Raw genomic sequence first — 56,097 nt, forward strand, 5'->3', positions numbered from 1 at the left:
GATCCGGAATGGCTCGAGCGCTGGCTCGACGAGCAGATCCGTTTCGACGGCGAGTGGGAGAAGAAGGTCGTCGAGCGAATCCTGCACAACCTGTCGATCCTGTTCGAGCGCACGTTCGCGACCGCGCAGGAGCTGAACCGCTACCGCAAGGAAGTCACCAGCCGCCTGCAGGCCGAAAGCGGCCCGTCGTCGGCCGCGCAGCCGGCCTGAGGCCGGCGGGTGCCGGCGGCGGCGCGAGTCGCGTCTGGCTCGCGCCCGGCTCGCGGCACCGTGTCGCGTTCGTTGCATGAAGCCCGCCCGGCCGGTCCGGCGGGCTTTTTATCTGGCGCCGCCGTCGCGCGCGCCGTCGTTCATTCCGTCCGATCTCCATCATGTCCGCCACCTTCGAACGCAAGCTGATCACCCGTGATGCCCTCGTCGCGCTGCGCGCGTCGCTGCCGTCGCCCGTCGTGTTCACCAACGGCGTGTTCGACATCCTGCATCGCGGTCACGTCACGTATCTCGCCGATGCGAAAGCGCTTGGCGCCTGCCTGATCGTCGGCGTGAACAGCGATGCGTCGGTGCGCATGCTCGGCAAGGGCGACGACCGGCCGATCAACCGCGAAGAAGATCGCGCGGCACTGCTGGCGGCGCTGGAAAGCGTCGACTGGGTCGTGACGTTCGGGGAAAAGACGCCCGTATCGCTGATCGAGGCCGTCCGTCCGGACATCCTCGTGAAGGGCGGCGATTACGACATGGACGCGCTGCCGGAATCCGCACTCGTGCGCGGCTGGGGCGGCCGGGCGCTGGCGATTCCGTTCGAGCACGATCGCTCGACCACTGCGTTGCTGAAAAAGGTGCGCGCGCAACGGCCCTGAGCGCGACGCGGCGTCGTCACGGGGCGGACGCCGGGAGCGGTGCGGTCGTGACGGCCGGCGCCGCGATCGGATCGCCGACGACCGGCTGGTCGGTCGCCCGCATGAGCGGCGTCACGCGCAGCGCGTCCGGCCGCACCTGCCGCGCCAGCACGCCGGGTTCGCGCGGGCCGGCCGCCGGCAGCGGCCCGAACACGCCGCGCGCCGCCACGAACGCGAGCATGTTGGCGAGAAAGAGAACAGCGATCAGCCAGCGCAGCATCGTCGAAACTCCTTGTCGTCATCGACGTGATTCACGTCGTTCAGTCGAGCCGGCCGCATGGCCGGCTTTTTCGTAGCTACCGTCGACCGTTCGTGCGGGCCGCTGGCGCGGCGCCGCGCGTACTGCGTCGTCGGCGGGGCGCAGGCCCGCTTCGGTTCGGCCGGCATCGCCACGCGCCCGCTGCGATGCCGGCGCCGTTGCGTCAATCCCGCGCCGTTGCCCGGCCGGCCGTGTCCGCGGCGATCAGTGCGAGCCCGGACAGGATCAGCGCGTCGTGCCGCGTATGCGGGACCGTCAGCGCACGCGCGACGTCGTCCGCCGCGCCGCCTGCCAGCACGAGCCGTACCGGCGCCTGCCACGCGTCGACGAGATCGCGCCACGCGCGTTCGATCAGGCCGGCCTGCGCGTACAGGCAGCCGGCCGACAGCGAGCGCGGCGTATCGATCTGGAACGGTTCGGCCTGCGCGAACGCGAGCAGGCCGCTGGCGATATCGGTGGTCAGCGTCGGCAACTGCGCGGTGTGCGTGCCGAGCGCGCGCATCATCAGCGCCCAGCCCGGCGCGATCAGGCCGCCCGTGAAGCGGCCGTCCGCGCGCAGGGCTTCCAGCGTCGTCGCCGTGCCGAACGTCGCGATCAGCAGATGCTCGCCCGGAAACGCCGCGTGCGCGCCGATCAGGCCGGCCCACCGGTCGCTGCCGAGCTGTTCGGGCGTCGTATAGCCGTTCGTCACGCCGCATTGCGCGGGCCGCGAGCGGATCGTCGTGCGCGGCAGGCCCGGCCAGCGTGCGTCGAGTAGCGCGTCGATCCGTGCGGCCACGTCGGCGCCCGCGACGTTCGAGATCCATGCGCCGCGCGGACGCGGCAGGCGCGACCAGTCGGGATCGGCGCCGCCGTCGCGCGTGTGGCCGAACGCGCCCGTGTCGACGAGCGTGCGCCGCGCGTCGGCGAGCGCCCACTTGATCCGGCTGTTGCCGGCGTCGATCAGCAGGTGCGGTTCGCTCATTGCGCTTCGCGCAGCGACACGTCGCCGGCCGCGATCGTCTGCACGCCGCTCGGCGTGTCGAGCAGCAACTGGCCGGTCGCATCGATGCCCGTCGCGATGCCGCGCACGCGTTCGACGCCTTGCTCGAGCAGCACGACTTCGCGGCCCGCGTACGCGTGCAGCGCGTGCCAGCGCGGCAGGAACGGCGCGAGGCCGTCGGCGCCGAATTGCGCGAGCGCGGGCGTGAGCGCGTTCAGCGACGCGGCGAGCGTATCGGTGAGGTTCGCCGACGGGCACGCGATCGACAGCGCGGCAGGCGGCAGCCCGCTCGCGAGCGTCGCTTCGCGCGCGCGCAGCGCGTCGACCTGGGCGGCGACGGCTTCCGCGCCGCGCACGTTGATGCCGAAGCCGATCACGACGGCGGTGGCGTCGGCGGTGGTCCAGACGGTTTCGATCAGGATCCCGGCGAGCTTGCCGACGATGCGCGGCGTGCCGTTGTCGTCGGTCGTCAGCAGCAGGTCGTTCGGCCATTTGAGCGCAACGCGCATGCGGGCGTCGAGCGGCAGCGTGGCCAGCCCTTCCGCGAGCGCGACGCCGATCGCGATACTGAGGCCGCCGAGCGCATCGACGGCGCGCGGCACGATGCAGCCGACCGAGCACAGCAGCGCATTGCCGGGCTGCGCGAACCACGGGCGGCCTTGCCGGCCGCGCCCGGCCGTCTGCTCGAACGCGACGCGCACGAGCGGCGCGGGCAGCGCGTTCGCGCTGCGCGGCAGCGCCTTGAGCCGCGTTGCGACGTCGGCGTTGGTCGAGCCGGTGGCGGCGACGATGTCGAGCGGCCACGCGCGCGGCGCGGCGTCCAGGTGCGCCTCGAGCCGGTTGCGCGCGATGTGCGCGTCGCCGGATTCGGGCGTGTCGGAGGAGGTGGGGGCGTTCATGGCGCCTATTGTAGCGACAGGGGACGTTGGCGCGCGCCGGAGCGCGAGCGCAACCCGCGGGGCGACATGGCACGGCTCCGTGCGGCTGCTTCGTCCGCACCGGTATCTCGATGTCGTATTCGGAGGTCATCTCGCGGGCGAGCGGCGTCTTGCCCGTCGGCGCCGGGCCCTGGCCGGTCGACATGAGAGCCGGTGCGCCACCGGCGCCGCGCGGCCGACTCGGTTGCGGGACCGATATCGATACGCGGCGCGCGCGTCAAGCATGCGACGTCACTACCGTTCGGCCGGGTCGCGCTCGCACGCCCCTTGGCCGAACGGCCGTCACGGTGCGACGACCGGGTGTTTCAGCGCATGCGCGGTCTCGATCCACTGCGCGTGGAATTCGTCCGCGTCGGGCCGAAGCCCGAGTTCGCCGTTGCGATAGGCCATCGCGAGCGTCTGCACGGCTTCCGGCAGCTCGTGTTCGGCGGCCCGGCGATACAGCGCGAGCGCGCGCGCATCGTCGCGCGGCACGCCGCTGCCGTCGCGGTACGCGTTCGCGAGCATGAAGTCGGCGGCCGGGATGTCCGCGCGCGATGCGATGTCGAACCAGTGCGCGGCCTGCACCGGGTCGGCGGCGATGCCGTAGCCGCTGCGGTAGATCAGCCCGAGGTAATACGCGGCGGCCGGGTCGCCCTGTTCGGCCGCGGCGCCGAGCAGCGCGCGTGCGCGTACATAGTCTTTCGGCAGGTCGCCGCTGCCGAGCAGCAACGCCTTGCCGAGCGCGAGCTGCGCGCGCCGTGCAGCCGGCGCGTCAGCCGTGTCGTGCGCCGCCGCGGCCGTTTCCAGCCAGCCGCGCCCCTCGTCGCGCAGCCCCGGTTCGTGCGCATCGACGAGCGCGATGCCGAGCGCCGTCTGCGCGTCGGCCGAGCCGCGCCGTGCGAGCGTGCGCAACTGGGCCAGCGCATGCGGCTCGGTCGCCTGCGCGACCATCGCCTGCCATTCGTCGAGTTGCGCGGCGCTCGGCGCTGGGCCGGCGCCGCGCAGGCCGGTCGCTGCGACGACGGCCGCGACGGTCACGGCCGCCGCCGCGAGCAGCGCGGCGGGCGGGAGCTTCGCGCGCAGCACGCGCCGCGCGGCAGCGGCGAAGCCGGTTTCGGCAGGCCGCATCGTCCGGATCGGTTGCATCGCGTGTCTCATTGCGTGAGGTCGATCTCGTAGGTCGCGAGGTTCTTGCCCGAGCCGTCGTCGGCCGCGACCTGCGTGATACCGGTCAGGCCGGCCGCCGTCGCGTCGCCGAGGCGGTTCGGCGCGGACGCGAACCGCACGTGCGCGACCGAGCTCGCGAGCTTCGTGAAGCGCCAGCTGCGCTGCGCGCCGTCGGCCGCACGCGTGATCGCGCCGCGCTTCTTGATGAACGCGATCAGCACGTCGCGGTTCGCGTCGGGCGACGCGAAGATCGTCTTGCTGCCGTCGAGGCCCGGGAAGTTGCCGCCGCCGCTCGCACGGTAGTTGTTGGTCGCGACGATGAACTGCGCGTTCGGGTCGATCGGCGCACCCTTGTACGTCAGGTTCCGGATGCGGCTGCCGACCGGCTGCGTGACGTCGATTTCATAGGCGAGATCGGCCGACGTGAACATGTCGAAGTTGTAGCCGGGGAAGGTGCTGACGAGCGGCTGCACGGTCGCCTTCGTCGGGTCGATCGTGTTGAAGCGCTTCGCGGCGGTCTCGAGCCAGTTCTTCACGTCGGCGCCGCTCACCTTCACCGCGTACACGGTGTTCGGATACAGGTACAGGTCGGCGGCGTTGTTGATCGCGAGCGCGCCCGGCGCGACGTCGGTGTAGTCGGTGCCGCCGCCGAAGCCGCTCTTGAACGGCGCACTGACCGACAGCACCGGCAGCGACGCGTATTGCGGCAGGTTCGCCTGCACGTAGGTCTTCACGTAGTCGGCCTGCGCCTCGTTGACGATCTGGATCGCGCCCGGATCGCCGACGTCCGCGAAGTACGAGTTCATCCGGTAGTCGGTCGAGCCGATCGGCGTCTTCACGTAGTCGATCGTCGCCTGGTGCTCGGCCGCGATCGCGGCGGAGACCGACGGGTCGGCGGCGACGTAGCTCTTGTCGGCGTTCTGGATCGGCCGCGCCTCGACGGTCGTCTGCGACTTGTCGACGGCCCACGTCTTGCCGTCGAACTTCAGGCCGAGCTTGATCACGCCGAGATGCTTGCCCCAGTAGTTGGCCATCACGGTCGGCACGCCGTTGACGGTGCCCTTGACCTTGTCGACGCCCGGCAGGTTGAACTGCGACACCGTGCTGTTCGCGTCCGGGAACACCTGGTGCGAGTGGCCGATCAGCATCGCGTCGATGCCGGGCACCTTCGACAGCCACCAGCTGCCGTTTTCCATCGTCGGCGAGTACGCGGCATTGTCGAGACCGCCGTGCGAGATCGCGACGACGAGATCGGCGCCCTTCGCGCGCATTTCCGGAATGTACTTCTCGGCCGCCTCCTTCAGCCCGGTCGTATAGACCTTGCCGTCGAGCCAGCGCTTGTCCCAGTTCATGATCGCGGGCGGCGTGAAGCCGATGATGCCGATCTTCACGGGCGCGCTGACCGTCTTGCCGTCCGGCGTCGTGGCTGTCACCGTGCGCGTGAGGATCGTGTACGGCGTGAACAGCGGCGCGTTGGTCTTCGCGCTGATCACGTTCGCGAGCACCTGCGGGAAGTTCGGGCCCGCGCACTTCTTCTGCTGGGCCGGCGCCGGCAGGCCGTCGACCTCGAACGTGTTGCCGGTCACCTGCGACAGGTACGGCAGCCCGTAGTTGAACTCGTGGTTGCCGATCCCGCCGCCGTCGAATTTCGCGGCGTTCATCACCTTGTAGATCGCGAGCGTCTGGTCGCAGCCCACCGGCTTCACGAGCGCCTGGTAGTCGGACAGCGCGGTGCCCTGGATCGTATCGCCGTTGTCGAGCAGCAGCGTGTTCGGGTACTGCTTGCGCGCCTGCGCGATCAGCGTCGACACGCGCTCGAAGCCGAGCGAATTGTCGGCGGCGAGCTTGAAATAGTCGTACGACAGCACGTTGGTGTGCAGGTCGGTCGTCTCGAGCAGCGCGAGCGTGGCCGTCGTGCCGACGGGCGCCTGGGCCTCGGGCTGCGACGGCGGCGTGGCGGTGACGTCGTCGCCGCCGCAGCCGGCGAGGGCGAAGGCGAGGCTGGCGAGCGCGGCGGCGGCCGGTACGTGGCGGCGGGAAAGCGGGGGGAGACGCATCGGTTGTCCTGTTCGGTGTTCTGTTTTATGAAGCGCGAGGTACGCACGAATGGCGGCGCGGTGCGCCGACGGCCTGAGGTGCGGCGCGTGAGAGTATCGAAAGGAAACGTGACGGAACAATGAAAGGTTGCGATGCCGGCAGCGGGCCGCGGCCGGCGGCGGCTTCGGGCCGGCCCCGGCCGGCGCCATGCTCCCGGCTGCGCACCGCGCCGCCGACGCCGCGCCGGAAATCCTCACGTCGCGGCGTCGGACGGTTCGCTACAATGGCCGCTGTCATCCTTTTGCAAACAACCTGCCCTTGGACTTCGAGACTCCTCCCGGCCTGTCGGTCGACGCCGGCGGCCAGGGCCAGACGGTGCGCCTGACCGGCCAGTGGACTGCGCTGTCGCTCGCGCGCAACCGCGGCGCCGTGGCGCGCCGCATCGCGAGCATCGCCGCCGGGCGCGTGAGCGAATGGGATCTGTCCGGCATCGAGCGGCTCGATCACGTCGGCGGCCAGGCGCTGTGGCGCGTGTGGGGCCGCAAGCTGCCGGCCGGCGTCGCGCTGAGTGCCACGCAGCGCACGATCTTCGAGCGCATCGAGCGGCTCGACAGCCAGCGCGAGGCGCCCGAGCGCATCGCGCGGTTCGATCCCGTCACGCGGCTCGGCCAGGCGATCTTCTCGTTCGGCGAACACCTGCAGGGCGGCATCGCGATGTTCGGCCTCGTGATCCTCGATGCGCTGTCGGTGCTGCGCCGCCCGCGGACGATGCCGTGGCGGGAAACCTCCGCGAACATCTACAGCGCCGGCGCACAGGCGCTGCCGATCACCGCGCTCGTCGCTTTCCTGATCGGCATCGTGCTCAGCTACCTGTCCGCGCAGCAGTTGCAGATGTTCGGGGCGAACCGCTACATCGTGAACATTCTCGGGCTGTCGGTGATCCGCGAGCTCGGCCCCGTGCTGTCGGCGATTCTCGTCGCGGGCCGCTCGGGCTCGGCGATCACCGCGCAGATCGGCGTGATGCGCGTGACCGAGGAGCTCGACGCGATGCGCGTGATGGGCATCCCGCACGGGCTGCGGCTGATCCTGCCGCGCGTGCTCGCGCTCGGCGTCGCGATGCCGCTGCTCGTGATGTGGACCAACATCATCGCGCTGACGGGCGGCGCGCTCGCCGCGAAGCTGGTGCTCGGCATCGACATCAACTATTTCGTGCGCTCGCTGCCGGGCGTCGTGCCGATCGCGAACCTGTACATCGGCGTCGGCAAGGGCGTCGTGTTCGGCATGCTGATCGCGCTGGTCGCGTGCCATTTCGGCTTCCGGATCAAGGCGAACTCGCAGAGCCTCGGCGAAGGCACGACCACGTCGGTGGTGTCGTCGATCACGGTCGTGATCCTCGCCGACGCGGTGTTCGCGATCCTGTTCCAGAACGTGGGGCTCGGATGAACGCATCGAACGAAACGACCGCGCATGCCGCGGCGATCGGCGCCGGGGCGGTCGGCCCCCGGCCGGACGCGGCCGCCGATGCCGGCGATCTCGTGATCGAGGTGCGCAACCTGACCAAGCGCTACGGGCGCAACATCGTTCACCAGAAGCTCGACTTCGACGTGCGGCGCGGCGAGATCGTGTCGATCGTCGGCGGCTCGGGCTCCGGCAAGACGACGCTCGTGCGCCAGATCCTCGGCCTCGAACGGCCGACGTCGGGCACGATCAAGGTGTTCGGCGAGGATACGGCGACGATCGACGACGCGAGCGCGCGGATGATGCGCACGCGTTCGGGGATGCTGTTCCAGCAGGGCGCGCTGTTCTCGTCGATGACGGTGTTCGACAACGTCGCGCAGCCGCTGCGCGAGCTCGGCCGCGTGCCGCCGGACCTGCTGCACGACATCGTGATGCTGAAGCTCGAGATGGTCGGGCTGCCGTGCAAGCACGCGTCGAAGATGCCGGCCGCGCTGTCGGGCGGGATGGTGAAGCGGGTCGGCATCGCGCGCGCGATCGCGCTGGAGCCCGAGCTGCTGTTCCTCGACGAGCCGACGGCCGGCCTCGATCCGCAGGCCTCCGACGAATTCGTCGAGCTGATCGCGACGCTGCACCGCACGCTCGGGCTGACCGTCGTGATGGTGACGCACGACCTCGATACGATGGTCGCGCTGTCGACGCGCGTCGCGGTGCTGGCCGACCGCAAGGTGCTGGTCGCCGCGCCCGTCGAGGAGGCCGCGAACGTCGACCATCCGTTCATCCACGAATATTTCCTGGGGCTGCGCGGGCGCCGCGCGTTGCAGGCGCTGCCGCCCGAGCGGCGCGCGAAGCTGCCGAAGGCGGCCCTCGAACCGGCGCTGTCGAGCGTCGAGCTGTAGAAGCAAGGAACCCGCGAATGGAAAACAAATCACATGCGTTCTGGGCCGGCCTGTTCACGATCGCGCTGACGCTCGCGATCGCGGGCACCGTGTTCTGGTTCAACGTCGACCGCACCGTGCGCGTGCCGTACGACCTGCTCGCGCGCACCAACGTGACGGGGTTGTTCCCGGACGCGGCCGTGCGCTTTCGCGGCCTCGACGTCGGCAAGGTGCAGTCGATCGGCTTCGACCGCACGCATCCGGGTCAGATCCGGATCCGCATCCTCGTCGATCACGACGCGCCGATCACGCAGTCGACCTACGGCAGCCTCGGCTTCCAGGGCGTGACGGGCATCGCGTTCGTGCAGCTCGAGGATACGGGGCGCGATCTGTCGCCGCTGCCGTCGTCGCCGAAGTCGATCGCGCAGATCCCGATGCGGCCGAGCCTGTTCGACCAGATCCAGGAGCGCGGCGACGTGCTGCTGAGGCAACTCGAACTGGCCGCGAAGAGCGCGAACGCGCTGATGTCGCCCGAGATGCGCGAGCAGTTGCGCGCGACCGCCGAAAGCCTGCAGCACGCGGCCGACGGCGCCGCGACGCTGACGAAGCAGCTCGGCCCGGCGGTCACCGCGCTGCCGGAGACGATGCACGAGGTGAACCGCGCGATGGCGTCGGCGAACACGCTGCTGCAGCCGAACGGGCCGCTCGTGTCGAACCTGAACAAGGCCGGCACGGCCGCCGAGCAGGTCGGCGTCGCGCTGAACGGGCTCAACGCGCGCGTGCAGTACGACACGCTGCCGCGCTTCAATGCGCTGGCCGACAGCGTCGGCGACGCGTCGCGGCAATTGAAGGACGTCGCCGGCGAACTCGGCCGCAACCCGCGCAGTCTGTTGTTCGGGTCGCCCGGCGCGGCGCCGGGGCCCGGCGAAGCGGGCTTCGTCTGGCCTGGCGCGACGGCCGGGCAATGACGTTCATCGAAACCGGAAACATCATGCAGGAATACGCCATGCCACGAATCCTTGACCGCGCGCTGCGTCCGGCCGCGGCCGCGCTTGCCGTATTGACGCTCGCGCTGGCGGCCGGCTGCGCCGGCAACGACGCGGTGCTGTCGAACATCCGCTACGACCTCGGGCCCGTGTCGTCGGTGGCGACCACCGGGTCTGGCCCCGCGCTGAAGGTGCTCGACGTCGCCGCGCCCGACGCGCTCGATACGGACAAGTTCGCGTACCGCCTCGCGTACGCCGATGCGCAGCACGTGGCCGTCTATCGCGACAGCCGCTGGACCGCGCCGCCCGCGCAGTTGCTCACGCAACGGCTGCGCGGCGCGCTGTCGTCGCGCGGCACGGTGCTCGAAGGGGCCGACGGCGTGCGCGCGCCGACCCTCAAGGTCGACCTGAGCGAATTCGAACAGGTCTTCGACGGGCAGTCGCAAAGCCACGGTGCGGTGACCGCGCGCGCGACGCTGATGCTCGACGGCAAGGTGCTCGGCCAGCGCACGTTCGTCGCGCGCGCGCCGTCGAGCACGCCCGACGCGGCCGGCGGCGCGCGTGCGCTCGCGGCGGCCAGCGACGAACTCGTGTCGCAGATCGCCGCGTGGGTCGGCGTGCAGGCGTACGCGGGCACGCCGTGACGCCCGGCGGGCAGCCGCGATGAGCGCGCCCGGCACGCATCGCGCGTCGCCGCTCGCGCGGCAGGCGTTTGCCGCCTACGCGGCGCTGATCGTCTATGCGTCGCTGTATCCGTTCGAAGGCTGGGCGTCGCTCGGCATCGGCCCGTTCGATTACCTGTTCGCGCCGATGCAGCGCTACGTGACGGCGTTCGACGTGGTCACGAACGTGCTCGGTTATCTGCCGTTCGGCGCACTCGGCGTGCTCGCGCTGCACCCGCGCTGGCGCGGCGTGGCCGCGACGCTGATCGCGAGCGTGCTCGGCGTGCTGCTGTCGGGGACGATGGAAGCGCTGCAGACCTACCTGCCGACGCGCGTCGCGTCGAATCTCGATCTCGGCGCCAACGCGCTCGGCGCGCTGCTGGGCGCGGCGCTTGCTGCGCCGGTCGCCGGCGCGCTGCTCGACCGCGGCGTGCTGCGCCGGCTGCGCCTCGCGTGGCTGGAGGCCGACGGGTCGACGCCGCTGCTGCTCGCCGCGCTGTGGCCGTTCGCGATCGTGTTTCCGTCGCCGTTCCTGTTCGGCATCGGCGACTGGCCGGCCGCGCTGTGGGAGCGCGCCGACGCGTCGATGCAGGACGCGCTGCTCGCATGGCTGCCGGCCGCGTGGCACGTCAGCGAATGGCCCGAGCGGGTCGACGGCTGGTTGTCGGATTCCGCGTGGGAAGCCGTGCTCGGCGGGCTGATGCTGTTCCCCGCGCTGGCGATCGCGTCGCTCGCGATGCGCCCGCGCGCGCCGCGCATCCGGCTGCTGGTCGCGCTGGTGGTCGCCACGCTCGTGCTGAAGGCGGCCGCGACGTTCATGCAGTCGGCCACCGGCCTCGTCGTCGTGTGGGCGACGCCCGGCGCGCGGCTCGGCATCGAGCTGGGTTTCGCGGCGGCGCTCGTCGCATTGCGCGTGCCGGCGACGTGGCGCGCGATGCTCGCGGCGCTCGCGCTGCTGGCCGGCGTCGCGCTCGTGAACCTGCTGCCGGTCAATCCGTTCTTCGACTTCACGCTGTCGGGGTGGCGGCAGGGCCGCTACGTGCACTTCAACAGCATCGCGCGCTGGCTCGCATGGATCTGGCCCTACGCGGCGCTGATCTGGCTCGGCCAGCGCGTCGAGCACGCGTGGCTGCCGGCCGCGCTGCGCCGCTGACGCGGCAGCCCGGGCCCGTGCGGCGGCGGTCGCGCCGCGGGCAGCCGCGTGCGCCGGTCGCTATAATCGTCCGCATCCTCCGTTACCGCTTCGCGTAACGGCAATTCATCGCCCTTCTTTCCGCACGGCCTTGCGCCGGGCCGCTCGTCACCATCATGGATTCCTACTATCAGCACCACGTCTTCTTCTGCCTGAACCAGCGCGAACCGGGCGCCGAACGCCCGAGCTGCGCGCAATGCGACGCGCAGACCATGCAGGAATACGCGAAAAAGCGCGTGAAGGAACTCGGTCTCGCGGGGCCCGGCAAGGTCCGCATCAACAAGGCCGGCTGCCTCGACCGCTGCGAGGAAGGGCCAGTGATGGTCGTGTATCCGGAAGGCACGTGGTACACGTACGTCGATCGGGCCGACATCGACGAGATCGTCGAGTCGCACCTGCGCGACGGCAAGGTCGTCGAGCGCCTGAAGATCTGAGCGGGCCGGCCGAATGAACGTTCATACGCAGAAATCGCTGATCGCGGGCCCGATCGGCCAGATCGAAATCGCGGTCGACCTGCCCGACGCCGTGCGCGAAGGCGGCGCCGCGCCGCGCGGCATCGCGCTCGTCGCGCATCCGCATCCGTTGTTCGGCGGCACGATGGACAACAAGGTCGCGCAGACGCTCGCGCGCACGCTCGTGCAACTGAACTACGTCGTCTACCGGTCGAACTTCCGTGGCGTCGGCGCGACCGAAGGCGTGCACGACAACGGCGCCGGCGAGGCCGACGACCTGCTCGCGGTGCTCGCGCACATGCGCGCGCAGCCCGCGTATGCGGACCTGCCGCTCGTGCTCGCGGGCTTCTCGTTCGGCACCTTCGTGCTGTCGCACGTCGCGAAGCGGCTGCGCGACGCGGGCGAGACGATCGAGCGGATGGTGTTCGTCGGCACGGCCGCGAGCCGCTGGCAGGTGGCCGACGTGCCCGAGAACACGCTCGTGATCCATGGCGAAACCGACGACACGGTGCCGATCGCGTCGGTGTACGACTGGGCGCGGCCGCAGGAGCTGCCGGTCGTCGTGATCCCCGGCGCCGAGCATTTCCTCCATCGCAAGCTGCACGTGCTGAAGCGCATCATCGTCGACGCGTGGCGCTAGGGCCAGCGCAAGCCCGTTATCAGCGTGAACAGGCGCCAGCCTGCATGCGGGCGCCGGCGTAAGCGCCGGCGCCCGTGCCGCGCACCGGCGCCCGGCCGGATGATGCGCGACCCTTCCCGACACTTCACGCGACGCCGCGCCGCAACCCGGCTGCCGCACGCCGGCGCAACGCGCGTTGCACGCCGCCCGCGCCCGTCTCTCGTGCGGCGTCGAGCAAGCGTGCCCGATGCGCCGCCGCGCGATGCGCGCGCAGCCGGTATGCGGGCGTTCGGCGGCAGGTTCGCGAAAACGCCGTTCGCGGCCACGTATAATGGCCGCATTCCGCGTTGCCCGCGGCCCGGCTGGGCCCATGCGGCGCTCGTTTCGCCGCCTGTCCGCCCGCTCGCGACGGCCGCGAACCGAACGCGTCCGCACGAGTCCAACCGGCGCGTTTCGCGTCGCCCGACGGTGTCGGGCGAGTGCCCGAAACGCCCGCCGCCTTGCCGTTCAACCCTGCGCGTTTCGCACCGCACTTTCTGCCATCAGCCTGAATCGATCATGCGTCTGTCTTCCCAAGGCCTCAAGTCCCTCGCTTCCTCCATCGCCTTCGCCACCGCCGCGCGCAACGTCGCGCTCGGCGTGATGCTGCCCGTCGCGCTCGCATCGACCATCGTCGTCGCCGAGGCGAAGCCGGCCGCCAAGGCCAAGGCCGCGCATGCGGCGCCGGCCGCCGAGCAGTCCACCGGCGCGCCCGCGACCTACATGCCGGGCGCGGTGCCGCCGCCGGGCGTGAACGCGCGCTCGTGGGTGCTCGTCGACGCGACGAGCAACACGGTGCTCGCATCGGGCAATGCGGACGAACGCGTCGAGCCGGCGTCGCTGACGAAGCTGATGACGGCGTACCTCGTGTTCGAGGCGCTCGACAAGAAGAAGATCTCGATGGAGCAGATCGTCACGCCGAGCGACGCGGTGCGCCGCGTCGGCCGCGACGAGTCGCGCATGTTCATCGAGGCGAACAAGCCGGTGTCCGTGCATGACCTCGTGTACGGGATGATCATCCAGTCGGGCAACGATGCCGCGATCGCGCTGGCCGAACTCGTCGGCGGCAGCGAAGGCCAGTTCGTCACGATGATGAACGACGAGGCCGCGCGCCTCGGCATGAAGGGCACGCACTTCGCCGACGTGAACGGCATGCCCGACCCGAACCACTACACGACGGCCGGCGACCTCGCGAAGCTGTCCGCGCACCTGATCCGCGATTTTCCGCAGTACTACGGCATCTTCTCGGAGAAGGAATTCAAGTACAACAACATCCGCCAGGGCAACCGCAACCGGCTGCTGTGGCTCGACCCGACGGTCGACGGCCTGAAGACGGGCCATACGCAGGCGGCCGGCTTCTGCCTGATCGCGTCGGCCAAGCGCGCGATCCCGGGTGTCGACGGCCAGCGCCGCCTCGTGTCGGTGATGATGGGCGAGCAGAAGGAAAGCGACCGTACGCAGGACAGCATGAAGATGCTGAACTACGGCTACAGCGCGTTCGATTCGGTGCGCCTGTTCAAGGGCGGCCAGGCGATCGCGACGCCGCGCCTCTACAAGGGCAAGGAGAACACCGTGCAGGTCGGCGTGAGCGCCGACCAGTGGGCGACCGTGCCGCGCGGCCTCGGCGACAAGGTCAAGACCGAAGTCGACGTCAACGCGCCGCTGATCGCGCCGCTCGCGCAAGGCCAGCAGGTCGGCACCGTGAAGATCGTCGCCGACGGCAAGACGCTGTCCGAATTCCCGGTCGTCGCGCTGCAGGCCGTGCCGGAAGCGGGTATCTTCGGACGTATCTGGGACTCGATCCTGCTGATGTTCAGCAAGAAGAAGTAAGCGCGACGGGCCTTTGTTTTCACGACTTCATCCCCATCTGTCATAGCCATGAGCCAAGCCGAATTCGAACCGATCGTCTACCTCAGCGTCTCGTCGCAGGAGGAACTGGTGCCGCTGTCCGAAGCCCGTGTGCCGGTGCTCGACCGCGGGTTCATCTTCGGCGACGGCGTGTATGAAGTCGTCCCCGTGTATGCGCACGACGGCGCGCACGTGCCGTTCCGGATCGAACAGCATCTGGACCGGCTCGCGCGCAGCCTGAAGAAGATCGGCATCGACAACCCGCACGATGCGGCCGGTTGGCGCGCGCTGATCGAGCGGGTGGTCGCGGCGAACGCCGAAGGCCTCGGCGACGGCAACGCGCTCGTCTACCTGCAGGTGACGCGCGGCGTCGCGAAGCGCGGTCACGCATTCCCGGCGAACGCGGTGCCGACGGTGTTCGCGATGACGAGCCCGCTGCGCCTGCCGTCGGAAGAAGAGCGTGCGAAGGGTGTGCGCTGCGTGACGGCCGAGGATCGCCGCTGGCTGCATTGCGACATCAAATCGATCTCGCTGCTCGGCAACGTATTGATGGCGCAGCATGCGGCCGAACGCGACGCGTTCGAGACGATCCAGCTGCGCGACGAAAACGTGACCGAAGGCTCGTCGTCGAACGTGTGGATCGTGAAGAACGGCGAACTGTTCGCGCCGCCGCGCAGCAACAAGATCCTCGAAGGGATCCGCTACGCGCTGGTCGAGCAACTGGCCGACGAATGCGGGATCCGGTTCGTCGCGCGCGAGATCAGCGAGGTCGAGCTGCGTTCGGCCGACGAAATCATGATCACGTCGGCCACCAAGGAAATCCTGCCCGTCACGTCGCTCGACGATCTGCCCGTGCAGGGCGGCAAGCCGGGCCCCGTGTTCGCGGCGCTGTATGACGCGTACCAGCGTGCGAAGGCGCGCGAGTTTGAACAGTTTGACCTAACCCGGAGAAAATGATGAGCGAACCGACCAAAACCGTCGAGGTCACCGGCGCGATCGAAACCCGGAAGGAGTCGCTGCTGGAGTTTCCGTGCGATTTCCCGATCAAGATCATGGGCAAGGCGCACCCCGAATTCAAGGACACGATCTTCAAGGTCGTGGCCGTTCACGACAACGAGATCGACGTCGAGAAGATCGAGGAGCGCGCGTCGAGCGGCGGCAATTACACGGGCCTCACGATCACCGTGCGCGCGACGAGCCAGGAGCAGCTCGACAACATCTACCGCGCGCTGACCGGCCATCCGATGGTCAAGGTCGTACTTTAAGGCCCGTTCTGCGGCCGGGGATCAGCGCAAACGGCCGCTGATCCCTTTCCATCCGCCCTCCAGCGCGCACTCGGCGGGGCATTTCCCCGCCGCGCGCCGCGCGTCCAGCTCGTCGCACAGCCGCTTGTATTCGGCGACTTCCTCGAACAGCCAGGTCCGGAACGCCTGCACGCGCGGCGTGTTCAAGAGCGGCGGCGGACACACGAAAAAATAGTGCCACGGGCTCGGCCCGTCGATGTCGAACAGGCGCACGATGCGCCCGTCGAGCAGGTCGTGCACCGCGAGCGAGCGGCGCACCAGCGCGATCCCCTGGCCCTCGATCGCCGCGAGCAGCAGGTTCGACGAATCCTGGTACAGAATGCCCCGTTTCGGCTCGGTCAGCGTGTCGAGCCCGGCCGCGTCGAACCATGGCCGCCACAGCTCGTCGTCCGAGCGCAGCAGCGGGTAGTTCACGAGATCGGCGGGCGTCTGCGGCAGCTTGCCGCCGTTCAGTGTCGGCGCGCACGCGGGAAAGAACACCTCCTCGAACAGCGGCTCCACGTGAAGCCCCGGATAGCTGCCGAAGCCGAAGCGGATCGCGAGATCGACGTCGTCGCGCGCGAAATCGGTGAGCGAATTGGTCGACTGCAGCTCGACGTCGATTTCCGGATGCCGCTCGATGAACGTGCCGATGCGCGGCGTGATGAAGCGCGCGGCGAACGACGACAGCATCGACACCACCAGCCGCCGGTCGCGGTCGCTCGCGCGCACGTCGCGCGTCGCATCGGCGATCACCATCAGCGCGGTGCGGATCTGCTGCGCGTAGCGCATGCCGGCGTCGGTCAGGCACAGCCGCTTGCCGTTGCGCGTGAACAGCTGCACGCCGAGCTCTTCCTCGAGCGCGCGAACCTGATGGCTGACCGCGCCGTGCGTGACGAACAGCTCGTCGGCGGCGCGCGAGAAGTTCTCGTGGCGGGCGGCGGCTTCGAACGCGCGAATCGCGTTCAGCGCCGGGAGCTGGCGGAGGTCCATTTGCTAATTTTCCTCACATCGACGTGAAAATTGGTCGTTTGGTCGGGCGCCTTCGAGTGACTACGATTGTAGCCATCGAAGCACTTATTGGCGGAGTCGATCATGCAAGAAATCTCTTCAAGCATCACGTTTGAAATTCCCGTGGGCGAGACCGTGCCGATGAAGGTGCAACGCAGCACGCGACTGATCGTCCAGTGCGGGCCGGTCTGGGCGACGCGCAGCAACGACGTCGACGATTACTTCCTGGTCGACGGCGAGACGCTCAAGCTGCGCCGCGGCGAGCGGCTGTGGCTCAGCGCGGAAAGCCGGGAAGGCGCGCGCGTCGCGTTCTCGGTGTCGCGGCCGCCGCGGGAAGTCGCGCTCGGCGGGCTGGCCCGGTTGCGCGAGCGCGTCGCTGCATGGGTCCACGACGGCTGGCGCACCGTCTGACCGTCGTTTCGTCCGACGGATACCGGCGATCCGTCCCCCACCCAAGGCCGGCGAGACCCACGGGTTTTCGGTAAACTACCGCCCATGTCCGTTTCGCCGGTTTCCATCGTGTCCACGCCTGTCGCCGTTTCCGCATCGCCCGCCGGCGCCCCGGCTCAGCCGGTCACCGTGCGGTGGCGGGGCCGCGAGGCCTACGAGACGAGCTTCGACGCGATGCGCGCGTTCACCGACACGCGCACGGCCGACACCGGCGACGAGATCTGGGTGGTCGAGCATCCGCCCGTCTACACGCTCGGCCAGGCCGGCGACCCGGCGCACCTGCTGGTGGCCGATAGCGGCGTGCCGCTCGTGAAGGTCGACCGCGGCGGGCAAATCACCTACCACGGCCCCGGCCAGATCGTCGTCTACCTGCTGCTGGATCTGCGCCGGCGCAAGCTGATGGTGCGCACGCTCGTGACGAAGATCGAGCAGGCCGTGATCGACACCCTCGCGGCGTATAATCTCGCTTCGGTCCGCAAGGCGGGCGCGCCGGGCATCTACGTGGCATCCGGCATGCACGAAGGCGCGAAGATCGCGGCCCTCGGCCTGAAGATCCGCAACGGCTGCAGCTATCACGGGCTGAGCCTGAACGTGAAGATGGATCTGCGCCCGTTTCTTGCGATCAATCCGTGCGGCTATGCCGGACTGGAAACCGTCGACATGGCGAGCCTCGAGGTTGCCGCCGACTGGAACGACGTCGCCCACACGCTGGTGGGCCGTCTGATCGCCAACCTCGACGGCGCATCCGCGGCCGCCGACAAGCCGCACGCACTGGAACAATCGAATGACTGACGTTACCGCTTCTCCCGCACCGGCCGATACGGCCGCGACCCCGGCCTACGATCCGACCGCCAAGCAGAAGGCGCAGGCGAAGACGGCGCGCATCCCGATCAAGGTCATTCCGATCGAAAAGCTGAAGAAGCCCGAATGGATCCGCGTGAAGGCGGCCACCGGCAGCTCGCGTTTCAACGAGATCAAGACGATCCTGCGCGAGCACAACCTGCACACCGTGTGCGAGGAAGCGAGCTGCCCGAACATCGGCGAATGCTTCGGCAAGGGCACCGCGACGTTCATGATCATGGGCGACAAGTGCACGCGCCGCTGCCCGTTCTGCGACGTCGGCCACGGCCGCCCCGATCCGCTCGACGCGGATGAGCCGAAGAACCTCGCACGCACGATCGCCGCGCTCAAGCTCAAGTACGTGGTGATCACGAGCGTCGACCGCGACGACCTGCGCGACGGCGGCGCCGCCCACTTCGTCGAGTGCATCCGCGAGGTGCGCGAGCAGTCGCCCGACACGCGCATCGAGATCCTGACGCCGGACTTCCGCGGCCGTCTCGACCGTGCGATTTCGATCCTGAACGCGGCGCCGCCCGACGTGATGAACCACAACCTCGAAACGGTGCCGCGCCTGTACAAGGAAGCGCGCCCGGGCTCGGACTACGCGCACTCGCTGAAGCTGTTGAAGGACTTCAAGGCGCTGCATCCGGACGTCGCGACGAAGTCGGGGCTGATGGTCGGCCTCGGCGAGACGGAAGAGGAAATCCTGCAGGTGATGCGCGACCTGCGCGCGCACGACGTCGACATGCTGACGATCGGCCAGTACCTGCAGCCGTCCGAGCACCACCTGCCGGTGCGCGCGTACGTGCATCCGGACACGTTCAAGATGTACGAGGAAGAGGCGTACAAGATGGGCTTCACGCACGCGGCCGTCGGCGCGATGGTGCGTTCGAGCTATCACGCCGATCTGCAGGCGCATGGGGCGGGGGTGGTTTGAGCACCGCGTTTGCCTCCATCCGCGCAAGACCCGCAGTCCCGAAAGCCCGCAGCGATGCGGGCTTTTTCGTTGGCGCGGCGGTGATCCGCGCATGTGCACGGCAATCGTCACCCGACCGGACGCGCGATCCGATCCAGCATGAAAAGCAAAGCTGAAACGGCATCGATAGCTTCGCACGATAAGTTCGCTCCCGCCGCGCGCAAAGCTCGTAAAGTCGGCTCTCCGCTTGCAACGCCCGCATTCCGAAGGAGAGCCGCATGTCCCGTTTCAGCTTCATCCGCCGCGCCGCCGTCGCGCTGACCGCCTTTGCCGCGCTCGGCGCGGCGCACGCCGAATCGCGCGAAGTCGTGATCGCGTACCAGGACATGGTCGTGCCGTGGCGCTACGCGCAGGCGAGCGGTGAAGTCGAAAAGGCGACCGGCTACAAGGTCACGTTCCGCAAGCTCGACAGCGGCGCCGACGTGATCCGCGCGCTCGCGTCGGGCTCCGTGCAGCTCGGCGAAGCCGGTTCGAGCCCGATCGCGGCCGGGCTGTCGCAGGGGCTCGATATCTCGCTGTTCTGGGTGCTCGATAACATCAACGACGCCGAGGCGCTCGTCGCGCGCAACGGCTCGGGCGTGACCAGCGTTGCCGCACTCAAGGGCAAGAAGATCGGCGTGCCGTTCGTGTCGACGTCGCACTTCCATACGCTCGTCGCGCTACAGGCCGCGGGCGTGAATCCGAACGACGTGAAGATCGTCAACCTGCGTCCGCCCGAAGTCGCGGCCGCATGGACGCGCGGCGACATCGACGCGACCTATATCTGGGATCCGGTGCTCGCGAAGGTTAAGCAGTCGGGCACGGTGCTGACGACGTCGGGCCAAGTTGCGAAGGAAAGCGGCAAGTCGACCTTCGACGGCTTCGTCGTGAGCCGCAAGTTCGCGCGCGAGAATCCCGAATTCGTCACGCGCTTCGTGAAGGTGCTCGCGGCCGCCGACGCCGACTACCGCGCGCATGCCGCGGCGTGGAAGGTCGGCTCGCCGCAGGTCGCGGCGGTGGCGAAGGTGTCGGGCGCGAACGCGGCAGATGTGCCCGCGAGCCTCGCGCTCTATGCGTTCCCGACGGCGGCCGAGCAGGCTTCGCCGACGTGGCTCGGCGGCGGCGCGCAATCGGGCGCCGCGAAGTCGCTCGCGGCCACGGCCGCGTTCCTCAAATCGCAAGGCACGATCCAGACGGTGCTCGCCGACTATTCGGCGGGCGTCGATCCGCAGTTCGTGCAGAAGGCCGCGCGCTGAGCGCGGTCATTCGGCCCATTCATCGCGGAGCCCTTCGATCATGAGTACGCTGGAAGTCCGCCAGGTATCGGTCGCCTATCCGGGCGAGCGCGGCAGGCCGACGACGCAGGCGCTCGCGCGCGTCGACCTGCGCATCGATGCCGGTGAATTCGTCGTCGCGCTCGGTGCGTCCGGCTGTGGAAAGACGACGCTGCTGAACTGCATGGCCGGCTTCGTCGCACCGACGACGGGCGACGTATCCGTCGACGGCGTGCCGATCACGGGCCCCGGCGCCGATCGCGGCGTCGTGTTCCAGAAATACGCGTTGTTGCCATGGCTCGACGTGCTCGACAACGTCGCGCTCGGGTTGCGCTTCGCACGCGTGTCGAAGGCCGAACGCGAAGCGCGCGCGGCGGAGATGCTCGCGCTCGTCGGCCTCGAGCGCCATGCGCACGCGCGCGTGTACGAACTGTCGGGCGGGATGCAACAGCGCGTCGGCATCGCGCGCGCGCTCGCGAGCGATCCGCGCGTGCTGCTGATGGACGAGCCGATGGGCGCGCTCGATGCGATGACGCGCGGCACGATGCAGGCGCTCGTGCTCGACGTGTGGGCGCGGACAGGCAAGACGGTGTTCTTCATCACGCACGACGTCGAGGAGGCGCTCTTTCTCGCGACGCGTCTCGTCGTGATGACGCCGGGCCCCGGCCGGATCGCGGAAACCTTCGAATTGCCGTTCGCGCGCCGCTACGTCGAAACGCGCGATGCACGTGCGGTGAAGTCGTCGCCGGAATTCATCGGATGGCGCGAGCGGCTGATCGCGTATCTGCATCGCGACGAGCCGGTAGTCGCCGGGACCGCGTGATGCACGAGTTCGCGAGGCAGGGTGCGTCCGTCGGGCGTGGCCGGATCAGTACATTGCACAGGCAGGACACCATGAGCACGCAGGATTCGTGGGCGGCCGACCGAACGGCCGCGGATTTCGAGCCGGACGACGGTCGCACGACGCGGGCAGAGGCTGCGGCGCGTGCCGTGCGTGCGCGTCGTTCGTCGGGCCGTTATCGCTTGCCCGGGCAGGGGAAGACGGCCGCGCTGAGCGCGGCGACGATCGCAGCGCTGGCCGTGCTGTGGTGGGTCGCGACGCATCTGCAGTGGCTGCCGCCGCTGTTCCTGCCCGCGCCGGAAGCCGTATGGACGGCGTTCGTCGACGCGTGGCACGGCCGTATCCAGGGCGGCCTGCCGTTGTCCGACCATCTGCTGTGGAGCGCTGCCCGCGTGTTCGGTGCGTTCGCGCTTGCCACCGCGATCGGTGTGCCGGCCGGCATCCTGATGGGCGTGAGCCGCATCGCACGCGGCGTGCTGGATCCGCTGCTGGAGTTCTACCGGCCGCTGCCGCCGCTTGCGTATCTGCCGCTCGTCGTGATCTGGTTCGGCATCGACGAGACGGCGAAGCTCGTCGTGATCTTCCTCGCATGCTTCGCGCCGATCGCGATGGCCGCACGCGCCGGCGTGCGCGCGGCGACGGTCGAGCAGATCAACGCCGCGTACTCGCTCGGCGGCAGCTTCGCGCAGATCGTGCGGCACGTCGTGTTGCCGGCTGCGCTGCCGGAAATTCTCACCGGGCTGCGGATCGCGATCGGGTTCGGCTGGACGACGCTCGTCGCGGCCGAGATGGTCGCCGCGACGGCCGGACTCGGGCAGATGGTGCTCAACGCATCGAGCTTCCTGCGCACCGACATCGTCGTGATGGGGATCCTGATCATCGGCGCGATCGCATGGCTGTTCGATCTGGCGATGCGGTGGGTCGAGCGGCGGGTGGTGCCGTGGAAGGGGCGAGGGTAGGCCGTACAGGCTGCACGGACGCCGGTTGGCGCCCGCGTCGAGAAGACGAGGGGCCGGGGTGCGTGTCGATCTAACCCAGGCCCCTGCCGTTTGAAGCGGAGGGTGCCGCCGTGGCGCGCGTTACCAGCGATAGCCGGCGCCGGCGCCGACCGCGACCGTGCCGCGGGTATTGGTCGACCCGGACGCCTTGACCACCCAGCGCCCGTTGCGGGTGGCGGTCGACACGCCGAACGCGACGGCCGATTGCCCGCTGTAGGTGCCGCCGGCGACCGAGACCATGCTTTCGCCCGCCAGCGACGCCTGCGGCAGGTTCGCGATCGCGACGGCGGATGCGATGCCGCCGCTTGCGTCACGTCGATAGTGATCCATGTCGGATCGAACGCTGCGGATGTGGTCGTTCAGTTGCTGGACGTTCACGGCATCGGTCGGGGCAGTGCCGGGCGCCACGTGGGTGATCTGCCGCTCCTGCCCCGGCGCGCCGACGGACACCGTGTTGTCGCGATCGGCGACGGAGCCGTTGCCGAGTGCAACCGAATTCTGGCCCGATGCGGTCGCGTTGTTGCCGAGCGCGAGACTGCCGTTGCCGGATGCGCTCGAATTCTGGCCGAGCGCCATCGAGTTCGAGCCGGTCGCGCCGGAGCCGTCGCCCAGCTGCGCCAACTGGCCGCCCTGCTCGCCGATCGGCGGCCTGGTGCCGGGGCCGACCTGCTCGATGTTGTTGATGCGCGTGTCGAGCGATTCCAGGCGAGTTTCGAATTGCTGCTGCATCGAGAAGAGCTGCCCGCCGTTCACGGCCTGCATGCTGTTCGCCGCGATGGCGCCTGCCTTGACGTTGTCGAGCAAGGTGCCGCCGACGCCGCCGAGCGTAGCGCGATCCAGCTTCAGGTCGTCGTACACGATCGCGCCGAGCGCCTTGCCGTTCGGATCGATCAGCCCGGTCGCCTTGAGCTGCGCGACCGTCACGGCATCGGTGTCGCCGATGCCGTTCGACAGGCCGGTCAGCGTGCGCGTGCCGTCCGTGCCGGCGACGCTCACCGACGTGCCGCCCTTGCCGGCGCCGATCGAGATCGCGAGACTCGCCGGATCCTGCCGGACGAGGCCGGCCGTGCCGTTGTCGAGCCGCGTGCCGAGATCGGTGACGTCGTTGCGGATCGACGTCACGTTGTTTTCGACGGTGGCGACACGTCCGTCGATCGTCGTGACGCGTCCGTCGAGCTGGGTCAGTGCACCGCCGACGTTGTCGAACGATTGTCCGTCGACCGTGTAGGTCGGGCCGCGCACGGTTCCGTTCGCGTCGACGGTCGCATCGCCGCCGAGCGCGGCGACGACGGGTTTCAGCTGCGACAGGTTGGTAGCGTCGGTGTCGCGGGTGCCGGCGCCGAGGTTGACGAGCTGGCGCTGGGTGCTCGCCGTGCCGATCGACACGGTATTCGTGCGGTCGGCGACACTACCTTGGCCGAGCGCGACCGCACCGTTGGCGGTGACCTTGGAGTCCGCGCCGAGCGCCACGCCGCGCACGGCTTCGACTCGCGATGACGAACCGAACGCGCTCGAACGATCGCCCGTGACGTACGACGACACGCCGACCGCGCTCGAGCGGTCGCCCTGGATATGGGCGGCTTCGCCGACGGCCACGGTGGCGCGCCCATCGGCGGTGGCATGTGCGCCGATCGCGAGCGCCGAGTAGTCCTCGCCCGTCTCGCCATTCGCCTTTGCGCCAGGTCCGATCGCGATCGACCCGGCTCCGGACGCGGTCGGCTCGCCGCCGGCGCCGTCCTTGATCGTCAGGTAGTGCTGAACCAGATCGTTTTCGGTCGCATGGACGTAGTACGGTGCGAGCGCGGCGATGGCGACGGCGAGTGCCGGCAGGCGGGCGGAGGGCGCGCGTTGCCGTTCGGGACAAGCATGCGAGCGGATCCGAGCGGTACGGGAATCTGCAGCGGATGTGCGTGACATATTATTCGTAATCCTGATCGATGAGATGTTCGATGCAGCCCGGGATCCATGTGCGGCTTCGTCGAAAGGCGCGGGGCGCAGCGTCGTTGCCGCGGGTGGCGGACCGCTATCGCGTGGGCCCGGACTGAGCGAGCGACTATACGGACGGACGCAGGCGTCGTCGATCAGACAGTTACGAAAGTGATTTAGCGCGGATAGGACACGCTATGGGTGCGCGATCGCGCGGCGGTTCGATGTCGCGATGCGATGAGGGGAGCGACGGGTGGGGGGCCACATAGCCGGGAAACGGCGACGACGTCCGGAAGGCGCGTCGTCGCATTCATGGCGCAATGCGTCGGTGGAGGAGGGGAGGGCCGTCAGTTCGATGCGCAACGATCGCGCATGCGTTACCGGCCTCATTCCCCCATCGCCACTCCTTCCCTGCGCGGATCCGCGCCGCCGAACCACACCGTCTGCCCCTGCACGTTCAGCCGCTGGATTCCCTGCAGCCCCGAGTTCATCTCGACGATCTGCACGTCGTGCCCGCGGCCCTTCAGCCCGTCGACGAGCGCGTCCGACACGCGGCCGCGTTCGAGTTGCGTCGGCCCGTTCATCGACCCGAAGTTCGGCAGCGCGATCGCCTGCTGCATCGTCATCCCCCAGTCGAGCACGCCAACCAGCGTCTTCGCGACGTGATTGATGATCGCGGGGCCGCCGGCCGAGCCGACGATCATCGTCACCTGCTTCGTCTTCTTGTCGAACACGAGTTCCGGCGACATCGCCGAGCGCGGCCGCTTGCCGGGCTGCACGCGGTTCGCGATCGGCCGGCCGTTGTCGGTCGACGCGAACGAGAAGTCGGTGAGCTGGTTGTTCAGCATGAAGCCGCGCACCATCAGCCGCGAGCCGAACGCGTCCTCGATGCTGGTCGTCATCGACAGCGCCTGACCGTAGCGGTCGACGATCGCGATGTCGGACGTCGACGGCAATTCGGCGCTGCGGTCGTCGGCCGTCGCGAGCGTCGCGCCCTGGGGCGTGCCGGCCTGTGCGACACCCATGCTGTTGTCGCCGATCAGCCGCGCGCGCTGCGCGAGATAGGTCTTGTCGGTGAGGCTCGCCCAGTTGCCGCCCGGCAGCGGCACGAAATCGGGATCGGCCACGTAGCGCGCGCGGTCCGCGTACGCGAGACGCCCGGCTTCGCTGAACAGATGGGCGGCGAACGGCGTCGGCTCGTAGCCGAGCTCGTTGCGCACCGGCTTCTGCGCGCCGATCTGCTGCCAGTCGGGCATCGCCTCGAGAATGCCAAGCATCTGCGCGATCGCGAGGCCGCCCGACGATGGCGGCGGCATCCCGCAGACCACCGAGCGCCGATAGTCGGCGCACAGCGGCGCACGCACCTTCGCCTTGTAGCGCGCGAGATCCTGCAGCGACAGCAGTCCCGGGTTGGTCGGGTGCTTGCGCACCTTCGTGACGATGTCGCGCGCGATCGCGCCGCTGTAGAACGCGTTCGCGCCGCGGTCGGCGACCTGGCGCAGCACGGTCGCGAGGGCGGGATTCTTCAGTACCGTGCCGGCAGTCTTCGGCGTGCCGTCCGCATTGTAGAAGTACGCGCGGGCGGCCGGGTCGTCGTGCAGGTACTTGTCGTTCGCGATCAGCATCGCGAGCCGCGGGCTGATCGTGAAGCCGCGCTCGGCGAGCCGGATGGCCGGCTGGAACAGCCGGCGCCACGGCAGCTTGCCGTGCGCGCGGTGCGCGGCGTCGAGCATGCGCAGCACGCCCGGCGTGCCGACCGAGCGCCCGCCGACGACACCTTCGTAGAAGCCCATCGGCTGGCCGGTCGGCCCGTAGAAGAGGCGCTCGGTCGCGGCGGCCGGCGCGGTCTCGCGGCCGTCGTACGCCTGCGTCGTCTTGCCGTCGAAGTACAGCATGAACGCGCCGCCGCCGATGCCCGACGATTGCGGCTCGACCAGCGCGAGCACCATCTGCGTCGCGATGGCCGCGTCGATCGCGGTGCCGCCGGCCTTCAGCATGTCGTAGCCGGCCTGCGTGGCGAGCGGGTTCGCGGCCGCGATCATGAAGTGCTGCGAGGTCCAGCCCGACTTGTCGGTCCAGCCGGACGACGGTTCGGGCGCGTGAACGCCGGGCAGCGGGACGGCCGCGCCCGACGCGGCGGCAACCGGGACGACGGCGCCCGACGGCGCGGACGGGGACGTGCAGCCGGCGTCGAGCGCGACGAGCGCGACGGCGGCGAGCAGCGTCCAGGGACGCGAATGCGGACGAATCCGGTCGAACATTGAACCCTCGGCAGCAGTGAATTCGAAGGAGACGGCGGCGTCGACGTTGGCGCTGACGCAACGGCGCTGCCCGCCCCGGCGCGCTATTGTCGCCGCGTGGCCGGCGGCTTGTCATCCGACAGGAAACCCTGACGCATCCCGCCGGGCCCGCCGCGGCCGGTCTTTCCGGCCTGTTCGAGGATGAACTCTATGAACGTCGACGTCGCGCGCGTATGGTGGCGGTTCGGCATGTAGAGCATGTACATGTGGGTGCCGAAGATGCTGAGCCGGTACGCGTCGAGCGACGTGACGACGGCGCCGCGGCGCAGGTCGTCCTGCATCACGTAGTCGGGCACGATGCCGACGCCGACCCCCGCGAGGATCGCCTGGCGCAGGAACAGGAAGTTCTCCGAAATCAGCGTGGGTTCGAGCAGCACCTCGTGGCGTTCGTCGCCGAGATACGCGGCGATCCGGAGTTGCCGGCCCATCACCGTCGCGGTGACGACCGGCGCGGCGGCCAGCGCGCCGAGGCTCGCCGGCATCCCGTGCGCGGCCGCGAACGCGGGCGACGCGCACGCGACGTAGCGCACCGCGCCCATGTCGCGCGCGACGAGGTTCTGCGGCGGCTCGGACATCACGCGGATCGCGATGTCGACTTCGTCGCGCATCAGGTCTTCCACGCGATTCTCGAACACCACGTCGAGCACGATACCCGGATGTCGCCGCTTGAACGCGAGCAGCCAGTCGGACATCACCATCTGCCCGTAGCCGCTCGGCACCGACAGCCGCACGCGTCCCTGCAGATCCTGCCCGAGCGTGGTCACCGATTCCTGCGCGGCGAGCAGTTCGTTGCGGATGCGCCGGCCGTGCTCGTACAGCTTCAGTCCGATCTCGGTGGGCTCCATGCGCCGCGTCGTGCGCCGCACGAGCTGCTGGCCGATCGAGCGCTCGAGCTGGTTCAGCCGGTAACTGACGTTCGCCCGGCTCATCTTGAGCCGCTGCGCGGCCTTGCTGAGATTGCCGGCGTCGAGGATCTCGACGAGCAGCGTCAGCGCGTTCAGGTCCATGCGGGGTGTCTCCTGATCCGGCCCGTTTAACGGTCGGAAAGATTCGGTGTCAAGTCGGACTTGACAGCTTGTAAAAGCGTGCGGGAATTGTCAACGAATCTCGATCAATCGAGAATCGGGTCATGCCCGGCAACCACGCCGGATCGTTTCCCGCCGCATGGGACAGCTCGCGAACCGGCACCGCCCGCCGGCTTGGCGGGCGGTGCCGTCCGCCAGGCGCACCGCACTTGGAGACACGATGAATTCACCCGCTTCCCACGAACCCGCCCAGACGGGCACCGTCACGCGCGAGCGGCGCGACAAGATCCTCGTCGTCACGATCGACCATCCGCCCGTCAACGCGCTGTCCGCCGACGTACGGCGCGGCCTCGCCGACGCGATCGACGCCGCGCAGGCCGACGACGCGATCCGCGCGGTGCTGATCGTCGGCGCCGGCCGCAACTTCATCGCGGGCGCCGACATCCGCGAATTCGGCAAGCCGCCCGTGCCGCCGTCGCTGCCCGACGTGTGCGAACGCATCGAGTCGAGCACGAAGCCGGTCGTGGTCGCGCTGCACGGCGCGACGCTCGGCGGCGGCCTGGAGGTCGCGCTGGCCGCGCACTACCGGCTCGCGGTGCCGGGCGCGAAGCTCGGGCTGCCCGAAGTGACGCTCGGCTTGCTGCCCGGCGCGGGCGGCACGCAGCGCACGCCGCGCCTGATCGGCGCGAAGGCCGCGCTCGACCTGATGCTGACGGGCCGCCATGCGAGCGCCGAGGAGGCGCTCACGCTCGGCCTCGTCGATCGCATCGCGCACAGCGACGATACGCTCGCCGAAGGGCTCGCGTACGCGCAGGAGCTCGTGTCGCTCGGCGCGCCCGTGCGCCGCACGCGCGACGCGCAGGGCCTGGCAGACCGCGCGGCCGCGCAGGCCGCGCTTGACGCGGCGCGCGCGGAACTGCCGAAGAAGTCGCGCGGCCTTTTCTCGCCGGCGAAGATCGTCGACGCGGTCGAGGCCGCGCTCACGCAGTCGTTCGATGCGGGGATGAAGCTCGAACGGAGCCTGTTCCTGCAGTGCCTCGACAGCCCGCAGCGTGCGGGCCTCGTGCATGCGTTCTTCGCGGAGCGCGAGGCGGCGAAGGCGCCCGAGGCGCGGCGCGCGAGCGCACGGCCGGTCGAGCGGATCGGCGTGGTCGGCGGCGGCACGATGGGTGCGGGCATCGCGGTCGCGGCGCTCGACGCGGGGCTGCCGGTGACGATGATCGAGCGCGACGAAGCGTCGCTCGCGCGCGGCCGCGCGCACGTCGAGAAGGTGTACGACGGCCTCGTCGCGAAAGGGCGGATGACGCCGGCCGCGCACGCGGCGCGGCTCGCGCGCTTCAAGGGCAGCACGTCGTACGACGCGCTCGCGCAGGCCGACGTCGTGATCGAGGCCGTATTCGAGGACATGGCCGTGAAGCAGGCCGTGTTCGCCGAGCTCGCCCGCGTGTGCAAGCCGGGCGCGGTGCTCGCGACCAACACGTCGTATCTCGACATCGACGCGCTCGCCGCAAGCATCGACCGGCCGGCCGACGTGATCGGCCTGCATTTCTTCTCGCCGGCCAACGTGATGAAGCTGCTCGAGATCGTCGTGCCGGCGCGCGTGAGCCCGGACGTCGTCGCGACCGCGTTCGCGCTCGCGAAGCAGTTGAAGAAGACGCCGGTGCGCGCGGGCGTATGCGACGGCTTCATCGGCAACCGGATCCTCGCCGTCTACCGGACGGCGGCCGACTACCTGATGGAAGACGGCGCGTCGCCGTACCAGATCGATCGCGCGGTGCGCGAGTTCGGCTTCCCGATGGGCCCGTTCCAGGTGGTCGACCTCGCGGGCGGCGACATCGGCTGGGCGACCCGCAAGCGCCGCGCGGCGACGCGCGACCCGAACGCGCGCTACGTGGAGATTTCCGACCGGCTGTGCGAGCGCGGCTGGTTCGGGCAGAAGACCGGCCGCGGCTACTACCTGTATCCGGACGGCGCGCGCGTCGGCACGCCCGACCCGGAAGTGGAGGCGATCGTCGCGCAGGAACGCGCGAAGAAGGGCGTCACGCCGCGCACGTTCAGCGACGGCGAGATCCTGCGCCGCTACCTCGCCGCGATGATCAACGAAGGCGCGAACGTCGTGCACGAAAAGATCGCGCTGCGCCCGCTCGACGTCGACGCGGTGTTCCTGTACGGCTACGGCTTCCCGCGCTATCGCGGCGGCCCGATGCACTACGCGGACACGGTCGGCCTCGCGAACGTGCTCGCCGATATCCGCGCGTTCGCGAAGGAAGATCCGCTGTTCTGGAAGCCGTCGCCGCTGCTCGTCGATCTCGTCGCGCGCGGCGCGGATTTCGCGAGCCTGAACCGCATCGACTGAACGCCAACCGCATTTGCAACGGAACGAAGATGGACCTCGATTTCACGCCCGAAGAAGAAGCCTTCCGCGCGGAAGTGCAGCGCTTCCTGCAAGCCGAACTGCCCGAGCGCATCGCGCGCAAGGTGAAGGGCGGGCTGCATCTGACGCGCGACGACATGCGCGAATGGCACGCGATCCTGAACGCGCGCGGCTGGCTCGCGAGCCACTGGCCGCGCGAATACGGCGGCCCTGGCTGGAGCGTCGCGCAGAAGTTCCTGTTCGACAACGAATGCGCGCTCGCCGGCGCGCCGCGCATCGTGCCGTTCGGCGTGAACATGCTCGGCCCCGTGCTGATCAAGTACGGCAGCGACGCACAGAAGCGCCATTGGCTGCCGCGCATTCTCGACGGCACCGACTGGTGGTGCCAGGGCTATTCGGAACCGGGCGCCGGCTCCGATCTCGCGGCGGTGAAGACGAGCGCGGTGCGCGATGGCGATCACTACGTCGTGAACGGCCAGAAGACGTGGACCACGCTCGGCCACTACGCGAACATGATCTTCTGCCTCGTGCGCACCGCGACCGACGTGCGCAAGCAGGAAGGCATCAGCTTCCTGCTGATCGACATGAACACGCCGGGCGTCGAGGTGCGCCCGATCATCACGCTCGACGGCGAGCACGAGGTGAACGAGGTGTTCTTCACCGACGTGCGCGTGCCCGTGGAAAACCTGGTCGGCGAAGAGAATCGCGGCTGGACCTGCGCGAAATACCTGCTCACGTACGAGCGCACCAACATCGCCGGCATCGGCTTCTCGACCGCTGCCCTCGACCGGCTGCGCGCGGTGGCCGCGAAGGTCACGAAGAACGGCCGGCCGCTCGCGGACGATCCGTTCTTCGCGGCACGCGTCGCGCGCGTCGAGATCGAACTGGAAAACATGCGCACGACCAACCTGCGCGTGCTGGCCGCGGTCGCGGGCGGAGGCGTGCCGGGCGCGGAAAGCTCGATGCTGAAGATTCGCGGCACGCAGATTCGCCAGGAGATCACCGCGCTGATGCGGCGCGCGATGGGGCCGTATGCGCAGCCGTTCGTCGAAGATGCGCTCGACGCCGACTACGCTGGCGAACCGGTCGGCCCCGACGAAGCCGCGAGCGCCGCGCAGCAGTATTTCAACAACCGGAAGCTGTCGATCTTCGGCGGCTCGAACGAGATCCAGAAGAACATCATCGCGAAGATGATGCTCGGGCTGTAACGAGGGACGCGACGATGGATTTTCAGCACACAGAAGATCGCCGGATGCTGGCGGACACGTTGAACCGCTTCATCGCCGAACAGTACGCGTTCCCGGTGCGCGACCGCATCGCGCAGTCGGCCGAAGGCTTCGACCGCGCGATGTGGCGGCGCTTCGCCGAACTCGGCACGGTCGGCGCGCTGTTTCCGGAAGCCGACGGCGGCTTCGGCGGCGCTGGCTTCGACATCGCCGCGGTGTTCGAATGCCTCGGGCGCGGGCTCGTCGTCGAGCCGTTCCTCGGCGCGCTGCTGGCCGGCCGTGCGCTGTCGCTCGCGGGCGGCGATGCGCATCGCGACAAGCTCGCCGCGTTGATCGACGGCAGCGCGAGCGCCGCATTCGCGCACGACGAGCCGGGTTCGCACTACGAGCTGACGACCGTGCGCACGCGCGCCGAACGTGCAGGCGACGGCTGGGTGCTGACGGGCGCGAAGGGCGTCGTCGACCAGGCCGCGCAGGCGGCGTTCTTCGTCGTCAGCGCGCGCGTGTCGGGGCGCGACGACGACGCGGCCGGCATCGGCCTGTTCGTCGTGCCGGCCGATGCACCGGGCGTGTCGCTGCGCGACTACCGGAAGATCGACGGCGGCCGCGCGGCCGAAGTGCGCTTCGAGCGCGTCGCGCTGCCGGCCGATGCGGCGCTCGGCGCGCACGACGGCGAAGCGGGCGCCGAGCTGCTCGAACGCGTGCTCGGCTACGGGCTGCTGGCGCTGTCGGCGGAAGCGCTCGGCGCGATGGACGTCGCGAAGGAAGCGACGCTCGAGTATCTGCGCACGCGCAAGCAGTTCGGGTTGCCGATCGGCAGCTTCCAGGCGCTGCAGCACCGGATGGCCGATCTGCTGCTCGAAGTCGAGCAGGCGCGCTCGGCCGTGATCAACGCGGCCGCGCAGCTCGATGCGCCGCGCGCGGTGCGCGAGCGCGCGCTCGCGGCGGCGAAATACAGCATCGGCCGGATCGGCACGCTCGTCGCCGAGGAAAGCATCCAGCTGCACGGCGGAATCGGGATGACGTGGGAGTTGCCGCTGGCGCACTACGCGAAGCGGCTCGTGATGATCGATCACCAGCTCGGCGACGAGGATCACCATCTCGCGCGCTACATCGCGCTGTCGAAACGATAACGGTGCAAACGCGAATGGAGGAGACGACGATGACGAACGAAGCGCGCGCGCTGCCGCTGGCCGGCGTGAAGGTGCTCGATTTCTCGCGCGTGCTCGCGGGCCCGTGGTGCGCGATGGTGCTCGCCGATTTCGGCGCGGAAGTGATCAAGGTCGAGCATCCGGCGCGCGGCGACGATACGCGCGACTGGGGGCTGCGGATCGGCGACACCGAAACCACCTATTTCAACAGCGTGAACCGCAGCAAGCGCTCGATCTGCGTCGACCTGCAGACGGAAGCCGGCCAGCGCATCGCGCGCGAGCTGGCCGCACGGGCCGACGTGGTGCTCCACAACTTCAAGTTCGGCGGCGCGGAGAAGCTCGGGCTCGGCTACGACGCGCTGGCCGAGCTGAATCCGCGCCTCGTGCACTGCGCGATCTCCGGCTATGACCGATCGGGCGCCGAGGCCGCGCGGCCCGGCTACGACCTCGTCGTCCAGGGCGAGGCCGGACTGATGGCGCTGAACGGCGAGGCCGGCCAGCCGCCGCTGAAGTTCGGCGTCGCGGCGGTCGACCTGTTCACCGGCATGTATTCGGCGCAGGCGATCCTCGCCGCGCTTTACGAACGCCATGCGACGGGGCGCGGTCGCCGCATCGAGATGGCGCTGTTCGACTGCGGGCTGATGATCACCGCGTACTACGGGCTCGATGCGCTGCTGATGGGCGAGGACCCGCCGCGCTACGGCAACGCGCATCCGTCGATCGTGCCGTACGGCGTATTCGATGCGGCCGACGGCCCGCTCGTGATCACGGTCGGCAACAACACGCAGTTCGCGCGCTTCTGCGACGCGATCGAGCGGCCCGATCTCGCGGCCGACGAACGCTACAGGACCAACCTCGGCCGTTCGGAGAATCGCGCCGACCTGCTGCCCGAGATTCGCCGCGAACTCGCGCGCCGCTCGCGTGCGACGCTGCTGGCGGCGCTCGCCGCCGCGGGCATTCCGTGCGGCGAAGTGCTCGGGCTGCACGAAGCGTTGACGTCGGAACGCGCCACCCGCGCCGGGCTCGTCACGCGGCAGCCGCATCCGGTCGCGGGCGGTGTCGACGTGCTCGCGCCGCCGTACCGCTTCGACGGCGCGCGGCTGCCGGTGCGCGGTGCGCCGCCGGTGCTCGGCGCGGATACCGACGCGGTGCTCGGCGACTGGCTCGGGATGTCGGCCGACGCGGTTGCGCGGCTGCGTGCGGATTGCGTCGTGTAACGCGTTGCAGGGATTGCCGCCGCGGCGCGGGCGGAGCAGTCGACACGCGCCGACCATCCACGAGACAGCTCTCGCGATACGACGAGACGATATTGGAGACAACATGGAGCTTTCCGTCATCGAATCGGTCACGGCGCGCCCTGACTACCAGCAGCTCGTGCGGGCACGGCGCCGCTTCAGCTTCATGCTGACGGCGCTGATGATCGCCACGTACTACGGCTTCATCCTGCTCGTCGCGCTCGCGCCGCACGTGCTCGCCGCGCCGCTGTACCGCGGCGCGACGACGACGGTCGGAATCGCCGCGGGCGTCGCGATCATCCTCGTCGCGATCGGCCTGACCGCGTGCTACGTGCTGCGCGCGAACCGCGCGTTCGATCGCCGCGTCGACGCGATCCTGCAGCGTTCGTAACGGAGGCCGACATGCGATTCCTTTCGAGCGCGCTCGGCGCGCTGGCCGTTCTCGTTTCCTCCGCCGCCCATGCGACCGGCGTCGCCGGCCCGATGCCCGACAAGGTCGAGCTGAACCCGGTCGCGATCGGGATGTTCTTCGCGTTCGTGTTCGCGACGCTCGCGCTCACGCGCTGGGCCGCGCGCCGCACGCGCTCGACACGCGACTTCTACACGGCCGGCGGCGGCATCACCGGCCTGCAGAACGGGCTCGCGATCGCGGGCGACTACATGTCGGCCGCGTCGTTCCTCGGGCTGTCCGGCATGGTGTTCATGTTCGGCTTCGACGGGTTGATCTATTCGATCGGCTTCCTGGTGGGCTGGCCGTTCGTGATGTTCCTGATCGCCGAACCGTTGCGCAACCTCGGCAAGTTCACGTTCGTCGACGTCGTCGCGTACCGCTTCGCGCAGCGGCCGATCCGGCTGCTGACGTCCGCGAACGCGCTGACGATCGTCGTGCTGTACCTCGTCGTGCAGATGGTCGGTGCGGGCAAGCTGATCCAGTTGCTGTTCGGGCTGTCGTACGGCACGGCCGAGCTGATCGTCGGCGTGCTGATGGTGGTCTACGTGTTCTTCGGCGGGATGACCGCGACCACCTGGGTGCAGGTGATCAAGGCCGTGCTGCTGCTGCTCGGCGCGACGCTGCTCGCGTTGCTGGCGCTTGGCGAATTCGGCTTCGACATCGACGCGATGTTCCGCCGCGCGGTGGCCGTGCATCCGGGCGCGCTGTCGATCATGGGGCCCGGCAAGCTGATCCGCGATCCGGCCAATGCGCTGTCGCTCGGCATCGCGCTGATGTTCGGCACGGCCGGCTTCCCGCACATCCTGATGCGCTTCTTCACGGTGCCGAACGCGAAGGAGGCGCGCAAGTCGGTGCTCTACGCGACGGGCTTCATCGGCTATTTCTACCTGCTGACCTTCGTGATCGGCTTCTCGGCGATCGTGCTGCTCGCGCAGCATCCGGAATTCTTCCGGCTCGGCGCGAACGGCACGTTCAACCTGACGCACGACCTGCTCGGCGGCTCCAACATGGTCGCGGTGAAGCTCGCGCAGGCGGTCGGCGGCAACTGGTTCTACGGGTTCATCGCGGCCGTCACGTTCGCGACGATCCTCGCGGTGGTCGCCGGCCTGACGCTCGCGGGCGCGACGACGATCTCGCACGACCTGTACGCGCAGATGTGGGCGCGCGGCAAGCCCGACGAGCGGCTGGAAATGCGCATCTCGCGCGCGGCGACGATCGTGCTGTCGGCCGTCGCGATCGCGCTGTCGATCCTGTTCGAGCACGTGAACGTCGCGTTCATGGTCGGGCTCGTCGCGGCGGTGGCCGCGAGCGCGAATTTCCCCGTGCTCGCGATGTCGATCTTCTGGCGCGGGATGACGACGCGCGGCGCAGTGCTCGGCGGCGGCCTCGGCCTCGTGTCGGCGGTCGCGCTCACGGTGCTGTCGAAGTCGGTGTGGGTCGACGTGCTGCATCATGCGCACGCGCCGGTGTTCCTCGACAACCCGGCGCTCGTGTCGGTGCCGCTCGCGTTCGTCGGGATCGTCGTCGGCTCGCTCGCGGATCGCGGCGAGCGCGCGCGCCGCGAGCGCGACGCGTTCGCGCGGCAGGAGTTCTACGCGCAGACCGGCGTGCTCGCGAGCCGGGCCGTGCAGCACTGATTCGTCGGATCAATGTGCCCATCCGTCCGGATCGCCGGACGGATCTTTTCCGGAAATCCGGAATCCCGGATTTCCTTGCCTGCCGCATTGTGGGAAATACAATGAAAACAATGGTTTGAGGGGTTCCGGAAACCTGGCATCGACCTTGCAATATAAAGCGCATGGCCGCCCCTCGGCCTGACTATTACATCAAGGAGACAATCGATGACCAGCGCCTTCCTCCCCTGTCGGATGTTCTGAGGCATCGCTTGTTGCGGCACGGCAGCCGCGCGGGCGATTGGCTTTCTCCCGAGACATTCGCCCGCGCGCGTGACGCCGTTTCCACCGGCTCATCATCTACTTCAGCAGGAACCATCGTGAAGAAGAAACCCTTCTACAAAGTGCTCTATGTGCAGGTGATCTTCGCCATCATCGTCGGCGTGATCCTCGGCCACTACTACCCGGCGCTCGCCACCGACATGAAGCCGCTCGGCGACGGGTTCATCAAGCTGATCAAGATGGTGATCGGCCCGATCATCTTCTGTACGGTCGTCACCGGCATCGCCGGCATGGAGGACATGAAGAAGGTCGGCCGCGTCGGCGGCAAGGCGCTGCTGTACTTCGAGATCGTGTCGACCTTCGCGCTGGTGCTCGGCCTCGCGGCCACGCACCTGCTGCGACCGGGCGTCGGCTTCAACATCGATCCGGCGACGCTGGACGGCAAGGCCGTCGCGTCGTACGCGGCGAAGGCGCACGGGCAATCGACGGTCGATTTCCTGATGCACATCATCCCGAACACGATGGTCGACGCGTTCGCGCAGGGTGAAATCCTGCAGATCCTGCTGATCGCGCTGCTGTTCGGCAGCGTGCTCGCACACCTCGGCGAGCGCGGCCGCGTGGTCACCGATTTCATCGACGGCCTGACGCGCGTGCTGTTCGGCATCGTGCACATCGTCACGAAGCTGGCCCCGATCGGCGCGTTCGGCGCGATGGCGTTCACGATCGGCAAGTACGGCGTCGGCTCGCTGGTGCCGCTGCTCAAGCTGATCGGCACGTTCTACCTGACGTCGGTCGTGTTCGTGCTCGTCGTGCTCGGCGCGATCGCGCGCTTCACCGGCTTCTCGATCATCCGCTTCGTGTCGTACATCAAGGAAGAGCTGCTGATCGTGCTCGGCACGAGCTCGTCGGAAGCCGCGCTGCCGCAGCTGATGGAAAAGCTCGAGAAGGCGGGCTGCTCGCGTTCGGTCGTCGGCCTCGTCGTGCCGACCGGCTATTCGTTCAACCTCGACGGCACCAACATCTACATGACGATGGCCGTGCTGTTCATCGCGCAGGCGACCAACATCGAGCTGACGTGGATGCAGCAACTCACGCTGCTGGCCGTCGCGATGCTGACGTCCAAGGGCGCGAGCGGCGTGACGGGGGCGGGCTTCATCACGCTCGCCGCGACGCTGGCCGTCGTGCCGACGATCCCGCTGTCGGGCATGGTGCTGATCCTCGGCATCGACCGCTTCATGAGCGAATGCCGCGCGCTGACCAACATCGTCGGCAACGGTGTCGCGACCGTCGTCGTGTCGGCGTGGGAGAAGGAGCTCGACCGCAACAAGCTGCGCCAGGCGCTGAAGGGCGGCGCCGAAGTCGCGCCGACCGAGACGGCCGGCGTCTGACGCGATGAACGAGCAGGCGGCGGCACGGCCCGCCGGCCGTGCGGCCCGCGGCGGTCGGGGCATCGGGGCGGAGGCCTATGACACAATAGGCGATCCGCATCGCCAGGAAGCCTCGACCGTGACGCGCCGCCTGCTCATCCTCGTCGTGCTCGCCGCCGCGCTCGTCGCGGCGTGCGCGCTCACGTGGACGATCACGTGGCAGCGGGGCGTCGCCGAGCTGCAGCGCAATGCCGCGGTGCGCGTCGAGCGCACCACCAACGCGCTCAAGAGCACGCTCGACCGCTACGAATCGTTGCCTTATCTGCTCGGCAGCCATCCGTACGTGCAGGACCTCCTGGCCGAGCCCAAGCGCGGCGATTACACCGCCCGCGTCAATCGTTATCTCGAAGATCTCAACGAACACGCGCACGCTACCGTCACCTACGTGATCGGCGCGGACGGCCTGTGCGTCGCCGCCAGCAACTGGCGCGCACCCGACAGCTTCGTCGGGATCGAATACCGTTTCCGCCCGTATTTCCTCGATGCGATGAACGGCCGGGTCGGCCGCTTCTTCGGGATCGGCACGATCTCGCGCGATCCCGGCTACTACATCTCGCAGCCCGTGTGGCGCGACGGCAAGATCGCGGGCGTCGTCGTCGTGAAGCTCAATCTCGAATGGTTCCAGGGCGCCGACGCGTCCGAGCCGCTCGTCGTCGTGGACGATCACGGCGTCGTGTTCCTGTCGTCCGTGCCCGCCTGGAAGTACCACACGCTGCGCCCGCTCACGGGGCCCGTCGCCGCGTCGATCTACGAAACGCGCCAGTACGCGCAGCAGCCGGTCACGCCGCTGCCGCTGCGTGTCGAGCAGACGCTCGGCGCCGATGCGGAGATCGTGCGCCTCGGTGCCGGCCGGCGCGCGCCGCGCTTCCTCGCCAGTAAGCGCCGGATCGGCGAGCCCGACTGGCTGCTCGTCACGCTCGCGCCGATCGCGCCGATCGATGCCGATGCGCGCAACGCCACGATCGTCACCGGCTTCGGCTTCGTGTCGGTCGCGCTGCTCGCGTTCTACTGGCGGATGCGCCGCGCCCGCGTGCGCGAGATGATCCGCGGCCGCGCGCTGCTGCAGCAGGCGTACGCGGAGCTGAACCGGCGCGTCGAGGAGCGGACGGCCGATCTGTCGGAGGCGAACGAGCAATTGCAGAAGGAAGTCGGCGACCGGATCCGCGCGGAGCAGGAGCTGCGCGCCGCGCACGACGAACTGATCCAGGCGAGCAAGCTCGCCGCGCTCGGCCAGATGGCGGCCGGCATCACGCATGAACTGAACCAGCCGCTCGCGGCGCTGCGCAGCTTCTCGGACAACACGCGCGTGCTGCTCGATCGCGGCGAGCAGGCCGCCGCGCGCGAGAATCTCGAGGCGATCGCCGCGCTCACCGAGCGGATGGGCAAGATCACCAACCAGCTGAAGCTGTTCGTCGGCCGCGCGAAGCCGCGCAACGAGCAGGCGCTCGTCGTGCGCGCGCTGCGCAGCGTGCTGTCGCTGCTCGACGAGCGCCTGCGCGGCGTCGCGCTCACGCTGACGCTGCAGGATGCGACCGTCTCGCCCGCGCGCGACGCGCCGCTCGATCTGGCGCGCGACTATCCCGAACTCGTCGCGCGCTGCGAGGACCTGCGCCTCGAACAGGTGCTGATCAACCTGCTCGGCAACGCGCTCGACGCGGTGGCCGGCGTCGCGGCGCCGGCCATCGAGGTGACGATCGCGGTGTCGGCCGCGACGCTCGCGGTCGAGGTGCGCGACAACGGCTCCGGCATTGCGCCCGATTTGCTGCCGCGCCTGTTCGAGCCGTTCTTCACGACCAAGGAAATGGGGCGCGGGCTCGGGCTCGGCCTCGCGATCTCGTCGTCGATCGCGAGCGACGCGGGCGGCGCGCTGACCGCACGCAACGCACCGTCGGGCGGCGCGCTGTTCGTCTTGACGCTGCGGCGCGCCCGCACGCATCATCCGGACTCCGTGTCCGAGCCGGCGGGCTCGCATTAGCGTGAGCAGGCCCGGTCGGCGAACGACCGGCATCAACGAGAGCCGCGCGCGGCTCGTCAGGAGCAAGTGAGTACGATGGCCAACCGGCTGCAAGTGATCTATATCGAAGACGATGCGCTCGTGCGCCGGGCGAGCGTGCAGAGCCTTCAACTGGCGGGCTTCGACGTCGCCGGCTTCGAGTCGGCCGAAGCGGCCGAGAAGGCGATCGTCGCGGATACCGCCGGCGTGATCGTCAGCGACATCCGGCTGCCCGGCGCGAGCGGGCTCGACGTGCTCGCGCAGTGCCGCGAGCGCGTGCCCGACGTGCCGGTGATCCTCGTCACCGGGCACGGCGATATCTCGATGGCCGTGCAGGCGATGCGCGACGGCGCCTACGACTTCATCGAAAAGCCGTTCGCGGCCGAGCGCCTGATCGAGACGGTGCGCCGCGCACTCGAGCGCCGCGAGCTCGTGCTCGAGAATCACGCGCTGCGGCGCGAGCTGGCCGGGCAGAACGTCGTCGCGCCGCGCATCATCGGCCGCAGCCCCGCGATCGAGCAGGTGCGCAAGCTGATCGCGAACGTCGCGCCGACCGACGCGTCGGTACTGATCAACGGCGACACGGGCGCCGGCAAGGAGCTGATCGCACGCAGCCTGCACGAGTTGTCGCCGCGCCGCGACAAGCCGTTCATCGCCGTGAACTGCGGCGCGCTGCCCGAGCCGATGTTCGAGTCGGAGATGTTCGGCTACGAGCCCGGTGCGTTCACCGGCGCCGCGAAGCGGCGCGTCGGCAAGCTCGAATACGCGTCCGGCGGCACGCTGTTCCTCGACGAAATCGAAAGCATGCCGCTCGCGTTGCAGGTGAAGCTGCTGCGCGTGCTGCAGGACGGCGTGCTGGAGCGGCTCGGCTCGAACCAGCCGATCCGCGTGAACTGCCGCGTGGTCGCGGCCGCGAAGGGCGACATGAGCGAGCTCGTCGCGGCCGGCACGTTCCGGCGCGACCTGCTGTACCGGCTCAACGTCGTGACGATCGCGCTGCCGCCGCTCGCCGAGCGCCGCGAGGACATCGTGCCGCTGTTCGAGCACTTCATGCTCGATGCGGCCGTGCGCTACGGCCGGCCCGCGCCGGTGCTGACCGACCGGCAGCGCGCGAGCCTGATGCAGCGCGACTGGCCGGGCAACGTGCGCGAGCTGCGCAACGCCGCCGATCGCTTCGTGCTCGGCGTGGCCGACGTGCCGCAGCAAACAGGTGCGGGCGACGACGCCGACAACGACCAGACGCTGAAGGAGCGCGTCGAGCAATTCGAGCGCGCAGTGATCGCCCAGGCGCTGAACCAGACGGGCGGCGCGGTCGCGGCAACGGCCGACCGGCTGCATGTCGGCAAGGCGACGCTGTACGAGAAGATGAAGCGCTACGGGCTGTCGGCGAAAGGTGAAACCGAGCGCTGAAAAGCAAACGGACCGCGAAACCGGGTTGCCCGGTCATGCGGTCCGTTTCTTGCCGGCGGGGCGCGGTGCGCGCGCTTTCCGGCCGGATCCGGCGGTGCTCAGGCCGCGTTGCCGTCGAGCGCCTTCTTGAGCAGCGCGTCGAGTTCCGCGAATTGCGGCGCGCCGACGTAGCGCTTCAGGATCTTGCCGTCCTTGTCGACGACGAAGGTCGTCGGCGTGAGTTGCACGTTGCCGAACTGCTTCGCGACGCTGCCGTCGTCGAGCGCGACCTTGAACGGCAACTGGCGCGTCTGCGCGTAATTCGCGACGTACATCGGCGGATCGTAGTTCATCGCGACCGCGACGAACTCCAGCCCCTGACCCTTGAAGCGATTGTAGGTGTCGACCATCTGCGGCATTTCCTGCATGCAGGTCGCGCAGCTCGTCGCCCAGAAGTTCACGAGATAGACCTTGCCCTTCAGGTCGCCGGCGGTCGAGACTTTCTGGCCCGACAGCAGCGTGAAGGTCGCGTCCGGCACGCTGGACTTGCCGTTGAACGCGAAGAAGCCGGCGACGGCGATCGCCGCGACGACGGCGGCCGCGGCGAGGTAGCGGACGGGGCCGGCACTGCGGCGGGCGGAAGGCGTGGTGTTCATCTGGTGCTCTCGGAGTCGATGACGCTGATCGACGCAAAGGACGTCGAAATTCGGCGCTCATTTTAGCGCGAATGCGGTGCGCGCACCGGCGGCGGCCGCGCATTCCGGTTTTCCGGTTCGACGGATAATGGTGGTTTTGCCTGCCGCGATCCACGCCATGCCGAAGGAAGTCACCGATTCGTTGCGCCCCCTTTTTCGCCCGCTGCGACACTTCGCCGCGCTGGCCTGCCTGAGCGCCGCGCTGGCCGCGTGCTCGCCGTCGTACGACTGGCGCACGTTGCACAACGACGCCGGCTACACGATCGACCTGCCGGCGAAGCCGACCGTCGAGGAGCAGCCGGTGGCGCTCGGCGGTAGGTCGATGCCGATGCGGATGCAGGCCGCGCACGTCGACGGCGCGGTATTCGCGGTCGGCACGCTGACGTTGCCCGACGACCGCGACGACACACGCCGCGCGGCGCTCGAATTTCTGCGCGCAGGGCTGTCGCGCAACCTCGAAGGCGCGCCGCAGACGGCGACGGTGCCCGTGCCCCTCGCGGCCGGCGGCGCCGTGAACGGGCTCGAGCTGCGCATCGCGGGTGCCGCCGCCGGCGGCGATCGCGCGCGCAAGACGATCGTCGCGCGGCTTGCCGCGCGCGGCCGGCACGCGTACCAGGCTGTCGTGATCGCCGATGGGCCGCTTGCGCAGGAGCAGCTCGACCAGTTTTTCGGTTCGTTCAAGCTGGATTGACGACAGCCGGCGAGGGCGCTCGGACACGCCGTGACAACTGAAAGTTCATTCGCAGCTTTCGACGCTAATCGCCGGATTTTGCGAGGGTTTTTCGGCTATCCACAGCGCATGTGGATAACTTTGTTGAAAAGTGGCCGGTATTTCTCGCGAAGCCGCGCGGGACGGCCTTCCGGCCCGTTTGGCCGCCCGTTCTCCTTTTGAGAAAAATCAATCGAAACAAAGGGATACGAATTCCGTCCGGCAAAGGCCGCGGCGAGCCGCGATCCGGGGCCGGATTCGCGGAATTGTGCATAAGTCAAGTCTTGACAGCATGATTTTGTCCTCCTGGGCCGCTCACAGCCCCGTCAACGCGCGCCGGTAGCGGATCGCCTCGGCGATCTGCGCGGCCGTCGGCAGCGGGTCGCCGGCCAGATCGGCGATCGTCCGCGCGACTTTCAGCACGCGGAAATACGCACGCGCCGACCAGCCGAAGCGCTCGCCGGCCTCGCGCAGCAGCCGCTCGCCTTCGTCGGTCGGCCGGCACAGGTCGTCGGTTTCGCGGCCGCTCAGCATGTGATTCGTCTTGCCCTGCCGATCGAGCTGCAGCGCACGCGCCTGCGCGACCCGGGCGGCCACCGCCGCGCTCGGTTCGCCGGGCGCCGTCGCTCGGGTCGCGAGTTCGGCCGGCGATAGCGCGGGCAGGTCGATCTGGATGTCGATGCGGTCGAGCAGCGGCCCCGACAGCTTGCGCAGATAGCGGGCGGCCACGTCCGGCGAGCAGCGGCAGCGCCCGGACGGATCGCCGTGCCAGCCGCACGGGCACGGGTTCATCGCGGCGATCAGCTGGCACGCGGCGGGGAAGTCGGCCTGCTGCGCCGCGCGCGAGATCGTGATGCGGCCGGCTTCGAGCGGCTCGCGCAGCATCTCCAGTACGTGCCGGTCGAATTCCGGCAGTTCGTCGAGAAACAGCACGCCGAGGTGCGCGAGCGTGATTTCCCCCGGCTGCGGCGGATTGCGGCCGCCGACCAGCGCGGCGGCGCTCGACGAGTGATGCGGCGCGCGGAACGGCCGGCGGCGCCACTGCGCGGGCGAGAAGCCGAGCCGGCTCGCGGACAGCAGCGCGGCCGAGGTCAGCGCCTCGTCGTCGGTCAGCGGCGGCAGCAGGCCGGCCAGCCGTGCCGCCAGCATCGACTTGCCGGCCCCCGGCGGGCCGACCATCAGCATGTGATGGCCGCCCGCGGCGGCGACTTCCAGCGCGCGTCGCGCGCCGCGCTGGCCGATGACGTCCGCGAGGTCGGGCGCGGCGGGTGCCGGCAGGCCGTCGAGACAGGGCGCGGCGACCGGCGCGAGCCGCCCGTCCGGCGCATCGGCGAGGTGCGCGCACAGCGCCGGCAGGTCGCGCGCACCGAATACGGTCACGCCCGGTACGAGCGCGGCCTCGGCGGCGCTGTCGAGCGGCAGGTACAGCTCGGGCGGGCGCGATGTCGCGCTCGAATCGCGCAGGGCGCCGGGATCCACGCCGGGGCCGCCGGCCAGGCCCGCGCCGGATTCCTCCGCACGCCGGTCCCGCGCGGCGCCGCACGCCATCGCGAACGCGCCGCGCATCGGCCGCAGCGCGCCCGTCAGCGACAGCTCGCCCGCGAATTCGCGGCCGGCCAGCGCGTCGGCCGGGATCTGGCCGTTCGCGGCGAGAATGCCGAGCGCGATCGGCAGATCGAAGCGGCCCGATTCCTTCGGAAGGTCGGCCGGCGCGAGATTGACGGTGATGCGGCGCACCGGGAATTCGAACCCGCAGTTCTGCAGCGCGGCGCGCACGCGCTCGCGGCTTTCGCGGACTTCGAGATCGGGCAGCCCGACGATCGAAAACGACGGCAACCCGTTGGCGAGATGGACTTCGACGGTGACGTCCGGCGCGCGGCCGGAGGCGGGCGCGCGACTGCGCACCACGGCGAGCGACATGGCGAGGCTCCTGTAAACAGGCGGACGACGGCCGTTCGGGGCCGCATGCCGCGGGACGCGGAGGAATCGGATGCGCGCTTGCCGGCGTGGCGCGGAGAAAGAACGAGGTGCTGCGGAACGACGAACTGCGAAGAGCGGCGGACTGCGAAGAGCGACGGACTACGAAGAGCGATGGACTACGAAGAGGGGCTGCGAAGAACGACCGACGACGAAGTGCGGCGGAGCGGCTTCGGGGTGGCGGGCGCGAGCCGCACGAGGCGGCCCGCGCCCGGACCTTGCGGCCGGGTGGGGCGTCAGGCCTGCGGGGCGGCGAGCTTCTGCTCGAGTTCCGCGACGCGCTTTTCGAGCTCCTCGAGGCGCACGCGGGTGCGGGCGAGCACCTGTGCCTGCGTATCGAATTCCTCGCGCGTGACGAGATCGAGCTTCGAGAAGCCTTGCGACAGCATGGCCTTCACGTTGCGCTCGACGTCCTTGGCCGGCGAGTTTTTCAGCAAATCGCTGACGCGCGACTGCAGATCGTTGAAAACGTCGCTGGGTTGCTTCATGTGATTCCCCTTCCTTGCACAAAAAATGTGCATCTTCAGTTGCATACGTGCCCATGATGCACGCATGACCGGAAATGGTGCGCGCGGGGCGCGAATTCCGGGCATGGCGCCCGCATGGGTGAATGGCCCGGCGATCCGGGACGTGCGTGCACTCTAGCAACGATCCTTTCGCTGCGCCAGCAAACCGGGCCATGTTGGCCATTCGGCCGGGCTTTCGCGCCTTACGTTGCGCGATGCGACCCCGTTCCCGAGCCCTTCGAGACGGTGCTCGGACCAACATGGCATGCGAGTTGCTGAGAAGAGTCCGTCACAACATTCCAACTCATCCGACGGGACAACCCAGCGAGAGGACTTCATGAAACTCATTACCGCAATCATCAAGCCGTTCAAGCTCGATGAGACGCGCGAAGCGCTGTCGGCGCTCGGCGTCTCGGGCATCACGGTGACGGAGGTCAAAGGGTTCGGGCGCCAGAAGGGGCACACCGAGCTGTACCGCGGCGCCGAGTACGTGGTCGATTTCCTGCCGAAGATGAAGATCGAGGCGGCCGTGTCCGACGATCTCGTCGACCAGGCGGTGGAAGCGATCGAGCGGGCCGCGCGCACGGGCAAGATCGGCGACGGCAAGATCTTCGTCACGCCGATCGAACAAGTGATCCGGATTCGCACCGGGGAGACAGGCGCGGACGCGCTGTAACAGAACAGACAAGACAAGCGACAAGAGGAAACCCAAGATGCGCAAACTTCTGATGTCCCTGCTGATGGCCGGCTCGCTGATCGCGGCTGGCGTCGGCTCCGCGCTCGCCGACGACGCGGCGTCCGCCGCGGCTGGTTCCACCGCGGCTGCTTCCGCGCCCGCTGCCGCCGCTTCCGACGCATCGGCTGCCGCCGCACCGGCCGCTTCGGCGCCGGCCGCCGACGCATCCGCCACCGCCGCTGCCGCACCCGCTTCGGGCGCGGCCGACGCATCGGCCGCGGCTTCTGCCGCCGCCGCACCGGCGGCGCCCACCGCGCCGTTCTCGGTCGATTCGTCGAAGATCAGCGCGGGCGACACCGCGTGGATGCTCACGTCCACCGCGCTCGTGCTGTTCATGACGATCCCCGGCCTCGCGCTGTTCTACGCGGGTATGGTCCGCAAGAAGAACGTGCTCGCGACCGTGATGCAAAGCTTCGCGATCACCGCGCTGATCACGGTGCTGTGGACGGTGGTCGGCTACAGCCTCGCGTTCACGCCAGGCAACGGCTTCATCGGCGGCCTGTCGCGCGTGTTCCTGCACGGCATGAGCTACATCAAGGGCGACAAGGCGACGACGCTGACGGTCAGCCATCTCGCGTCGACGATTCCGGAATCGGTGTACTTCGTCTACCAGATGACGTTCGCGATCATCACGCCGGCGCTGATCTGCGGCGCGTTCGCCGATCGCATGAAGTTCTCGGCGATGCTCGTGTTCATGACGCTCTGGTCGCTGATCGTCTATGTGCCGATCGCGCACATGGTGTGGGAGCCGACCGGCTGGCTGTCGGCGGACGGCGTGCTCGACTTCGCGGGCGGCACCGTGGTGCACATCAACGCCGGTATCGCGGGCCTGATGTCGTGCCTGGTGCTCGGCAAGCGCGTCGGCTACGGCCGTGAATCGATGGCGCCGCACAACCTCGTGCTGACGATGATCGGCGCGTCGATGCTGTGGGTCGGCTGGTTCGGCTTCAACGCGGGTTCCGCGGTCGCGGCCGACGGCCGTGCCGGCTTCGCGATGCTGACGACGCAGGTCGCGACGGCCTGCGCGGCGCTCGGCTGGATGTTTGCGGAATGGATCGCGAAGGGCAAGCCGTCGGTGCTCGGCATCGTGTCGGGCGCGGTCGCGGGTCTGGTGGCGATCACGCCGGCGGCCGGCTTCGTCGGCGTGGCGGGCGCGCTCGTGATCGGTATCGCGGCGGGCGTCGTGTGCTTCTGGTCGGCGACGTGGCTCAAGTCGAAGCTCGGCTACGACGATTCGCTCGACGCGTTCGGCGTGCACGGCGTGGGCGGGATTCTCGGCGCACTGCTGACCGGCGTATTCGCGGTCAAGGACATCGGCGGCATGGACGGCAGCCTGCTGCTGCAGGCGAAGGGCGTGCTGATCACGCTCGTGTACAGCGGCGTGCTGAGCTTCGTGCTGCTGAAGCTGATCGATCTGACGATCGGCTTGCGCGTGTCCGAAGAGGAAGAGCGCGAAGGCCTCGACGTGGTGCTGCACGGCGAGCACGTGGAATAAGTCACACGGAACGACGGCGGGCCGCCGCGACGACGGCGCCCGCCCCGAATGAGCGCAGCGACTTCGGCCCGCCTACCCGGCGGGCTTTTTTTCTCCTGACGCGTGCTGCCGTAGCGGATAACCCTTCACTCTATCGGGTCAATAGCCGAAAACTTCCTCCATATCCTTGTGAAGCCGGGAACAATCCCCAAATGGGCAAGGCAATTGCTCTACAATCTTCATTCTCCCGCTCGCGAGTGATTCATGGTTCCCCACCTCGTTACCGCGTTGAACGGTCCGCTGCTCGAACTCGAGCAGAAGATCCTCGACGCGACGCCTGCGATCGAACGCTGGTTCAGGCTCGAATGGCAGGAACACACCCCGCCGTTCTATTGTTCGGTGGACCTGCGCAATGCCGGCTTCAAGCTGGCGCCCGTCGACGCGAACCTGTTTCCCGGCGCTTTCAACAATCTGCCGTCCGAAGTGCTGCCGCTTGCCGTGCAGGCCGCGATGGCCGCGATCGAGAAGATCTGCCCGGACGCGAAGAATCTGCTCGTGATTCCCGAGCTGCCGACCCGCAACGCGTTCTACCTGGAAAACGTCGCGCGCCTCGCGACGATCATGCGCCAGGCCGGCCTGAACGTGCGTTTCGGCTCGCTCGATCCCAGCATCACCGACATGACGCCGATCACGCTGGCCGACGGCCAGAAGATCGTGCTCGAGCCGCTCGAGCGTTCGCAGCGCCGCCTCGGCCTGAAGAATTTCGATCCGTGCTCGATCCTGCTGAACAACGACCTGTCGGCCGGCATCCCGGCCGTGCTGGAAAACCTGCACGAACAGTACCTGCTGCCGCCGCTGCACGCGGGCTGGGCCGTGCGCCGCAAGTCGACGCACTTCGCGTGCTACGACGACGTCGCGAAGAAGTTCGCGAAGATGGTCGGCGTCGATCCGTGGATGGTGAATCCGTATTTCGCGCACGTCGAAGGCGTCGACTGGCAGGCGCATGAAGGCGAGCAGGCGCTCGCCGACGCGATCGACGGCGTGCTGAAGAAAATCGCGCGCAAGTATCGCGAATACGGGATCAGCGAGAAACCGTACGTCGTCGTGAAGGCCGACGCGGGCACCGCGGGCCGCGGCGTGATGACCGTGCACGACGCGGCCGAGATCGGCCGCATGACGAAGGCCGAGCGCGCGCAGATGGCCGAATCGAAGGCCGGCCTCGCGGTGCGCGACGTGATCGTGCAGGAAGGCGTCTACACGTTCGAGCGCGTCGGCGACGAGGTGGCCGAGCCGGTCGTGTACATGATCGACCGCTACGTGGTCGGCGGCTTCTACCGCACGCACGGCGGCCGCGAGCGCGACCAGAACCTGAACGCGCCCGGCATGCACTACGTGCCGCTCGGCTTCGAGCACACCGCGCTGCCGGATGCCGGCGCGAAGCCGGGCGCCGCGCCGCCGAACCGTTTCTACATGTACGGCGTCGTCGCGCGGCTGTCGCTGATCGCGTCGTCGATCGAACTGGAAAAGACCGACCCCGAAGCCATCCAGGTGTAACGGACCTTCGCTACGTACAGGACCCGCATGGACATTCTTTTTATCGCCGACCCGCTCGAGCATTTCAAGATCTACAAGGATTCGACCTACGCGATGATGGCGGAGGCCGCTCGGCGCGGGCATGCGGTGTACGCGTGCGAGCCGCGCCACCTCGCGTGGACGGGCTCGGCCGTCGAGGCCGACGTGCGGCGCATCACGTTCGTCGGCGAACTGGACGACCTGCATCGCGATACCTGGTTCGACGCGGGTCCGGTCGATGCGCGCCGTCTCGAATCGTTCGGCGCCGTGCTGATGCGCAAGGATCCGCCGTTCGACATGGAGTACGTGACGTCGACGTGGCTGCTCGAGCTGGCCGAGCGCGCCGGCGCGCGCGTGTTCAACCGGGCGCAGTCGATCCGCGACCATTCGGAGAAGCTCGCGATCGGCGAATTTCCGCAGTTCGTCGCGCCGACGCTCGTCACGCGCGACGCGAAGCGGCTGCGCGCGTTCCACGCCGAGCACGGCGACGTGATCCTGAAGCCGCTCGACGGAATGGGCGGGATGGGCGTGTTCCGCGTGAAGCCCGACGGCATGAATCTCGGCTCGATCGTCGAGATGCTGAGCCACGACGGCACGCGCTCGGTGATGGCGCAGAAGTTCATCCCCGAGATCAAGGCCGGCGACAAGCGCATCCTGCTGATCGGCGGCGAGCCGGTGCCGTATTCGCTCGCGCGGATTCCGCAGGGCAGCGAGGTGCGCGGCAATCTCGCCGCGGGCGGGCTCGGCGTCGCGCAGCCGTTGACGGCCCGCGACCGCGAGATCGCCGCAACGCTCGGGCCCGTGCTTGCGTCGCGCGGGCTGCTGCTGGTCGGCCTCGACGCGATCGGCGACTGGCTGACCGAGGTGAACGTCACGAGCCCGACGTGCTTCCGCGAGATCATGGAGCAGACGGGCTTCGACGTCGCCGCGATGTTCATCGACGCGCTGGAGCGTGCGGCCTCGTAGGCCGCCTTCCGCGCAACCCCGGCGGCGGCCGCGCAGGCCCCCCGTCGCCGGAGCCGCTTGACCGGCCTGCTACAATGCCCGCTTGCCCGGTGCCGCGATCGGCGCACCGAAGGCCCGGCGGTCGGGCCGACACTGTTGCAAGGCTGAACATGAAACGTTCCCCACACTCGCTACGCTCATTGCCCCGCCGCGGGGTATCGGCCCGCCAGGGGCGGCCGGGAGCGATCTGACATGGCCGGGATTCTGATCATCGCGCACGCGCCGCTCGCCACCGCGCTGCGGGACTGCATCGCGCACATCTACGGCGGCGTGCCCGCCCGCATCGGCTGCATCGACGTGATGGCGGACAGCGATCCGGCCCAGGTGATGGCGTTCGCGCACGCGGAACTCGCGCGGCTCCGGGAAGACAACGGCGTGGTCGTGCTGACCGACATGTACGGCGCGACGCCCGCGAACATCGCGGGCCAGCTCGCGAAGCTCGACAACGTGCGCGTGCTCGCGGGCGTGAACCTGCCGATGCTCGTGCGGGCCGTCTGCTACCGCACCGTGCCGCTCGACAAGCTGGTCGACAAGGCGCTGTCCGGCGGTGCGAAGGGCGTCCACGAGGTGTCGGCCGGCACGCCGCCGCCGCCGTCGGAAACCGGTTGCGGCCAGTGCGCGCCGATTCCGCCCGAACCGCAGCCGCGCACCGAATCGCACTGAGCCTCCGTTTTCCGTTTTAGACCGACCCGCCGGCGCGCGCCGCCGGCGGTCCCGACCGACCCGACCGAGAATCATGCTTCAACAAGAAACCACCATCGTCAATAAATTGGGGCTCCATGCGCGCGCATCGGCCAAGCTTACGCAACTGGCCGGCAACTTCCAGTCGGAAGTCTGGATGACACGCAACGGGCGCAAGATCAACGCGAAGAGCATCATGGGTGTGATGATGCTGGCGGCCGGCATCGGCAGCACCGTGACGATCGAGACCGACGGGCCCGACGAGCGGGAAGCGATGGACGCGCTGCTGAAGCTGATCGCCGACAAGTTCGGCGAAGGCCAGTGAGCGCGACGCGGAATCATTGCCGTTTCCAGTCAGAATGCCGCGGATACCGCGGCATTTTTTTCGTCGGAAGCATTGATGCGGAATGCGCAATGCTGCGCTGCATGCAGTCAGCGGGGAGTCGCGGAATTTATAATCGCTAACCGGGGTCATAAGCGCATCGCAGCAGTGTGCCGCGGCTTTACTTGTACAGAGGAGGTGCGCGTGTCCTTCACGCTGCATGGCATTCCCGTCTCACGAGGTATCGCGATCGGGCGAGCCTATCTGATCGCGCCGGCGGCGCTCGACGTCGCCCATTACCTGATCGAGGCCAACCAGACCGACGCCGAAGTGGAGCGATTCCGCACGGCGCGCGACGTCGTGCGTCGCGAGCTCGAAGCGCTGCGCGCCGACCTGACCGACGACACGCCGAGCGAAGTCGGCGCATTCATCGACGTCCACACGATGATCCTGAGCGACGAGATGCTCGTGCAGGAAACCATCGACCTGATCCGCACGCGCCGCTACAACGTCGAATGGGCGCTGACCGAGCAACTCGAACTGCTGACGCGCCATTTCGACGACATCGAGGACGAATACCTGCGCGAGCGCAAGGCCGACATCGAGCAGGTGGTCGAGCGCGTGCTGAAGGCGCTCGCCGGTGCGCCGTCCGCGTCGCAGGCGCTCGACGGCGCGGCCAGGAACGGCACGAACGAGATGATCGTCGTCGCGCACGACATCGCGCCGGCCGACATGATGCAGTTCAAGACGCAGTCGTTCCAGGCGTTCGTCACCGATCTCGGCGGCCGCACGTCGCACACGGCGATCGTTGCGCGCAGCCTCGGCATTCCGGCCGCGGTCGGCGTGCAGCATGCGAGTTCGCTGATCCGCCAGGACGACCTGATCATCGTCGACGGCGACCAGGGCATCGTGATCGTCGATCCCGCGCCGATCGTCCTCGAGGAATATTCGTACCGCCAGTCCGAGAAGGTGCTGGAGCAACGCAAGCTGCAGCGCCTGAAGTTCTCGCCGACGCAAACGCTGTGCGGCACGAAGATCGACCTGTACGCGAACATCGAGCTGCCCGACGACGCGAAGGCGGCCGTCGAGGCCGGCGCGGTCGGCGTTGGCCTGTTCCGCTCCGAGTTCCTGTTCATGCATCAGAAGGAGATGCCGGAAGAGGAAGAGCAGTTCGCCGCGTACAAGCGCGCCGTCGAGTGGATGAAGGGCATGCCGGTGACGATCCGCACGATCGACGTCGGCGCGGACAAGCCGCTCGAGGCGCTCGACGAAGGCTACGAAACGGCGCCGAACCCGGCGCTCGGCCTGCGCGCGATCCGCTGGAGCCTGTCCGAGCCGCAGATGTTCCTCACGCAGTTGCGCGCGATCCTGCGCGCGTCCGCGTTCGGCCAGGTGAAGATCCTGATCCCGATGCTCGCGCACGCGCAGGAAATCGACCAGACGCTCGACCTGATTCGCGAGGCGAAGCGCCAGCTCGACGACGCGGGGCTCGCGTACGATCCGAACGTGCGCCTCGGCGCGATGATCGAGATCCCGGCCGCGGCGATCGCGCTGCCGCTGTTCCTGAAGCGCTTCGATTTCCTGTCGATCGGCACGAACGACCTGATCCAGTACACGCTCGCGATCGATCGCGCCGACAACGCGGTCGCGCACCTGTACGACCCGCTGCATCCGGCCGTGCTGCACCTGATCGCGTACACGTTGCGCGAAGCGAAGCGCGCGGGCGTGTCGGTGTCGGTGTGCGGGGAGATGGCGGGCGACCCGGCGCTCACGCGCCTGTTGCTCGGGATGGGGCTCACCGAGTTCTCGATGCACCCGAGCCAGTTGCTCGTCGTGAAGCAGGAGATCCTGCGCGCACACCTGAAGGCGCTCGAAAAGCCCACGGCCGACGTGCTGGCCGCGTTCGAGCCGGAAGAAGTGCAGGCGGCGCTGCAGCGGCTGTCGGTCGCCGAGCCGCGGGCGGATGCGGCTGCCTAGGCGTTCTTGCCGCCGCTAACCATGGCGAAACGTCATGCATGCGCGGCCTGGCGCATGCCCGTCGCGCGTCAGTGCCGGCCCCTGCATACCGGGCAATCGGCCTGGCGCGCGATTTTCATCGTCGTCCATTCCATCCGCAGCGAATCGAGCATCATCAACCGCCCGTTCAGCGTCTTGCCGATGCCGCCGATCACGCGCAGCGCCTCGGCCGCCTGCATCGCGCCGATGATCCCGACGGTCGGCGCGAACACGCCCATCGTCGCGCACGCGACTTCCTCGAACGGCTGGTCTTCCGGGAACACGCACGCATAGCAGGGCGCGGCCGCGTCGCGGAAGTCGAACGTGCTGATCTGGCCGTCGAAGCGCAGCGCGGCGCCCGACACGAGCGGCACGCCGTGCGCGACGCACGCGCGGTTGATCGCGTGCCGCGTCGCGAAATTGTCGGTGCAGTCGAGCACGACGCTCGCATGCGGCACGTGCGCATCGAGCCACGCATCGTCGACGCGCGCCGCGACCGCGTTCACCGTCACCTCGGGGTTCAGTTGCGCGAGCGCGTCGCGCCCCGATTCGACCTTGCTGCGGCCGACCGACGCCGTCACGTGCAGGATCTGCCGCTGCAGGTTCGTGAGATCGACCGTGTCGGCGTCGACGAGCGTGAGTGTGCCGACCCCCGATGCCGCGAGATACATCGCGGCCGGCGAGCCGAGACCGCCCGCGCCGACGACGATCGCATGCGCGTCGAGAAAGCGCTGTTGCGCGTCGATGCCGATCTCGTCGACGAGGATGTGGCGGGAGTAGCGAAGGAGTTGATCGTCGTTCATGGGGGCTCGTGAGCGAGGCGGGCGGACGTTCGTTATTTTAGGCGCGCATGAAAAACGGGCCATCGCGGTCTTCCCGCGATGGCCCGTCGGATGCCGGCCGGCGCTTACTTCGGCGCGGATGCCGGCTTCGGTGCGGAGGCCGGCTTCGCGGCGCTCGCGCCCGATGCCTTCGCGGCCGCGGCGGCCTTGCCGGCCGGGCTCTTCGTCACGCTCTCGGCGAGCAGCGATTTCGATTCCTGGACCGGCTTGCCTTCGAGCTTGTTGAGCGCCTGCTGCATCATGAAGTCGTCGGCGCTGCCGAACTCGATCGGCTTGCGATCGCGATCCTTCTGGCGCTGCTCCGGCGTCTTCTTGTCGTTCTGCTCTTCGAGGACGCGCAGCTGATCCATCCGGCGCTGATCGCGCTCTTCCTGCTCCTTCTTCTCGTTCGGGTCCTGCGTGTTCGCGAGGTGGTTCGAATAGTCGACCTCGCGCGTGACGAGCACGTCGTCCGGATCGCCGTCCGCGTACTGATCGACCGGCACGTCCGGCGTGATGCCCTTGTTCTGGATCGAACGGCCGCTCGGCGTGTAGTAGTACGCGGTGGTCAGGCGCAGCGCGGTGTCGGCCGTCATCGGGCGGACCGTCTGCACCGAGCCCTTGCCGAACGTCGTCTTGCCCATGATCTGCGCGCGCTTCGAATCCTGCAGCGCACCGGCGACGATTTCCGACGCGGACGCCGAATACGCGTTCGTCAGCACGATCATCGGCACGGTCTTGAAGATCGGCGGCAGGTTCTTCAGCGGATCGCCGTCGAAGGACGGCAGACGATAGTTGTCGTACGTATCGCGGTAGACCTGCTTCGAATCGGGGATCTGGCCGTTGGTCGACACGACGACCGAGTCGGGCGGTAGGAACGCGCCGGCCACGCCGACCGCGCTCTGCAGCAGGCCGCCGCCGTTGTTGCGCAGGTCGAGGATGAGGCCCTTCAGATTCGGTTGCTGGCGCGCGATGTCCTGCAGCTTCTGCGCGAGATCCGGCGTCGTGCGCTCCTGGAAGCTCGTGATGCGGACATACGCGTAGCCCGGATCGAGCATCTTCATCTTCACGCTCTGGACCTTGATGATCGCGCGCGTGACCGTGACCGGGAACGTGCGGTCGTCGCTCTTGCGGAAGATGGTCAGCGTGACCTTGGTACCCGGCTCGCCGCGCATCTGCTTCACGGCCTTGTCGAGCGTCATGCCGCGCACCGGCTTGTCGTTGATGCGCGTGATCAGGTCGCCCGGACGGATGCCGGCGCGGAACGCGGGGGTATCCTCGATCGGCGAGATCACCTTGACGAGGCCGTCTTCCTGCGAGATCTCGATGCCGAGGCCGGCGAAGCGGCCCTTCGTCTGCTCCTGGAGCTCGTCATAGTCGGTCTTGTCGAGGAACGACGAGTGCGGATCGAGGCTCGACACCATGCCCTTGATCGCGGCCGTCAGCAGCTTCTTGTCGTCGACCGGTTCGACGTACTCGCGCTTGATCTGCCCGAATACTTCCGCGAACAGGCGGAGCTGGTCGAGGGGAAGCGGCGCCGTGGCGGTCTGCTCGGCCGATGCGGAAACCTGCAGCGTGGCGAACACGCCCGTGGCGAGGCCCGCGGCAATCAGGCCGATGTTCTTCAAATTCATTCGCATAGAGATCTGGTGCGGTCGGGAAGCGCGTGGCGGTAGCGGGGATGTAGCGGACAAGTATAACTGTTCGTCCGATAACTCAGTGGAACGGCGCGAAAAGCGTCGAAAAGGCCGCAGAGGGCCCGGCGAGGCACCGCCGGGCGCGCTGCGGGGTTCGAAAGCGGATTCGACCGCGGCAGGGCCGCGAAGGTTCGCGCGGCGTGCGGCCAGGGGTTCGAGGCCGGGCCCGGCACGCCGCGGCGGAACGCGGCTTGCCCGCCGCGCCGGGCGTCAGCCCGCCTTGCCCTGCTTCGCGACGGCGGCCTGCGCCTGCGCGATCGCTTCCTGGTCGCCGAGGTAATAGTGCGTGATCGGCTTCAGGTTCTCGTCGAGTTCGTAGACGAGCGGCACGCCGTTCGGGATGTTCAGGCCGACGATGTCGCTGTCCGAGATGCCGTCGAGGTACTTGATCAGCGCGCGCAGCGAATTGCCGTGCGCGGCGATCAGCACCTGCTTGCCGGCGCGCACCGCCGGCGCGATCGATTCGTTCCACAGCGGCAGCACGCGCGCGACCGTGTCCTTCAGGCACTCGGTGAGCGGCAATTGCTCGCGCGGCACCTTCGCATAGCGCGGATCGTCGAACGGCGCGCGCTCGTCGGTCGGCTCGAGCGCGGGCGGCGGCGTGTCGTAGCTGCGGCGCCACACGAGCACCTGCTCGTCGCCGAACTTCGCGGCCGTTTCCGCCTTGTTCAGGCCCGACAGCGCGCCGTAGTGGCGCTCGTTCAGGCGCCACGAGTGGACGACCGGCAGGTACATCAGATCCATCTTGTCCTGCACGTGCCACAGCGTGCGGATCGCGCGCTTGAGCACCGACGTATACGCGATGTCGAACGTGTAGCCGGCCTCCTTGAGCAATTCGCCGGCCTGGTAGGCCTCGTTGCGACCCTGTTCGGTCAGGTCGACGTCGACCCAGCCGGTGAAGCGGTTTTCCTTGTTCCACGTCGATTCGCCGTGGCGGATGAGAACGAGTTTGTACATGGATCTTGCGGTCGGTAGTGAAGGGAAGCGGGGCGCGTCGCGCGGCGCCCGGACCGGGCCCGCCATCGCGCAAGGCGGTTATTTTATAATGGCGGGATTGTCCTCATCCGATTTCTCTTCTTTCGGCGGAATTCCGTGACGTTCTTTACCAATTACACCAACCTGGCCCTGATCGCGATCCTGGTGGTTTCCGGTGGCCTGCTCGCATGGCCCGCCCTGCGCCGCGGTCGCGGCGGCCTGTCCGCCGCGGAGGCGACGCAGCTCATCAACCGTCGCAACGCGGTCGTGATCGACCTGCGCGCCGCGTCCGATTTCGCCGCCGGCCACCTGCCGTCGGCGCGTCAGGTCGCGGCGGGCGAGATCGGCGCGAAAATTGCGCAGGTCGCGAAGAACAAGAGCACCCCGGTGCTGCTCGTCTGCCAGAACGGCCAGCAGTCGCAGAAGGCGGCGCGCGAGGTCGAGGCGGCGGGTTACGCCGAGGTGCACGTGCTCGAAGGCGGCGTGGCCGCCTGGC

General features: G+C 68.8%; 50 protein-coding genes and 1 pseudogene (1 of these 51 only partly in view). 36 read left to right on the forward strand and 15 right to left on the reverse strand.

Annotated elements, in window-relative coordinates; all coding sequences use genetic code 11:
- Positions 1 to 210: pseudogene (locus WS61_RS31505) on the forward strand (ferritin-like domain-containing protein); the annotation flags it as partial.
- A 161-nt stretch (positions 211 to 371) separates the two neighbouring features.
- Complete coding sequence (rfaE2, locus tag WS61_RS31510; RefSeq protein ID WP_059506495.1) at positions 372 to 857, forward strand: D-glycero-beta-D-manno-heptose 1-phosphate adenylyltransferase; 486 nt, start codon at positions 372 to 374, stop codon at positions 855 to 857.
- A gap of 16 nt (positions 858 to 873) precedes the next feature.
- On the opposite strand, the gene WS61_RS31515 is transcribed toward rfaE2, so the two are convergent.
- The 5 genes from WS61_RS31515 to WS61_RS31535 form a co-directional block, all read right to left on the reverse strand.
- On the reverse strand, positions 874 to 1,116 hold the full coding sequence (locus WS61_RS31515; RefSeq protein WP_059506497.1) for a hypothetical protein: 243 nt from the start codon (positions 1,114 to 1,116) through the stop codon (positions 874 to 876).
- 202 nt (positions 1,117 to 1,318) lie between these two features.
- On the reverse strand, positions 1,319 to 2,119 hold the full coding sequence (locus WS61_RS31520) for a type III pantothenate kinase (RefSeq protein WP_059506499.1): 801 nt from the start codon (positions 2,117 to 2,119) through the stop codon (positions 1,319 to 1,321).
- Positions 2,116 to 3,036, reverse strand: coding sequence for a biotin--[acetyl-CoA-carboxylase] ligase (locus WS61_RS31525; RefSeq protein WP_059506503.1), 921 nt, complete (start codon positions 3,034 to 3,036; stop codon positions 2,116 to 2,118). The genes WS61_RS31520 and WS61_RS31525 overlap by 4 nt, the downstream gene beginning before the upstream one ends.
- A 321-nt stretch (positions 3,037 to 3,357) precedes the next feature.
- Entirely contained in the window at positions 3,358 to 4,203 is an 846-nt protein-coding gene (locus WS61_RS31530; RefSeq protein ID WP_059506505.1) for a tetratricopeptide repeat protein, read from the reverse strand.
- 8 nt (positions 4,204 to 4,211) lie between these two features.
- Positions 4,212 to 6,281: a bifunctional 2',3'-cyclic-nucleotide 2'-phosphodiesterase/3'-nucleotidase gene (locus tag WS61_RS31535; protein WP_059506508.1), complete on the reverse strand. Its 2,070-nt coding sequence runs from the start codon at positions 6,279 to 6,281 to the stop codon at positions 4,212 to 4,214.
- A gap of 298 nt (positions 6,282 to 6,579) precedes the next feature.
- On the opposite strand from WS61_RS31535, the gene WS61_RS31540 reads away from it, so the two are divergent.
- The 10 genes from WS61_RS31540 (at position 6,580) to WS61_RS31585 (ending at position 15,657) form a co-directional block, all read left to right on the forward strand.
- Positions 6,580 to 7,704, forward strand: coding sequence for an ABC transporter permease (locus WS61_RS31540; protein WP_059506686.1), 1,125 nt, complete (start codon positions 6,580 to 6,582; stop codon positions 7,702 to 7,704).
- On the forward strand, positions 7,701 to 8,615 hold the full coding sequence (locus tag WS61_RS31545) for an ABC transporter ATP-binding protein (protein WP_059506510.1): 915 nt from the start codon (positions 7,701 to 7,703) through the stop codon (positions 8,613 to 8,615). The genes WS61_RS31540 and WS61_RS31545 overlap by 4 nt, the downstream gene beginning before the upstream one ends.
- 17 nt (positions 8,616 to 8,632) lie before the next feature.
- Entirely contained in the window at positions 8,633 to 9,562 is a 930-nt protein-coding gene (locus tag WS61_RS31550) for an MlaD family protein (RefSeq protein ID WP_059506512.1), read from the forward strand.
- 38 nt (positions 9,563 to 9,600) lie between these two features.
- The gene (locus WS61_RS31555) at positions 9,601 to 10,224 is read left to right on the forward strand and encodes an ABC-type transport auxiliary lipoprotein family protein (protein ID WP_059506688.1); all 624 of its coding nucleotides are present in this window, start codon (positions 9,601 to 9,603) and stop codon (positions 10,222 to 10,224) included.
- A 19-nt stretch (positions 10,225 to 10,243) separates the two neighbouring features.
- Positions 10,244 to 11,395, forward strand: a complete 1,152-nt coding sequence (locus WS61_RS31560) for a VanZ family protein (protein ID WP_059506513.1) — start codon at positions 10,244 to 10,246, stop codon at positions 11,393 to 11,395.
- Positions 11,396 to 11,550: 155 nt separating this feature from the next.
- Positions 11,551 to 11,868 (forward strand): ferredoxin, encoded by a 318-nt coding sequence (locus WS61_RS31565; RefSeq protein WP_034208488.1) that lies wholly within the window; start codon positions 11,551 to 11,553, stop codon positions 11,866 to 11,868.
- A 13-nt stretch (positions 11,869 to 11,881) separates the two neighbouring features.
- Positions 11,882 to 12,526, forward strand: coding sequence for an alpha/beta hydrolase (locus WS61_RS31570; protein WP_059506516.1), 645 nt, complete (start codon positions 11,882 to 11,884; stop codon positions 12,524 to 12,526).
- A 537-nt stretch (positions 12,527 to 13,063) separates the two neighbouring features.
- Positions 13,064 to 14,374, forward strand: a complete 1,311-nt coding sequence (locus WS61_RS31575; RefSeq protein WP_059506518.1) for a D-alanyl-D-alanine carboxypeptidase family protein — start codon at positions 13,064 to 13,066, stop codon at positions 14,372 to 14,374.
- Between the two features lie 48 nt (positions 14,375 to 14,422).
- On the forward strand, positions 14,423 to 15,349 hold the full coding sequence (locus tag WS61_RS31580) for a D-amino acid aminotransferase (RefSeq protein WP_059506520.1): 927 nt from the start codon (positions 14,423 to 14,425) through the stop codon (positions 15,347 to 15,349).
- A complete protein-coding gene (locus WS61_RS31585) occupies positions 15,349 to 15,657 on the forward strand; it encodes a YbeD family protein (protein ID WP_011546305.1) in 309 nt (102 codons plus the stop codon). Before WS61_RS31580 ends, WS61_RS31585 begins: the two co-directional genes overlap by 1 nt.
- A 21-nt stretch (positions 15,658 to 15,678) precedes the next feature.
- On the opposite strand, the gene WS61_RS31590 is transcribed toward WS61_RS31585, so the two are convergent.
- Positions 15,679 to 16,668: a transcriptional regulator GcvA gene (locus WS61_RS31590; RefSeq protein WP_059506522.1), complete on the reverse strand. Its 990-nt coding sequence runs from the start codon at positions 16,666 to 16,668 to the stop codon at positions 15,679 to 15,681.
- A 102-nt stretch (positions 16,669 to 16,770) separates the two neighbouring features.
- Between WS61_RS31590 and WS61_RS31595 the strand changes: the two genes are divergently transcribed.
- The 6 genes from WS61_RS31595 (at position 16,771) to WS61_RS31620 (ending at position 22,005) form a co-directional block, all read left to right on the forward strand.
- The gene (locus tag WS61_RS31595; RefSeq protein WP_059506690.1) at positions 16,771 to 17,097 is read left to right on the forward strand and encodes a DUF2917 domain-containing protein; all 327 of its coding nucleotides are present in this window, start codon (positions 16,771 to 16,773) and stop codon (positions 17,095 to 17,097) included.
- A gap of 84 nt (positions 17,098 to 17,181) precedes the next feature.
- Positions 17,182 to 17,928, forward strand: coding sequence for a lipoyl(octanoyl) transferase LipB (gene lipB, locus WS61_RS31600; protein ID WP_059506524.1), 747 nt, complete (start codon positions 17,182 to 17,184; stop codon positions 17,926 to 17,928).
- Positions 17,921 to 18,913: a lipoyl synthase gene (gene lipA / locus WS61_RS31605; protein WP_006499067.1), complete on the forward strand. Its 993-nt coding sequence runs from the start codon at positions 17,921 to 17,923 to the stop codon at positions 18,911 to 18,913. The genes lipB and lipA overlap by 8 nt, the downstream gene beginning before the upstream one ends.
- A gap of 257 nt (positions 18,914 to 19,170) precedes the next feature.
- A complete protein-coding gene (tauA, locus tag WS61_RS31610) occupies positions 19,171 to 20,187 on the forward strand; it encodes a taurine ABC transporter substrate-binding protein (RefSeq protein ID WP_059506527.1) in 1,017 nt (338 codons plus the stop codon).
- A 40-nt stretch (positions 20,188 to 20,227) separates the two neighbouring features.
- Positions 20,228 to 21,028, forward strand: coding sequence for a taurine ABC transporter ATP-binding protein (locus WS61_RS31615; RefSeq protein WP_059506529.1), 801 nt, complete (start codon positions 20,228 to 20,230; stop codon positions 21,026 to 21,028).
- Positions 21,028 to 22,005: an ABC transporter permease subunit gene (locus tag WS61_RS31620; RefSeq protein ID WP_059506531.1), complete on the forward strand. Its 978-nt coding sequence runs from the start codon at positions 21,028 to 21,030 to the stop codon at positions 22,003 to 22,005. Before WS61_RS31615 ends, WS61_RS31620 begins: the two co-directional genes overlap by 1 nt.
- A gap of 120 nt (positions 22,006 to 22,125) precedes the next feature.
- Here the strand turns inward: WS61_RS31620 and WS61_RS31625 are convergent, their stop codons facing one another.
- The 3 genes from WS61_RS31625 to WS61_RS31635 form a co-directional block, all read right to left on the reverse strand.
- Positions 22,126 to 23,961, reverse strand: a complete 1,836-nt coding sequence (locus tag WS61_RS31625) for a YadA family autotransporter adhesin (protein ID WP_059506532.1) — start codon at positions 23,959 to 23,961, stop codon at positions 22,126 to 22,128.
- 395 nt (positions 23,962 to 24,356) lie between these two features.
- On the reverse strand, positions 24,357 to 26,231 hold the full coding sequence (gene ggt / locus WS61_RS31630; protein ID WP_059506534.1) for a gamma-glutamyltransferase: 1,875 nt from the start codon (positions 26,229 to 26,231) through the stop codon (positions 24,357 to 24,359).
- 83 nt (positions 26,232 to 26,314) lie between these two features.
- Positions 26,315 to 27,277, reverse strand: coding sequence for a LysR family transcriptional regulator (locus WS61_RS31635; protein ID WP_059506536.1), 963 nt, complete (start codon positions 27,275 to 27,277; stop codon positions 26,315 to 26,317).
- A gap of 238 nt (positions 27,278 to 27,515) precedes the next feature.
- Between WS61_RS31635 and WS61_RS31640 the strand changes: the two genes are divergently transcribed.
- The 9 genes from WS61_RS31640 (at position 27,516) to WS61_RS31680 (ending at position 40,457) form a co-directional block, all read left to right on the forward strand.
- Complete coding sequence (locus WS61_RS31640; protein WP_059506538.1) at positions 27,516 to 29,651, forward strand: 3-hydroxyacyl-CoA dehydrogenase NAD-binding domain-containing protein; 2,136 nt, start codon at positions 27,516 to 27,518, stop codon at positions 29,649 to 29,651.
- A gap of 29 nt (positions 29,652 to 29,680) precedes the next feature.
- Positions 29,681 to 30,877, forward strand: coding sequence for an acyl-CoA dehydrogenase family protein (locus tag WS61_RS31645; protein WP_059506540.1), 1,197 nt, complete (start codon positions 29,681 to 29,683; stop codon positions 30,875 to 30,877).
- 14 nt (positions 30,878 to 30,891) lie between these two features.
- On the forward strand, positions 30,892 to 32,028 hold the full coding sequence (locus WS61_RS31650; RefSeq protein ID WP_059506542.1) for an acyl-CoA dehydrogenase family protein: 1,137 nt from the start codon (positions 30,892 to 30,894) through the stop codon (positions 32,026 to 32,028).
- Positions 32,029 to 32,057: 29 nt separating this feature from the next.
- Positions 32,058 to 33,263, forward strand: a complete 1,206-nt coding sequence (locus WS61_RS31655) for a CaiB/BaiF CoA-transferase family protein (protein WP_059506692.1) — start codon at positions 32,058 to 32,060, stop codon at positions 33,261 to 33,263.
- Positions 33,264 to 33,366: 103 nt separating this feature from the next.
- Positions 33,367 to 33,672, forward strand: a complete 306-nt coding sequence (locus WS61_RS31660; RefSeq protein ID WP_034208474.1) for a DUF485 domain-containing protein — start codon at positions 33,367 to 33,369, stop codon at positions 33,670 to 33,672.
- An 11-nt stretch (positions 33,673 to 33,683) separates the two neighbouring features.
- On the forward strand, positions 33,684 to 35,369 hold the full coding sequence (locus WS61_RS31665; protein WP_059506544.1) for a cation acetate symporter: 1,686 nt from the start codon (positions 33,684 to 33,686) through the stop codon (positions 35,367 to 35,369).
- Positions 35,370 to 35,725: 356 nt separating this feature from the next.
- On the forward strand, positions 35,726 to 37,015 hold the full coding sequence (locus WS61_RS31670; RefSeq protein WP_059506547.1) for a dicarboxylate/amino acid:cation symporter: 1,290 nt from the start codon (positions 35,726 to 35,728) through the stop codon (positions 37,013 to 37,015).
- A 4-nt stretch (positions 37,016 to 37,019) separates the two neighbouring features.
- Positions 37,020 to 39,029, forward strand: a complete 2,010-nt coding sequence (locus WS61_RS31675; protein ID WP_059506548.1) for an ATP-binding protein — start codon at positions 37,020 to 37,022, stop codon at positions 39,027 to 39,029.
- A 75-nt stretch (positions 39,030 to 39,104) separates the two neighbouring features.
- On the forward strand, positions 39,105 to 40,457 hold the full coding sequence (locus WS61_RS31680; RefSeq protein WP_059506693.1) for a sigma-54 dependent transcriptional regulator: 1,353 nt from the start codon (positions 39,105 to 39,107) through the stop codon (positions 40,455 to 40,457).
- A 98-nt stretch (positions 40,458 to 40,555) separates the two neighbouring features.
- On the opposite strand, the gene WS61_RS31685 is transcribed toward WS61_RS31680, so the two are convergent.
- Positions 40,556 to 41,092, reverse strand: coding sequence for a peroxiredoxin (locus tag WS61_RS31685; RefSeq protein WP_034208469.1), 537 nt, complete (start codon positions 41,090 to 41,092; stop codon positions 40,556 to 40,558).
- A 157-nt stretch (positions 41,093 to 41,249) separates the two neighbouring features.
- Between WS61_RS31685 and WS61_RS31690 the strand changes: the two genes are divergently transcribed.
- Positions 41,250 to 41,822: a hypothetical protein gene (locus tag WS61_RS31690; RefSeq protein ID WP_059506550.1), complete on the forward strand. Its 573-nt coding sequence runs from the start codon at positions 41,250 to 41,252 to the stop codon at positions 41,820 to 41,822.
- Positions 41,823 to 42,155: 333 nt separating this feature from the next.
- On the opposite strand, the gene WS61_RS31695 is transcribed toward WS61_RS31690, so the two are convergent.
- The gene (locus tag WS61_RS31695; RefSeq protein WP_059506551.1) at positions 42,156 to 43,760 is read right to left on the reverse strand and encodes a YifB family Mg chelatase-like AAA ATPase; all 1,605 of its coding nucleotides are present in this window, start codon (positions 43,758 to 43,760) and stop codon (positions 42,156 to 42,158) included.
- A gap of 293 nt (positions 43,761 to 44,053) precedes the next feature.
- The gene (locus tag WS61_RS31700) at positions 44,054 to 44,305 is read right to left on the reverse strand and encodes an accessory factor UbiK family protein (RefSeq protein WP_006489451.1); all 252 of its coding nucleotides are present in this window, start codon (positions 44,303 to 44,305) and stop codon (positions 44,054 to 44,056) included.
- A gap of 355 nt (positions 44,306 to 44,660) precedes the next feature.
- On the opposite strand from WS61_RS31700, the gene WS61_RS31705 reads away from it, so the two are divergent.
- The 7 genes from WS61_RS31705 to ptsP all read left to right on the forward strand — a co-directional run bounded on the left by WS61_RS31705 (position 44,661) and on the right by ptsP (position 52,090).
- Positions 44,661 to 44,999 (forward strand): P-II family nitrogen regulator, encoded by a 339-nt coding sequence (locus WS61_RS31705; RefSeq protein ID WP_006398175.1) that lies wholly within the window; start codon positions 44,661 to 44,663, stop codon positions 44,997 to 44,999.
- Positions 45,000 to 45,036: 37 nt separating this feature from the next.
- Positions 45,037 to 46,554: an ammonium transporter gene (locus tag WS61_RS31710; protein WP_059506553.1), complete on the forward strand. Its 1,518-nt coding sequence runs from the start codon at positions 45,037 to 45,039 to the stop codon at positions 46,552 to 46,554.
- Positions 46,555 to 46,797: 243 nt separating this feature from the next.
- A complete protein-coding gene (gene gshA, locus WS61_RS31715; RefSeq protein ID WP_034208466.1) occupies positions 46,798 to 48,087 on the forward strand; it encodes a glutamate--cysteine ligase in 1,290 nt (429 codons plus the stop codon).
- A 27-nt stretch (positions 48,088 to 48,114) separates the two neighbouring features.
- Entirely contained in the window at positions 48,115 to 49,071 is a 957-nt protein-coding gene (gshB, locus tag WS61_RS31720; RefSeq protein WP_059506555.1) for a glutathione synthase, read from the forward strand.
- Between the two features lie 231 nt (positions 49,072 to 49,302).
- On the forward strand, positions 49,303 to 49,773 hold the full coding sequence (locus tag WS61_RS31725; protein ID WP_034208464.1) for a PTS sugar transporter subunit IIA: 471 nt from the start codon (positions 49,303 to 49,305) through the stop codon (positions 49,771 to 49,773).
- A 73-nt stretch (positions 49,774 to 49,846) separates the two neighbouring features.
- Positions 49,847 to 50,116, forward strand: a complete 270-nt coding sequence (locus tag WS61_RS31730) for an HPr family phosphocarrier protein (RefSeq protein ID WP_059506557.1) — start codon at positions 49,847 to 49,849, stop codon at positions 50,114 to 50,116.
- A 201-nt stretch (positions 50,117 to 50,317) separates the two neighbouring features.
- Positions 50,318 to 52,090: a phosphoenolpyruvate--protein phosphotransferase gene (ptsP, locus tag WS61_RS31735; protein ID WP_059506695.1), complete on the forward strand. Its 1,773-nt coding sequence runs from the start codon at positions 50,318 to 50,320 to the stop codon at positions 52,088 to 52,090.
- A gap of 68 nt (positions 52,091 to 52,158) precedes the next feature.
- On the opposite strand, the gene WS61_RS31740 is transcribed toward ptsP, so the two are convergent.
- The 3 genes from WS61_RS31740 to gpmA form a co-directional block, all read right to left on the reverse strand.
- Positions 52,159 to 52,911, reverse strand: coding sequence for a molybdopterin-synthase adenylyltransferase MoeB (locus WS61_RS31740; protein ID WP_059506559.1), 753 nt, complete (start codon positions 52,909 to 52,911; stop codon positions 52,159 to 52,161).
- A 104-nt stretch (positions 52,912 to 53,015) separates the two neighbouring features.
- Positions 53,016 to 54,569 carry a S41 family peptidase gene (locus tag WS61_RS31745; RefSeq protein ID WP_059506561.1) on the reverse strand — a complete coding sequence of 518 codons (1,554 nt, stop codon included), beginning with the start codon at positions 54,567 to 54,569 and terminating at the stop codon, positions 53,016 to 53,018.
- A 267-nt stretch (positions 54,570 to 54,836) separates the two neighbouring features.
- Positions 54,837 to 55,583 (reverse strand): 2,3-diphosphoglycerate-dependent phosphoglycerate mutase, encoded by a 747-nt coding sequence (gene gpmA, locus WS61_RS31750; protein WP_059506563.1) that lies wholly within the window; start codon positions 55,581 to 55,583, stop codon positions 54,837 to 54,839.
- Positions 55,584 to 55,718: 135 nt separating this feature from the next.
- On the opposite strand from gpmA, the gene WS61_RS31755 reads away from it, so the two are divergent.
- Positions 55,719 to 56,097: the 5' portion of a rhodanese-like domain-containing protein gene (locus WS61_RS31755; protein ID WP_059506565.1), read on the forward strand. Its footprint extends 44 nt past the window's final position; the window shows 379 of its 423 coding nt (coding positions 1–379); the start codon lies at positions 55,719 to 55,721; its stop codon lies beyond the right edge, outside the window.

The sequence above is a fragment of the Burkholderia sp. ABCPW 11 genome (genome assembly GCF_001523445.1).
In the GTDB taxonomy this organism is placed as follows: Bacteria; Pseudomonadota; Gammaproteobacteria; order Burkholderiales; family Burkholderiaceae; genus Burkholderia.

Excerpts from the sequence above, each read along its gene's own strand:
- WS61_RS31745 (WP_059506561.1), bottom strand. The coding sequence starts at position 54,569 with ATGCGAATGAATTTGAAGAACATCGGCCTGATTGCCGCGGGCCTCGCC.
- WS61_RS31525 (WP_059506503.1), bottom strand. The coding sequence starts at position 3,036 with ATGAACGCCCCCACCTCCTCCGACACGCCCGAATCCGGCGACGCGCAC.
- WS61_RS31620 (WP_059506531.1), top strand. The coding sequence starts at position 21,028 with ATGCACGAGTTCGCGAGGCAGGGTGCGTCCGTCGGGCGTGGCCGGATC.
- tauA (WP_059506527.1), top strand. The coding sequence starts at position 19,171 with ATGTCCCGTTTCAGCTTCATCCGCCGCGCCGCCGTCGCGCTGACCGCC.
- WS61_RS31685 (WP_034208469.1), bottom strand. The coding sequence starts at position 41,092 with ATGAACACCACGCCTTCCGCCCGCCGCAGTGCCGGCCCCGTCCGCTAC.
- WS61_RS31575 (WP_059506518.1), top strand. The coding sequence starts at position 13,064 with ATGCGTCTGTCTTCCCAAGGCCTCAAGTCCCTCGCTTCCTCCATCGCC.
- lipB (WP_059506524.1), top strand. The coding sequence starts at position 17,182 with ATGTCCGTTTCGCCGGTTTCCATCGTGTCCACGCCTGTCGCCGTTTCC.
- WS61_RS31585 (WP_011546305.1), top strand. The coding sequence starts at position 15,349 with ATGAGCGAACCGACCAAAACCGTCGAGGTCACCGGCGCGATCGAAACC.
- WS61_RS31705 (WP_006398175.1), top strand. The coding sequence starts at position 44,661 with ATGAAACTCATTACCGCAATCATCAAGCCGTTCAAGCTCGATGAGACG.
- WS61_RS31615 (WP_059506529.1), top strand. The coding sequence starts at position 20,228 with ATGAGTACGCTGGAAGTCCGCCAGGTATCGGTCGCCTATCCGGGCGAG.
- lipA (WP_006499067.1), top strand. The coding sequence starts at position 17,921 with ATGACTGACGTTACCGCTTCTCCCGCACCGGCCGATACGGCCGCGACC.
- WS61_RS31645 (WP_059506540.1), top strand. The coding sequence starts at position 29,681 with ATGGACCTCGATTTCACGCCCGAAGAAGAAGCCTTCCGCGCGGAAGTG.
- WS61_RS31690 (WP_059506550.1), top strand. The coding sequence starts at position 41,250 with ATGCCGAAGGAAGTCACCGATTCGTTGCGCCCCCTTTTTCGCCCGCTG.
- WS61_RS31565 (WP_034208488.1), top strand. The coding sequence starts at position 11,551 with ATGGATTCCTACTATCAGCACCACGTCTTCTTCTGCCTGAACCAGCGC.
- WS61_RS31570 (WP_059506516.1), top strand. The coding sequence starts at position 11,882 with ATGAACGTTCATACGCAGAAATCGCTGATCGCGGGCCCGATCGGCCAG.
- WS61_RS31700 (WP_006489451.1), bottom strand. The coding sequence starts at position 44,305 with ATGAAGCAACCCAGCGACGTTTTCAACGATCTGCAGTCGCGCGTCAGC.
- WS61_RS31535 (WP_059506508.1), bottom strand. The coding sequence starts at position 6,281 with ATGCGTCTCCCCCCGCTTTCCCGCCGCCACGTACCGGCCGCCGCCGCG.
- WS61_RS31730 (WP_059506557.1), top strand. The coding sequence starts at position 49,847 with ATGCTTCAACAAGAAACCACCATCGTCAATAAATTGGGGCTCCATGCG.
- WS61_RS31635 (WP_059506536.1), bottom strand. The coding sequence starts at position 27,277 with ATGGACCTGAACGCGCTGACGCTGCTCGTCGAGATCCTCGACGCCGGC.
- gshB (WP_059506555.1), top strand. The coding sequence starts at position 48,115 with ATGGACATTCTTTTTATCGCCGACCCGCTCGAGCATTTCAAGATCTAC.
- WS61_RS31710 (WP_059506553.1), top strand. The coding sequence starts at position 45,037 with ATGCGCAAACTTCTGATGTCCCTGCTGATGGCCGGCTCGCTGATCGCG.
- WS61_RS31665 (WP_059506544.1), top strand. The coding sequence starts at position 33,684 with ATGCGATTCCTTTCGAGCGCGCTCGGCGCGCTGGCCGTTCTCGTTTCC.
- WS61_RS31515 (WP_059506497.1), bottom strand. The coding sequence starts at position 1,116 with ATGCTGCGCTGGCTGATCGCTGTTCTCTTTCTCGCCAACATGCTCGCG.
- WS61_RS31625 (WP_059506532.1), bottom strand. The coding sequence starts at position 23,961 with ATGTCACGCACATCCGCTGCAGATTCCCGTACCGCTCGGATCCGCTCG.
- WS61_RS31550 (WP_059506512.1), top strand. The coding sequence starts at position 8,633 with ATGGAAAACAAATCACATGCGTTCTGGGCCGGCCTGTTCACGATCGCG.
- WS61_RS31555 (WP_059506688.1), top strand. The coding sequence starts at position 9,601 with ATGCCACGAATCCTTGACCGCGCGCTGCGTCCGGCCGCGGCCGCGCTT.
- WS61_RS31680 (WP_059506693.1), top strand. The coding sequence starts at position 39,105 with ATGGCCAACCGGCTGCAAGTGATCTATATCGAAGACGATGCGCTCGTG.
- WS61_RS31590 (WP_059506522.1), bottom strand. The coding sequence starts at position 16,668 with ATGGACCTCCGCCAGCTCCCGGCGCTGAACGCGATTCGCGCGTTCGAA.
- WS61_RS31640 (WP_059506538.1), top strand. The coding sequence starts at position 27,516 with ATGAATTCACCCGCTTCCCACGAACCCGCCCAGACGGGCACCGTCACG.
- WS61_RS31545 (WP_059506510.1), top strand. The coding sequence starts at position 7,701 with ATGAACGCATCGAACGAAACGACCGCGCATGCCGCGGCGATCGGCGCC.
- WS61_RS31580 (WP_059506520.1), top strand. The coding sequence starts at position 14,423 with ATGAGCCAAGCCGAATTCGAACCGATCGTCTACCTCAGCGTCTCGTCG.
- WS61_RS31595 (WP_059506690.1), top strand. The coding sequence starts at position 16,771 with ATGCAAGAAATCTCTTCAAGCATCACGTTTGAAATTCCCGTGGGCGAG.
- WS61_RS31530 (WP_059506505.1), bottom strand. The coding sequence starts at position 4,203 with ATGCAACCGATCCGGACGATGCGGCCTGCCGAAACCGGCTTCGCCGCT.
- WS61_RS31740 (WP_059506559.1), bottom strand. The coding sequence starts at position 52,911 with ATGAACGACGATCAACTCCTTCGCTACTCCCGCCACATCCTCGTCGAC.
- WS61_RS31725 (WP_034208464.1), top strand. The coding sequence starts at position 49,303 with ATGGCCGGGATTCTGATCATCGCGCACGCGCCGCTCGCCACCGCGCTG.
- WS61_RS31675 (WP_059506548.1), top strand. The coding sequence starts at position 37,020 with ATGAACGAGCAGGCGGCGGCACGGCCCGCCGGCCGTGCGGCCCGCGGC.
- WS61_RS31695 (WP_059506551.1), bottom strand. The coding sequence starts at position 43,760 with ATGTCGCTCGCCGTGGTGCGCAGTCGCGCGCCCGCCTCCGGCCGCGCG.
- WS61_RS31660 (WP_034208474.1), top strand. The coding sequence starts at position 33,367 with ATGGAGCTTTCCGTCATCGAATCGGTCACGGCGCGCCCTGACTACCAG.
- WS61_RS31650 (WP_059506542.1), top strand. The coding sequence starts at position 30,892 with ATGGATTTTCAGCACACAGAAGATCGCCGGATGCTGGCGGACACGTTG.
- gshA (WP_034208466.1), top strand. The coding sequence starts at position 46,798 with ATGGTTCCCCACCTCGTTACCGCGTTGAACGGTCCGCTGCTCGAACTC.
- rfaE2 (WP_059506495.1), top strand. The coding sequence starts at position 372 with ATGTCCGCCACCTTCGAACGCAAGCTGATCACCCGTGATGCCCTCGTC.
- ggt (WP_059506534.1), bottom strand. The coding sequence starts at position 26,231 with ATGTTCGACCGGATTCGTCCGCATTCGCGTCCCTGGACGCTGCTCGCC.
- WS61_RS31655 (WP_059506692.1), top strand. The coding sequence starts at position 32,058 with ATGACGAACGAAGCGCGCGCGCTGCCGCTGGCCGGCGTGAAGGTGCTC.
- gpmA (WP_059506563.1), bottom strand. The coding sequence starts at position 55,583 with ATGTACAAACTCGTTCTCATCCGCCACGGCGAATCGACGTGGAACAAG.
- WS61_RS31560 (WP_059506513.1), top strand. The coding sequence starts at position 10,244 with ATGAGCGCGCCCGGCACGCATCGCGCGTCGCCGCTCGCGCGGCAGGCG.
- WS61_RS31520 (WP_059506499.1), bottom strand. The coding sequence starts at position 2,119 with ATGAGCGAACCGCACCTGCTGATCGACGCCGGCAACAGCCGGATCAAG.